This window comes from Anoxybacillus pushchinoensis (genome assembly GCF_900111795.1).
GTDB lineage: Bacteria > Bacillota > Bacilli > Bacillales > Anoxybacillaceae > Anoxybacillus > Anoxybacillus pushchinoensis.
On the sequence record NZ_FOJQ01000019.1, the window covers coordinates 1 to 45,737 of the forward strand.

General features: G+C 41.9%; 44 protein-coding genes, 1 pseudogene and 1 other annotated feature. Of the genes and pseudogenes, 39 read left to right on the plus strand and 6 right to left on the minus strand.

Features of this window, described 5'->3' with window-relative positions; genetic code table 11:
• From BM213_RS07010 to argH, 3 genes and pseudogenes are all read left to right on the plus strand, one after another.
• A pseudogene (locus BM213_RS07010) lies at nucleotides 1-194 on the plus strand (IS4 family transposase); the annotation flags it as partial.
• Between the two features lie 252 nt (nucleotides 195-446).
• Entirely contained in the window at nucleotides 447-1,655 is a 1,209-nt protein-coding gene (locus tag BM213_RS07015; protein WP_091702372.1) for an argininosuccinate synthase, read from the plus strand.
• Complete coding sequence (gene argH, locus BM213_RS07020; RefSeq protein WP_091702375.1) at nucleotides 1,652-3,028, plus strand: argininosuccinate lyase; 1,377 nt, start codon at nucleotides 1,652-1,654, stop codon at nucleotides 3,026-3,028. The genes BM213_RS07015 and argH overlap by 4 nt, the downstream gene beginning before the upstream one ends.
• Nucleotides 3,029-3,040: 12 nt before the next feature.
• Here argH and BM213_RS07025 read toward each other — a convergent pair whose 3' ends face one another.
• Nucleotides 3,041-3,493 carry a universal stress protein gene (locus BM213_RS07025; protein ID WP_091702377.1) on the minus strand — a complete coding sequence of 151 codons (453 nt, stop codon included), beginning with the start codon at nucleotides 3,491-3,493 and terminating at the stop codon, nucleotides 3,041-3,043.
• Nucleotides 3,494-3,601: 108 nt separating this feature from the next.
• On the opposite strand from BM213_RS07025, the gene BM213_RS15150 reads away from it, so the two are divergent.
• On the plus strand, nucleotides 3,602-3,730 hold the full coding sequence (locus BM213_RS15150; protein WP_279625318.1) for a hypothetical protein: 129 nt from the start codon (nucleotides 3,602-3,604) through the stop codon (nucleotides 3,728-3,730).
• A gap of 100 nt (nucleotides 3,731-3,830) precedes the next feature.
• A complete protein-coding gene (locus BM213_RS07030) occupies nucleotides 3,831-4,592 on the plus strand; it encodes an SDR family oxidoreductase (protein WP_091702380.1) in 762 nt (253 codons plus the stop codon).
• Nucleotides 4,593-4,609: 17 nt separating this feature from the next.
• Here BM213_RS07030 and BM213_RS07035 read toward each other — a convergent pair whose 3' ends face one another.
• Nucleotides 4,610-5,701, minus strand: coding sequence for a M24 family metallopeptidase (locus BM213_RS07035; protein WP_091702383.1), 1,092 nt, complete (start codon nucleotides 5,699-5,701; stop codon nucleotides 4,610-4,612).
• A 108-nt stretch (nucleotides 5,702-5,809) separates the two neighbouring features.
• Here BM213_RS07035 and BM213_RS07040 point away from each other — a divergent pair, with 108 nt between their 5' ends.
• A complete protein-coding gene (locus tag BM213_RS07040) occupies nucleotides 5,810-6,487 on the plus strand; it encodes a metal-dependent hydrolase (protein WP_091702386.1) in 678 nt (225 codons plus the stop codon).
• A 74-nt stretch (nucleotides 6,488-6,561) separates the two neighbouring features.
• Nucleotides 6,562-7,872 carry a CBS domain-containing protein gene (locus tag BM213_RS07045; protein ID WP_091702389.1) on the plus strand — a complete coding sequence of 437 codons (1,311 nt, stop codon included), beginning with the start codon at nucleotides 6,562-6,564 and terminating at the stop codon, nucleotides 7,870-7,872.
• A 15-nt stretch (nucleotides 7,873-7,887) separates the two neighbouring features.
• Here BM213_RS07045 and BM213_RS07050 read toward each other — a convergent pair whose 3' ends face one another.
• Nucleotides 7,888-8,187, minus strand: a complete 300-nt coding sequence (locus BM213_RS07050) for a YtpI family protein (RefSeq protein ID WP_091702391.1) — start codon at nucleotides 8,185-8,187, stop codon at nucleotides 7,888-7,890.
• Between the two features lie 99 nt (nucleotides 8,188-8,286).
• On the opposite strand from BM213_RS07050, the gene BM213_RS07055 reads away from it, so the two are divergent.
• Entirely contained in the window at nucleotides 8,287-9,234 is a 948-nt protein-coding gene (locus BM213_RS07055) for a DHH family phosphoesterase (protein WP_091702394.1), read from the plus strand.
• 7 nt (nucleotides 9,235-9,241) lie between these two features.
• Here BM213_RS07055 and ytrI read toward each other — a convergent pair whose 3' ends face one another.
• Both ytrI and ytrH read right to left on the minus strand, forming a co-directional pair.
• Nucleotides 9,242-9,742 (minus strand): sporulation membrane protein YtrI, encoded by a 501-nt coding sequence (gene ytrI / locus BM213_RS07060; RefSeq protein ID WP_091702397.1) that lies wholly within the window; start codon nucleotides 9,740-9,742, stop codon nucleotides 9,242-9,244.
• Nucleotides 9,739-10,077, minus strand: a complete 339-nt coding sequence (ytrH, locus tag BM213_RS07065) for a sporulation membrane protein YtrH (protein WP_091702399.1) — start codon at nucleotides 10,075-10,077, stop codon at nucleotides 9,739-9,741. Before ytrH ends, ytrI begins: the two co-directional genes overlap by 4 nt.
• A 214-nt stretch (nucleotides 10,078-10,291) precedes the next feature.
• On the opposite strand from ytrH, the gene BM213_RS07070 reads away from it, so the two are divergent.
• The 9 genes from BM213_RS07070 (at nucleotide 10,292) to BM213_RS07110 (ending at nucleotide 22,062) form a co-directional block, all read left to right on the plus strand.
• Nucleotides 10,292-11,509, plus strand: coding sequence for an RNA-guided endonuclease InsQ/TnpB family protein (locus BM213_RS07070; protein WP_091702401.1), 1,218 nt, complete (start codon nucleotides 10,292-10,294; stop codon nucleotides 11,507-11,509).
• Between the two features lie 105 nt (nucleotides 11,510-11,614).
• A complete protein-coding gene (dnaE, locus tag BM213_RS07075; RefSeq protein ID WP_091702404.1) occupies nucleotides 11,615-14,836 on the plus strand; it encodes a DNA polymerase III subunit alpha in 3,222 nt (1,073 codons plus the stop codon).
• A 90-nt stretch (nucleotides 14,837-14,926) separates the two neighbouring features.
• Complete coding sequence (ystJ, locus tag BM213_RS07080) at nucleotides 14,927-16,180, plus strand: NADP-dependent malic enzyme (RefSeq protein ID WP_091702406.1); 1,254 nt, start codon at nucleotides 14,927-14,929, stop codon at nucleotides 16,178-16,180.
• Nucleotides 16,167-16,769: a FadR/GntR family transcriptional regulator gene (locus tag BM213_RS07085; RefSeq protein WP_208601881.1), complete on the plus strand. Its 603-nt coding sequence runs from the start codon at nucleotides 16,167-16,169 to the stop codon at nucleotides 16,767-16,769. Before ystJ ends, BM213_RS07085 begins: the two co-directional genes overlap by 14 nt.
• 69 nt (nucleotides 16,770-16,838) lie before the next feature.
• On the plus strand, nucleotides 16,839-17,711 hold the full coding sequence (accD, locus tag BM213_RS07090; RefSeq protein WP_091702411.1) for an acetyl-CoA carboxylase, carboxyltransferase subunit beta: 873 nt from the start codon (nucleotides 16,839-16,841) through the stop codon (nucleotides 17,709-17,711).
• Nucleotides 17,696-18,673, plus strand: a complete 978-nt coding sequence (gene accA / locus BM213_RS07095; protein ID WP_091702414.1) for an acetyl-CoA carboxylase carboxyl transferase subunit alpha — start codon at nucleotides 17,696-17,698, stop codon at nucleotides 18,671-18,673. The genes accD and accA overlap by 16 nt, the downstream gene beginning before the upstream one ends.
• A gap of 181 nt (nucleotides 18,674-18,854) precedes the next feature.
• Nucleotides 18,855-19,814, plus strand: a complete 960-nt coding sequence (pfkA, locus tag BM213_RS07100; protein ID WP_091702417.1) for a 6-phosphofructokinase — start codon at nucleotides 18,855-18,857, stop codon at nucleotides 19,812-19,814.
• 48 nt (nucleotides 19,815-19,862) lie between these two features.
• Complete coding sequence (gene pyk / locus BM213_RS07105; RefSeq protein ID WP_091702420.1) at nucleotides 19,863-21,623, plus strand: pyruvate kinase; 1,761 nt, start codon at nucleotides 19,863-19,865, stop codon at nucleotides 21,621-21,623.
• Nucleotides 21,624-21,669: 46 nt separating this feature from the next.
• Nucleotides 21,670-22,062 (plus strand): FxsA family protein, encoded by a 393-nt coding sequence (locus BM213_RS07110; protein ID WP_091702422.1) that lies wholly within the window; start codon nucleotides 21,670-21,672, stop codon nucleotides 22,060-22,062.
• Nucleotides 22,063-22,082: 20 nt separating this feature from the next.
• Here BM213_RS07110 and ytvI read toward each other — a convergent pair whose 3' ends face one another.
• Nucleotides 22,083-23,201, minus strand: a complete 1,119-nt coding sequence (gene ytvI / locus BM213_RS07115; protein WP_091702425.1) for a sporulation integral membrane protein YtvI — start codon at nucleotides 23,199-23,201, stop codon at nucleotides 22,083-22,085.
• Nucleotides 23,202-23,288: 87 nt separating this feature from the next.
• On the opposite strand from ytvI, the gene BM213_RS07120 reads away from it, so the two are divergent.
• The 22 genes from BM213_RS07120 (at nucleotide 23,289) to rplT (ending at nucleotide 45,596) form a co-directional block, all read left to right on the plus strand.
• Complete coding sequence (locus BM213_RS07120) at nucleotides 23,289-23,744, plus strand: DUF441 domain-containing protein (protein ID WP_091702427.1); 456 nt, start codon at nucleotides 23,289-23,291, stop codon at nucleotides 23,742-23,744.
• 260 nt (nucleotides 23,745-24,004) lie between these two features.
• Nucleotides 24,005-25,123 (plus strand): citrate synthase, encoded by a 1,119-nt coding sequence (gene citZ / locus BM213_RS07125; RefSeq protein WP_091702430.1) that lies wholly within the window; start codon nucleotides 24,005-24,007, stop codon nucleotides 25,121-25,123.
• A 70-nt stretch (nucleotides 25,124-25,193) separates the two neighbouring features.
• Entirely contained in the window at nucleotides 25,194-26,468 is a 1,275-nt protein-coding gene (icd, locus tag BM213_RS07130; protein ID WP_091702432.1) for an NADP-dependent isocitrate dehydrogenase, read from the plus strand.
• Nucleotides 26,469-26,530: 62 nt separating this feature from the next.
• A complete protein-coding gene (gene mdh / locus BM213_RS07135; RefSeq protein ID WP_091702435.1) occupies nucleotides 26,531-27,469 on the plus strand; it encodes a malate dehydrogenase in 939 nt (312 codons plus the stop codon).
• Nucleotides 27,470-27,527: 58 nt separating this feature from the next.
• Nucleotides 27,528-27,992: a MaoC/PaaZ C-terminal domain-containing protein gene (locus tag BM213_RS07140; RefSeq protein WP_091702437.1), complete on the plus strand. Its 465-nt coding sequence runs from the start codon at nucleotides 27,528-27,530 to the stop codon at nucleotides 27,990-27,992.
• Nucleotides 27,993-28,081: 89 nt separating this feature from the next.
• Nucleotides 28,082-28,798 carry a response regulator transcription factor gene (locus BM213_RS07145; protein ID WP_091702440.1) on the plus strand — a complete coding sequence of 239 codons (717 nt, stop codon included), beginning with the start codon at nucleotides 28,082-28,084 and terminating at the stop codon, nucleotides 28,796-28,798.
• A complete protein-coding gene (gene pnpS, locus BM213_RS07150) occupies nucleotides 28,791-30,554 on the plus strand; it encodes a two-component system histidine kinase PnpS (protein ID WP_091702443.1) in 1,764 nt (587 codons plus the stop codon). The genes BM213_RS07145 and pnpS overlap by 8 nt, the downstream gene beginning before the upstream one ends.
• A 194-nt stretch (nucleotides 30,555-30,748) precedes the next feature.
• Nucleotides 30,749-33,376 (plus strand): DNA polymerase I, encoded by a 2,628-nt coding sequence (gene polA, locus BM213_RS07155; protein ID WP_091702446.1) that lies wholly within the window; start codon nucleotides 30,749-30,751, stop codon nucleotides 33,374-33,376.
• A gap of 17 nt (nucleotides 33,377-33,393) precedes the next feature.
• Nucleotides 33,394-34,215 (plus strand): DNA-formamidopyrimidine glycosylase, encoded by an 822-nt coding sequence (mutM, locus tag BM213_RS07160; protein WP_091702448.1) that lies wholly within the window; start codon nucleotides 33,394-33,396, stop codon nucleotides 34,213-34,215.
• A 67-nt stretch (nucleotides 34,216-34,282) separates the two neighbouring features.
• Nucleotides 34,283-34,906 (plus strand): sporulation membrane protein YtaF, encoded by a 624-nt coding sequence (gene ytaF, locus BM213_RS07165; RefSeq protein WP_091702451.1) that lies wholly within the window; start codon nucleotides 34,283-34,285, stop codon nucleotides 34,904-34,906.
• Between the two features lie 12 nt (nucleotides 34,907-34,918).
• On the plus strand, nucleotides 34,919-35,521 hold the full coding sequence (gene coaE, locus BM213_RS07170; protein ID WP_091702453.1) for a dephospho-CoA kinase: 603 nt from the start codon (nucleotides 34,919-34,921) through the stop codon (nucleotides 35,519-35,521).
• A gap of 107 nt (nucleotides 35,522-35,628) precedes the next feature.
• Nucleotides 35,629-36,657 (plus strand): glyceraldehyde-3-phosphate dehydrogenase, encoded by a 1,029-nt coding sequence (locus tag BM213_RS07175; protein ID WP_091702457.1) that lies wholly within the window; start codon nucleotides 35,629-35,631, stop codon nucleotides 36,655-36,657.
• A gap of 241 nt (nucleotides 36,658-36,898) precedes the next feature.
• Nucleotides 36,899-37,273, plus strand: a complete 375-nt coding sequence (gene speD, locus BM213_RS07180; protein WP_091702459.1) for an adenosylmethionine decarboxylase — start codon at nucleotides 36,899-36,901, stop codon at nucleotides 37,271-37,273.
• A gap of 74 nt (nucleotides 37,274-37,347) precedes the next feature.
• Nucleotides 37,348-37,740 carry a cytosolic protein gene (locus BM213_RS07185; protein WP_091702461.1) on the plus strand — a complete coding sequence of 131 codons (393 nt, stop codon included), beginning with the start codon at nucleotides 37,348-37,350 and terminating at the stop codon, nucleotides 37,738-37,740.
• Between the two features lie 460 nt (nucleotides 37,741-38,200).
• Nucleotides 38,201-38,671 carry a transcriptional regulator NrdR gene (nrdR, locus tag BM213_RS07195; protein WP_091702471.1) on the plus strand — a complete coding sequence of 157 codons (471 nt, stop codon included), beginning with the start codon at nucleotides 38,201-38,203 and terminating at the stop codon, nucleotides 38,669-38,671.
• Between the two features lie 33 nt (nucleotides 38,672-38,704).
• Nucleotides 38,705-40,102 (plus strand): replication initiation and membrane attachment family protein, encoded by a 1,398-nt coding sequence (locus BM213_RS07200; RefSeq protein WP_091702463.1) that lies wholly within the window; start codon nucleotides 38,705-38,707, stop codon nucleotides 40,100-40,102.
• 10 nt (nucleotides 40,103-40,112) lie between these two features.
• Entirely contained in the window at nucleotides 40,113-41,045 is a 933-nt protein-coding gene (gene dnaI / locus BM213_RS07205) for a primosomal protein DnaI (protein WP_091702465.1), read from the plus strand.
• Between the two features lie 62 nt (nucleotides 41,046-41,107).
• Nucleotides 41,108-41,962: a putative sporulation protein YtxC gene (ytxC, locus tag BM213_RS07210; protein ID WP_091702466.1), complete on the plus strand. Its 855-nt coding sequence runs from the start codon at nucleotides 41,108-41,110 to the stop codon at nucleotides 41,960-41,962.
• A gap of 296 nt (nucleotides 41,963-42,258) precedes the next feature.
• Entirely contained in the window at nucleotides 42,259-44,190 is a 1,932-nt protein-coding gene (gene thrS / locus BM213_RS07215; protein WP_091702469.1) for a threonine--tRNA ligase, read from the plus strand.
• 114 nt (nucleotides 44,191-44,304) lie between these two features.
• Nucleotides 44,305-44,430, plus strand: a sequence feature (ribosomal protein L20 leader region).
• Nucleotides 44,431-44,455: 25 nt separating this feature from the next.
• On the plus strand, nucleotides 44,456-44,998 hold the full coding sequence (gene infC / locus BM213_RS07220; RefSeq protein ID WP_004889092.1) for a translation initiation factor IF-3: 543 nt from the start codon (nucleotides 44,456-44,458) through the stop codon (nucleotides 44,996-44,998).
• Between the two features lie 19 nt (nucleotides 44,999-45,017).
• On the plus strand, nucleotides 45,018-45,218 hold the full coding sequence (gene rpmI / locus BM213_RS07225; RefSeq protein ID WP_003397838.1) for a 50S ribosomal protein L35: 201 nt from the start codon (nucleotides 45,018-45,020) through the stop codon (nucleotides 45,216-45,218).
• A gap of 18 nt (nucleotides 45,219-45,236) precedes the next feature.
• Nucleotides 45,237-45,596: a 50S ribosomal protein L20 gene (gene rplT / locus BM213_RS07230; protein WP_003397837.1), complete on the plus strand. Its 360-nt coding sequence runs from the start codon at nucleotides 45,237-45,239 to the stop codon at nucleotides 45,594-45,596.
• Nucleotides 45,597-45,737 lie beyond the last annotated feature (141 nt).

The window sequence follows — 45,737 nt, forward strand, 5'->3', positions numbered from 1 at the left end:
TTTTTGGTCACAGTGAACAAGCTGTACATAATCAAGTGTACGTAGCCATGATAGTGTACTGTCTGAATGTTTTAGCTCAGTTGAACACGAATAGCGAACGCAGTTACTTACAAATTAGTCGCTATTTGAAGGCTTCTTTGTGGAAATCCGCTCACATTTGGTTACGAAAAATCGAAGGAAACAGCGTCCCATAAAGGTTTGCCAGTCGTTGTTGCACAAGTCATAGGTTATAGTAAAAAAATGGATGTCTACTACCCTCGCTTAGGTGTTTTCGTTTTTTCTCTAAAGTCCAGAAAAAATAAAACTGAAAATTCAGACATCATTTATGCGACGGTAGTGAATCAAAATAGTTATTGAAAAAAAGAAAAATAGCTGTTACATTATTAATATGCAAAATGAATAAATATTAAGTTGTTAGTATTTTTATTCTTTAAGGAGGAACGATCATGGCAAATCCAAAAGTAGTGCTCGCTTATTCTGGGGGATTAGATACATCGGTAGCGATTAAATGGCTACAAGAACAAGGATATGATGTTGTTGCTTGTTGCTTAGATGTGGGTGAAGGAAAAGACTTAGAATTTGTAAAAGAAAAAGCGCTAAAAGTTGGTGCTGTCAAGTCATATATGATTGACGCAAAAGAAGAATTTGCGAATGAATATGCGCTTATTGCTTTGCAGGCTCATGCCCTTTACGAAGGAAAATATCCGCTCGTCTCTGCGTTGTCCCGTCCGTTAATTTCAAAGAAGCTCGTTGAAATTGCTGAACTAGAAGGTGCTGTTGCTGTTGCGCACGGCTGTACCGGAAAAGGAAATGACCAAGTGCGCTTTGAAGTATCGATTCAAGCATTAAATCCGAATTTAAAAGTCATTGCACCTGTTCGTGAATGGAAATGGTCGCGCGAAGAAGAAATTGAATATGCGAAAAAACATAACATTCCGATTCCGATTGACTTAGATAGCCCGTTCTCGATCGATCAAAACTTATGGGGAAGAAGTAACGAGTGCGGCATTTTAGAAGATCCATGGGCAGCGCCGCCAGAAGAGGCGTATGAATTGACAGCTTCACTTGAACATACACCGAATGAACCGGATATTATCGAAATTGGTTTCGAGCAAGGAGTACCAAAAACGATTAATGGAAAGGCGTACCCGCTTGCAGCGCTTATTCTTGAGCTTAATGCGTTAGCTGGAAAACATGGCGTCGGCCGCATCGACCATGTGGAAAATCGACTTGTGGGCATTAAATCGCGCGAAGTATATGAATGTCCAGGAGCGATAACGCTCATAAAAGCACATAAAGAGCTAGAAGACTTAACGCTTGTGAAAGAAGTCGCCCATTTTAAACCAGTCATTGAACAAAAAATAGCGGAAGTCATTTACAACGGCCTTTGGTTTTCACCATTAAAAGATGCGCTCGTCGCTTTCTTAAAAGAGACACAAAAAAATGTAACAGGTGTTGTACGTGTGAAATTATTTAAAGGTCATGCGATTGTAGAAGGACGGAAATCGCCGTTTTCGTTATACGATGAAAAACTAGCAACATATACGTCAGAAGACCAATTTGACCATCAAGCAGCAGTCGGATTTATTTCTTTATTTGGCTTGCCTACGAAAGTATATAGCATCGTCAATAGCCAAAAGAAGGTGAACGTGTGAAAAAGTTATGGGGTGGACGATTTACAAAAACAGCTGCACAATGGGTCGATGACTTCGGAGCATCGATCCATTTTGATCAACAGCTCGTTGAAGAAGATATAGAAGGAAGCATCGCCCATGTGACGATGCTCGGCGAGTGCGGTATTTTACCGAAAGAAGATGTCGAGACGATTAAAAAAGGATTAACCAAGTTATTAGAGAAAGCGAAAAACGGAGAACTTTCCTTTTCTGTTGCCTATGAAGATATCCATTTAAACATTGAAAAAATGTTAATTGATGAAATTGGTCCAGTTGGAGGAAAGCTTCATACTGGAAGAAGTCGAAACGACCAAGTCGCGACAGATATGCATTTATATTTGCGAAAACGAGTGATGGAGATTATTGAACTTATTCGTCAATTGCAACGTGTGCTTGTCGAAAAAGCAGAACAACATATCGAAACGCTTATTCCGGGTTACACACACTTGCAACGGGCGCAGCCGATTTCGTTTGCCCATCATCTCATGGCGTACGTATGGATGTTTGAACGCGACCGTGAACGGTTTACAGAGTCGTTAAAGCGCATTAACAAATCGCCACTCGGTGCTGGAGCGCTCGCAGGGACGACGTTTCCGATTGATCGCCACTTGACCGCCAAGCTTCTTAGTTTTGACAGCATCTATGAAAATAGCTTAGATGCGGTGAGCGACCGGGACTTTATTATTGAATTTTTAAGTCATAGTTCTATGTTGATGATGCATTTATCCCGTTTTTGTGAAGAACTTATTCTTTGGTCGAGTGAAGAGTTCAAGTTTATTGAAATAGATGATACGTTTGCGACAGGAAGCAGCATTATGCCGCAAAAGAAAAATCCAGATATGGCTGAACTTATTCGTGGAAAAACGGGGCGGGTGTATGGTCACCTTATCGCGTTGTTGACCGTCATGAAAGGGTTGCCGCTCGCTTACAATAAAGACATGCAAGAAGATAAGGAAGGAATGTTTGATACTGTTCAGACGGTGATCGGTAGCTTAAAAATTTTTGCGGGTATGATTGAAACGATGACCGTTCGTGTAGACGTGATGGAAAAAGCGACGAAACAAGATTTTTCAAATGCGACGGAACTAGCAGACTATTTAGCAAAAAAGGGCGTGCCGTTTCGCGAGGCGCACGAAATCGTTGGGAAGCTTGTGCTTACATGTTTAGAGCGAGGAATATTTTTAATGGATTTGCCGCTTGATGTATATCGCCAAGCTTCGCCTTTATTTGAAGAAGATATTTATGAAGCGCTTGATCCGCACAATGCAGTGAATCGCCGCACGAGCGCGGGGGGCACAGGATTTACAGAAGTGAAAAAAGCAATTGAAAAAGTAAAACAAATGTTAGAGGCATAAAAGCAAACGCTTTTATGCCTCTGTTTGTTCAGGTGTGCGTACGACAAGCACGTCGCATTTAGCGTATCGTGTAATATGTTCAGAAACGCTTCCGATGAAAAATCGTTCAACTGCGCTCATTCCTGTTGCGCCGCAAACGATTAAATCAACTTCATACTTTGGAGCAACTTCTTTGGAAATTTTCACTTTTGGGGAACCGTATTCGATGTCTGTGACGACTTCTTTCACTCCTGCATCGATCGCCTGTTTTTCGTATGATTGCAATAATTCTTTCGCAAACTTTTCCGCTCGCTCGGCAACTGTACGATCGTATGCTTCGATCGTTGCGAACGAACGAACGTCGATAATGTGTGAAAGAACAAGTGAAGCATCGTTTCGTTTGGCGATTTCAATCGCTTTTTTAAACGCCCATTCCGCTTCTTTTGAGCCATCGACGGCGACTAAAATCTTTTTGTACTTGTACATAGCCATTCCCCCAATAAAAAAATTTTCCTTCCAATTCAAGTATATCATTTTTTGTAAAACAAACACTACGTATTGTCGAAAAATTTATGACAAAAGGAGTGAATATTGATGCGAGAAAAAGAGCAAAAAGAACAGCTTTATTACGATGAAGAAGAGATCGCGCAAGTGACTGAACAAATTACAGACGCATACATTAGCGGCGTCATTGAACAGGACGATAAACAAAAGAGACGATAATGCCTCTTTTGTTTATCGCTATGATCGAGCATAAAATGTGTTTTCCTCCGTCAGTTTGTAGTACGATAAACGTAGCAAAGCATGGATGGAGGGATAATTAGTGAGGCATGCGATTGTAACGGCAGGAACGAAAGGGCTCGGAAAAAAAGTGACGGAACGTTTTTTGGAAAAAGGATGCGCTGTTACCGTCCATTATCGAAGCGACATTCAGGCTGTTGAATCGTTAAAAGAAGCATATCGCCATTGTGAAGACCGACTTCATTTCGTACAAGGCGATGTGACGAAAAAAGAAGATTTAGTTCGTCTTGTAAATGAAGCGTTCGCGAAGTTTGGCCGCATCGATTATTTAATTCATAATGCGGGTCCTTACATATTTGAGCGGAAAAAGTTGGCGGATTATACGGATAACGAATGGTATGAGATGATTGAAGGGAATTTAAGTGCGATGTTTCATTTGTTTAAACAAGTTGTTCCGATTATGCGCGCTCAACATTTTGGTCGCATCGTAACATACGGTTTTCAAGGGGCGGACCATGCGCCAGGGTGGATGTATCGCTCAGCGTTTAGTGCAGCCAAAGTTGGACTTGTATCATTAACAAAAACGATCGCTTTTGAGGAAGCAGAGCATGGCATTACAGCGAATATGGTTTGTCCAGGAAATATTATTGGAGAAATGAAAGAAGCAACGATTGCGTATGCTCGTCAACAGAAAGATGAGATGACCCCTATTGGTCGCTCGGGTACAGGGGAAGATATTGCACGTGTTGTTGAGTTTTTATGTGATGATTTTTCAGATATGATTACAGGAGCTGTGATTGAAGTAACGGGGGGGCTTGATGTTATTCATCGGTATCGGAAATAGGCCGCCAACATGACAGCCTATACAATTTGTAGTTCTTTCGGATATGTTGTTAACGTGAGCGGTCCTTTTTCAGTCATATACATGTCATCTTCAATGCGTACGCCACCGACAGATGGGACGTAAATGCCAGGTTCAATAGTAAATACCATCCCAGCTTGAAGAGGGGTCGTGTTTGATTCGTTCATCGAAGGGTATTCATGAACATCGATGCCGAGTCCATGTCCGATGCGATGAGGAAAATACTCGCCATACCCTTCTCGTTCAATTCGCGAACGGGCAGCTTTGTCGATGCTTCCGATTGGAGCACCGATTTGGCAAGCGTCAATGGCAGCTCGTTGTGCTTGCAACACCGTATTGTATATACGTCTTTGTTCTTCTGTTGGCTGTCCAAGTACGACGGTGCGCGTAATGTCGGAACAATAGCCATCAAGTACGACACCGAGATCAAATAAGACAAAATCGCCCGTTTGGATGCGATTCGTTCCTGGAACACCGTGAGGATGCGCGCTATTTGTTCCGGCAAGCACCATCGTGTCAAAAGCCATCGTTCGCACCCCTTTTCTTTTCAACTCATATTCAATTGTTGCGATGATTTCTAGTTCTGTTTTTCCTTCTTTTAGGGCACGGACGCCAACATCGACACCAAAATCAGCTAGCTCAGCTGCTTGACGGAGCTTTTGCAGCTCCTTTTCATCTTTTGTCATTCGTAATTCATGTAGCGTATCGGTCAAATCGAAAAACGATGCATGTAAAAAACATGTTTGAAGTCGTTCGAGGCGATTGACTGTTAAATGATTTTTTTCGATACCGATACGCTCATTTTGTACATTTCGTTTACTTAACTCGTTGCTTAACATATGCCACGGATCGTGAACGTCGTCATAACTAACAATTCTATACGCCCACCCTGACTGTTTTGCTTGATTTGCATCCATTTCTGGACAAATAAGAAACGGTTCTTCATCTGGAAAAATGACAATGGCTAGCAGTCGTTCATGTGGGTTGCTGTAAAAGCCACTAAAATAAAAAACGTTTGCCGTTGATGTAATGAATGCCCATGAGCTATTCGTTTCTTTCAACTTTTGTTGAAGCTTACTTATTCGTTCCATCCTGTTCACATCCTTTCTTTTTCAGCTTATCATGAACAAAAAAAGAAGGAAATAGTGAACAAATGAAGAAACAAAATTATGTCAAAAACAAAGAAAGGAGCACGAAATATGAAAGTCACTTATCACGGACATTCTGTTGTTAAAATTGAGACGAGCGGAAAAACAATTTTCATTGATCCGTTTATTACAGGCAATCCGACGACAGATTTAAAAGCGGAGGATGTTTACGTTGACGTTATTTTATTGACACACGGACATAATGATCACGTGGGCGATACGGTTGCATTAGCGAAAAAACACGATGCTCTTGTCATTGCTCCTTATGAATTAGCCACGTATTTAGGATGGAAAGGTGTTCGCGTTCACCCAATGCACATCGGTGGATCGTTTTCTTTTGATTTTGGGAAAATAAAACTGACGCAAGCGTTTCATGGCTCAAGCTATGTAGAAGAAAACGAAACGATCGTTTATACAGGAATGCCAAGCGGTATTTTGTTTAGCGCGGAAGGAAAGACGATTTACCATGCGGGGGATACAGCGTTATTTTCTGATATGAAGCTCATCGGGGAAATGAATGATATTGATGTTGCCTTTTTACCAATTGGCGATAATTTTACGATGGGACCAGAGGATGCGGCAGTTGCGGCGAGATGGTTAAAAGCGAAAACAGTTGTGCCGATTCATTACAATACATTCCCGGTCATTCAACAAGATCCGCAACGATTTGTGAAGATGATTGATGGTGTGGGGCGCGTATTGCATGTTGGCGAAAGTATCGAGCTGTAAAAACGCTCATTGAATGCGGTCAAGCACACCCTTATAATAAAAAGTAACAAACTGTCGAAAAAGGGTGGGGCAACTTGACGATTACGAAGCACGAACAAATTTTACAGTATATCGAAACATTACCAGTTGGGGAAAAAATATCTGTTCGCCAAATTGCGAAAGAAATGGGAGTAAGCGAAGGAACAGCATATCGTGCTATAAAAGACGCCGAAACAAAAGGATACGTCAGTACGATTGAGCGCGTCGGAACGATTCGAATTGAACAAAAAAAGAAAGAAAATATCGAAAAGCTAACGTATGCGGAAGTTGTCAATATCGTTGACGGGCAAGTGCTTGGGGGAAAAGAAGGATTACATAAAACGTTAAATAAATTTGTGATCGGTGCGATGAAGCTTGAAGCAATGATGCGATATACAGGCGCGGGGAATTTATTGATCGTCGGCAATCGGACGAAAGCGCACGAACTAGCGATTGAAGCGGGCGCAGGCGTTTTGATTACAGGTGGTTTTGATACGGAAGAGCATGTGAAAAAATTAGCGGATGAGCGGAAATTGCCAATTATTTCAACAAGTTATGATACGTTTACAGTTGCGACGATGATTAACCGAGCCATTTATGATCAGCTCATTAAAAAGGAAATTGTTCTCGTCGAAGATATTTTGACGCCATTTGAAAAAACAGCATATTTGTATGTAACAGATCAAGTAGAACGGTGGTACGAGCTAAATCGAGAGACGAAACATAGTCGCTTTCCTGTAATTGATCAACAATTAAAAGTGCAAGGTATTGTGACAGCAAAAGATATTATGGGTTACGAGCGTGATGTGCCGATTGAAAAAGTAATGACGAAACATCCGATTACAGTAAGCGGAAAAACGTCTGTCGCTTCCGCTTCGCATATGATGGTGTGGGAAGGAATTGAAGTATTGCCCGTTGTTGATGAATACAATCGGTTACAAGGAATCATTAGCCGACAAGATGTATTAAAAGCATTGCAACTCGCACAACGCCAGCCACAAGTCGGTGAGACGATCGATGATATTGTCACTACCCAGTTTTTAACCGAAACGGTTGACGGTGTTTTTCGCTGCAACATTACTCCGCAAATGACAAACCATTTAGGGACGTTATCGTACGGGGTGTTTACAACTATTGTGACCGAGGCGGCAACGAGGGCTCTTCGCCTACATAAGCGTGGAGACCTTGTTGTCGAAAACATTACAATTTATTTTATTAAACCTGTACAAATTGATACGGTCATCGATATTAAGCCAAAATTATTAGAAATCGGTCGTAAGTTTGGAAAGGTGGACGTCGAAGTATTTAATGAAGGAACGCTTGTCGGAAAGGCGTTAATGATGTGTCAATTACTTGAACGACAATAGGCTGCATGTAGCAGCCTATTGTGTCTCTTCCGCCTCTTTTACCGCAAGCGGAAAATAGTAGCGATGAGCGCGATAGCCTGACCATATGCTTCCCGCACCAACGAGGAGAAAAACAATGCCGACAATGAGCGAGACAGTTGAGCGATGAATGAGAAATTGGTTAATTGCAAAGAAAAATACAAACGAGCCGAGCGCTATGCTTGATTTAGCACTAATCCATTTCCGCTCCATCGGCTTTTTACTGCGAACATATTTGATTTTGTAATACAAATAAAACGACAATGAAAAGACGATAAGTATAACAAATATTGGCATATCTAACCCTCCGACATAAAAAGTTGTTGCGTGATTATTTTACATCTTTTCGAATCATAATAAAATATGTTTTAATGGAGAAAAAAAGGGAGAAGCGCTATGGAACAAAAAGTTTTGGAAATTATTGATCATATTGAACAGTTTGACACCATTATTATCCACCGTCACGTTCGACCAGATCCTGATGCGTACGGCTCGCAAGGAGGATTAGCAGAACTAATTCAAGCGTCATTTCCAGAAAAACGAGTATATACGGTTGGAAAAGATGAACCATCGCTCGAATTTTTGCGTAAAATGGATGTCATCCCAGATGAAATGTATCATGATGCTCTTGTGATCGTTTGCGATACGGCGAATGAAGAGCGCGTATGCGATCAACGCTATAAGCTCGGAAAGAAAATTATTAAAATCGATCATCATCCAAATGAAGATCCGTACGGTGACATATTATGGGTAGATACGAGTGCCAGCTCGGTTAGTGAGATGATTTATGAGCTATATTTAATGGGAAAAGAGCGCGGCCTTGTTTTAACGAAAGAGGCAGCTCGCTTAATTTATGCTGGCATTGTTGGCGATACAGGTCGTTTCCTTTTCCCTAGCACGAATCCGAAAACATTTAAGTATGCGAGCGAGCTAATCGAGTACGGCTTTTCTTTTGTTGATTTGTACGAACAACTATACCGAACAAAATTATCGATTGCTCATTTAAGTGGGTATGTGTTGCAACATTTCGAGCTGTCTGAACACGGCGTTGCCCACATTGTATTAACAAAGGAACTATTGAGCCAGTACGATGCGACGCCAACAGAAGCTTCACAACTCGTTAGCGTGCTTGGAAATATTGAAGGAATAAAGGCGTGGGTATTTTTCGTGGAGGAAGATGATCAAATTCGTGTTCGTCTTCGCTCAAGAGGTCCGATCGTCAATGAAGTAGCTAAAAAATATCGCGGTGGAGGTCATCCGCTAGCAGCAGGAGCGTCCATCTATTCGTGGGAAGAAGTAAAACACGTATTGGCTGACTTAAATGAAGTATGTAAGCAACAGTAGGACATATCTACTGTTGCTTTAATTTTATTTCAATCGATACGTTAGTGAAAAATAAAATCGTTTCGATATCGAGACGGTACGTTCGACTGTCAATGACGTATGTTTTATTTTCAATTGCTTTTTTTAATAGCTCTTTGCTTTTATATACTGTTTCAATATCTTTCGCTGTAATATGTTGAATGTCTTTTTTTATATTTTCTTCAATGCGAAATGTTGTGTACGTATCGATGCCGTAAGATTGGGCGTTAATTACTTTCACATCAATCGATTGAATCATCAGTCGCTTTTTATTTTCTTCATTCAGCTGAACATAATCTTGTTGCCAAATGTTTAAATCATGCTTTAGCTGCGCAATGATTTCTTGCTGAGTTTTTAATTGGCGTACTTGTTTCTCTTGCAAAATGCCAAAAATTTGTGCGAAAACGATCCAACTAACGATTGCACCAATCATGGCTCCAGCGAAAAATCGTTGCCAGCCCGGATCGCGTGTGTATGGTGGAACTCTCATACGCTATGCTCCTGTGTAAACCAGCGAATGAACGTCATACCTGTTTGGGCTCCTCCAGTCGCTGATAAAATAAGTAAAAACTGTTTAATGACATCGCGTGTTTCCCCTTGAAAAAAGCCGCGTTCCACGCTATAAAACGTGTCGAACGTCCCACCAATCGCCGCAATTAGCGCCCAAATTTTTAAACTGCTTGCGAATCGGTACATCATTGTTAGCGGTGGTTCACCAGATAAAAAAGCCCCAAATCCGCCAATGAATGCTCCTCCTACTAACACACCTAAAGCGATGAAATAGCTTTGAATAAAAGCAGGCAAAAACGCTGTTTTCATCTCCATCTCGCTCACTCCTTCTGTATACTATGTATATGGGACAAACAAGCAAGGTATGTTTTGCTTTTCAACATATATGGTTCTGTTTTTTCATTCAATCGTAAAAATTTTGATAAAATATATTTGAGATCACACTTCTTTTGTGATTATCTTTACATCTTATTGCATGGCTCTCTGATGAACATATATAGTAAAAGAGAAAGCGAGGTGAACAACGATCATGATGGCGAATCGAGTGGAAAGGCACATCATTTATCCAAACCATCCGTATTATACGATGATCGACGAATATTGTTTTCGTTCAAAAAATTTGTACAACTTCGCCAACTATCAAGTCAGGCAAACGTTTTTCCAACACGGCACGTATCTTTCTTACAACAAGCTAGACAAGTTGCTGAAAACAGAAGGGATGGATGCAGACTATCGAGCGATGCCAATGGCTCAATCCGCCCAACAAACGTTAAGAATGCTCCATCAAAATTGGCAATCATTTTTTAAGTCGATGAAAGATTGGGCAAAAAACAAAGACAAATATACAGGCAGACCGAAACCGCCCAAATATCTCAAAAAAGACGGACGGTATGTGCTTGTGCTAACGAATCAATCATGCAAAGTCGTCGATGAACATATCACGTTTCCTGCCTGCTTTCAAGGGTTTCGGTTAAAGACAAACATGAAAGGGAAGCTTCAACAAGTCCGATTCATTCCGAAACACCGCCATATCATCGTCGAAGTCGTTTACAAAATCCCTATTCCACCGCAAAAACAAGATCACAACAGATGCATCAGTATTGATTTAGGATTAGATAACTTCGCAACCATTGTGAACAACGTGGGCAAACAACCGATCGTCATCAATGGTAAAGGTCTAAAATCCGTCAATCAATACTACAACAAACAAATGAGCCACTACCGCAAAGTAGCGAAACAGATGAATGGACTCGATTGGACAAAACGAATGAGCAAAATGACAGAAAAACGAAACCGCATCGTAGAAAACTTTATGCACCAAGCGAGTGCCTTTGTCATCAAACATGCGTTGTCTTTAGACTGCGATACGATTGTGGTGGGGATGAATAAAGATTGGAAGCGTGAAGTCCATCTCGGAAAGCGCACGAATCAAGCGTTCGTTCACATTCCGTATCAAACGTTTCTTCATCAGTTGCAGTACAAAACAAAACAGCATGGGATTCGTGTCATCGTGACAGAAGAAAGCTATACATCCAAATGCAGTTTTTTAGACATGGAAGAAATCAAAAAGCAAAAACAATACAAAGGAACGCGCATCAAGCGTGGGCTGTTTCAATCTGAAAACGGAACACTCATCCACGCAGATGTCAATGGGGCATACAACATCATGAGAAAAGTATTCCCAAAGGCGTTCGCCAATGGGATAGCGGGTGTGGGGTTACACCCGATCCGAGTACATGTCGCTTAAACGGCGTGGACGGATAAACAATTTTGTTAAAATCTTTATCATTATTCTATGATTTTAATAAAATTGATAACCTAATAGAAAAAAATAGAAAAGGTGGGAGACACATTGTCGTTTATCCATCTACAAGTGCGAAGTGGTTATAGCTTATTAAGTAGCACGGTGAAAATTGAGGAGCTCGTTATGCGGGCGCGTGAGCTTCAATTTTCAGCAGTTGCGTTAACGGATGAAAACGTCTTGTATGGGGTAATTCCGTTTTATAAGGCGTGTCAAGCGCACGGAATCAAACCGATTATCGGTATGATTGCGACAGTATTTGATGAGCACGGGCATACAGATCAACTGGTGCTGTTGGCGAAAAATAACGACGGGTATCGTCAACTTGTCCATATTGCTACAGCCATTCAATTAAATGACGGAAAGGGTATCTCTTTATGTAACTTATCCCGCTACACGAGCGAATTAATCGGTATGACAAGCGGGGTACATGGGCGAGTGGAGCAGCATTTGCTGAACGGAGAAATTGCTCAAGCAGAAACGCTCGTGCACACGTACGCCAAGCTATTTCAACGCGGCGATTTTTATATAAATGTGCAGCGACATGGCTTACAAGAACAAGAAGATTTATTGCCGCTACTTTTTGAACATAGTAAACGATGGGACATGCCGCTCGTGGCGACAAACGATGTACGCTACATGTATAAAGAAGATGCTCTTGCTTATGAATGTTTGCTTGCGATGAAGCACGGGAAGAAAATGACCGATTCGAGCCGACCTCGTTTGGCAGCAAATGAATATTATTTGAAAAGTGCAGATGATATGACTGCCTTATTTTCTATATGTCATGAGGCGGTGGAAGAAACGGTGCGCATTGCAGAGCGATGCGATGTAACGTTTGAGCATGAGCAATGGTTTATGCCGCGCTATCCTGTCCCCTCAGGGACAACAGCTGATGAGCATTTGCAATCATGGTGTTGGGAGCAATTGACGAAACGTTTTCCAAATCGTCCGCAACCGTACGTTGATCGATTACAATACGAACTACAAATCATTCAACAGATGAACTTTAGCGACTATTTTTTAATTGTTGCCGACTTTGTTCGCTTTGCCCGCGAGCAAGGCATATTCGTCGGGCCAGGGCGCGGGTCAGCGGCAGGTTCTCTCGTTGCCTACATACTCGGCATTACACAAATCGATCCGTTGCAATATGGACTTTTGTTCGAACGCTTTTTAAATCCAGCTCGTTTATCACTTCCCGATATAGATATCGATTTTCCTGATGATCGTCGCGAAGAAGTGATTCGCTACATTGAACAAAAATATGGAAAAGATTACGTTGCACAAATTATTACGTTTGGGACGTTCGGAACGCGCTCAGCGATTCGCGAAGTTGGTCGTGTGTTTGATGTAGATGAACACGACGTACAACAAACGTTACATACCGGGCGACTCGACCATACACGGCCATGGCATCGCGTGGTGCAACGTATTGAAGGATTGCCAAAGCATACGTCGATTCATGCTGCCGGCATTGTCATTAGCCCATGCCCATTAACGGACATCGTTCCTCTTCAAAGTGGGCAAACGACAACATATGTGACGCAATATGCGATGGATGCGCTTGAACAAATAGGACTATTAAAATTTGATTTGCTTGCATTGAAAAATTTAACGACGATCGAGCAGATGATAAATAGTATTGAAAAACGGACAGGACGTCGTTTACGTTTTGACGACGTGCCGCTTGATGACGAACAAACGTATGCTCTTTTCAGCCAAGGAGATACATTTGGCGTATTTCAGCTTGAGTCAGAAGGAATGAAGCGGGTATTGCGCGAATTAAAACCGACAACGTTCGAAGATATTGTTGCAGTAAACGCTCTATTTCGTCCAGGCCCGATGGAGCAAATCCCAACATACATTTCTCGCAAACATCGTCGTGAATCGATCGTTTACATGCATGATGATTTGAAGTCGATTTTGCAGTCAACATATGGCGTCATCATTTATCAAGAACAAATTATGAAAATTGCTGAGAAAATGGCAAACTTTTCGTTAACCCAAGCTGATTTATTACGTCGAGCAATAAGTAAAAAAGACGTCGCGCAAATGGAAAAAGAGAAAAGGCGCTTCATTGAAGGATGTATGCAAAATGGATACGCTGATCATGTCGCAAACGAATTGTACGAGCTCATCGTTCGATTTGCTGGGTATGGATTTAATCGAAGTCATGCGGTCACGTATAGTTACATTTCGTATATGATGGCGTATATTAAAGCGCATTATCCGCTCGATTTTTATGCCGCATTATTAACAAACGTAAGCGGTCAAAAAGAAAAAATGATGCAATGTGTGTACGAACTTCGGAAAAAACGAATACGATTACTTCCTCCTTCGATCGGACGAAGTGAAGAGCACTTTACTGTTGATGAAAACGGTATTCGTTTTGGGTTTTTAGCGATTAAACAAGTTAACTCTGCCTTTATCAAACAAGTTATTCTGGAGCGCCGAAAGCGACCGTTTTCCGATTTTTTTGATTTTGTTTCCCGACTACGACTCGAACCTTCACAAAGAAAAATGGTTGAAGCGTTCATTTTTTCTGGTTGCTTTGATGAATTTCGTATCGAGCGTGCTACTCTTTATGCAAGTATAGATGTGGCGTTTGAGCATGCACAGTTTTTCACATCGCTTCCTCATATACGACCAAAGTACGTCCATGCTGAGCCGTTATCGCTTATCGATCAGCTCAAGCATGAAAAACAATGGCTCGGCGTATACGTATCTCCACATCCTGTTGAGTCATTTTCGCATTTTTATTCGATATGGGGAGCAAAACGAATGTATGAGTGGGAAAAGGAAGAATCAAATTACGGTAAAGTGATCGCATACGTTGAGGAGGTGATGAAAAAGCGGACAAAAAAGGGAGAAGAGATGGCGTTTCTTACAATTTGTGACGATAGCGATGAATGGCATGCTATTGTATTTCCAGCAAGCTACCGACGTTTTCATTCCATATTGCAACAAGGAACGGTGTTGTATATGGAAGGGAAAATAGAGAAACGGATGAATGGTTGGCATCTAATTGTGCAACAACTGAGGAAGCCAGAGTGTGTATACGTGAAAATTGACGAACAACATGCATCACCGATCGTGTTGCAACAGTTAAAAAACGTGTTAACAACTTATCGTGGGCATGTACCTGTTGTTTTGTATTATGAGGCGGAGAGGAAAAAAGTACAGCTTTCCCATGAATATGCCGTTTCTCCACAAGATGAATGCATGAAGCAGTTGACGGCATTGCTTGGGGACGGAAACGTTGTCGTAAAATAAAAAGCTTTACTATTTTTCATTTTTATTATATTTTTATAGAAGTTAAGTGGTCAGACCAGTTGTTGACGACTTTTTAGGGAGGAAGATGTTGTGCCGTTGTTTGAAGAAGCGCTTCGTATGCATGAACGTTATCAAGGGAAGCTAGAAGTAAAAGCGAAAGTGCCATTAAGGAACGCCTATGATTTAAGTTTGGCGTATTCTCCTGGTGTGGCCGAACCGTGCAAAGCTATTTCTCACGATCCAATCAAAATATACGATTATACATTAAAAGCGAACACGGTAGCTGTTGTATCGAATGGAAGTGCGGTATTAGGACTTGGAAACATTGGGGCGGAAGCAGCATTGCCGGTTATGGAAGGAAAAGCTGTGCTTTTTAAAAGTTTTGCCGGAGTTGATGCCTTTCCGATTTGTTTAAATACATCAGATGTGGAACAAATCATTCAAACAGTTAAACTGCTTGAACCGACGTTTGGTGGCATCAACTTAGAAGATATTGCTGCTCCGCATTGTTTTATTATTGAAGAGCGATTAAAGGAAGAAATGAACATTCCTGTCTTTCACGACGACCAGCACGGAACAGCGATTGTGACTGTTGCGGGTCTAGTCAACGCGTTAAAGTTAGTAAACAAAAAGATGGAAGATATTCAAGTCGTGATTAACGGAGCAGGTGCGGCAGGCATTGCGATCATGAAGTTGCTCCGCTGTTACGGAGTCGAACATATGATTATGTGCGATTCAAAAGGGGCCATTTATGAGGGGCGTCCGTACGGAATGAATGACATCAAACATGAAATTGCGCAATGGACAAACGTGGAGAAAAAATCAGGGACGTTACAAGAAGTGATCGTTGGTGCGGATGTATTTATTGGTGTATCTGTTGCAGGAGCATTGACAGCTGGCATGGTTGAAACGATGAATCGGGATGCGATCATTTTTGCGATGGCAAACCCGATGCCAGAAATTATGCCTGAAGAGGCGCTACAAGCAGGGGCGACGGTTGTCGGAACAGGACGCTCTGACTATCCGAATCAAGTAAATAATGTTTTGGCGTTTCCTGGTATGTTTAGAGGGGCGCTTGATGTGCGCGCAAAACAAATTAATGAACAAATGAAAATAGCCGCCGTTGAAGCGATTGCCAACTTAATTACAGAAGACGAATTGCGCGCCGATTATGTCATTCCAGCTCCGTTTGATCCTCGTGTTGCTCCAGCGGTCGCCGCTGCTGTGGCGAAAGCAGCAATCGAAACAGGGGTCGCACGCACGATGCTCGATCCAAAAGAGGTAGAACAACGAACGCGACAATTAGTAGCTATTGCAGGTGAGCACAACGATGACGACTTCTAAAGTGTACATTGAAACGTTTTGGCAAATTCATCGCATGATTGAGGAAGCAGGTCTCCAACCTGGAGATCGACTTCCTTCTGAACGAGAATTAGCTGAAAGATTACAAGTTGGACGTTCTTCTGTTCGCGAAGCACTAAGGGCGTTAGAACTGCTCGGACTTATTGAAACGCGTCGCGGAGAAGGGACGTTTATGAAGCCGTTCGGTGAACATCAGCTCATTCAACTCCTCGGTTCGTTTATTTTACAAGGAAATCGGGAAAAACGGGATTTAGTTGAAACAAAATTGCTAATCGAGCGAACGTGCCTGCAGCTTGCTTGCGAACGAATGACAGAGGAGAAGTTCGAGCACATTGCGCAAGTGGAGCACACGTACCATTTGTTTTTTCGACGAATTGTGGAAGCAACGGATAATTATTTATTGCTACGCATTTGGCTCGTATTACACGACTTTTTTGAGCACGTATATACAATAGATGTCCCTTCCGAATTTTATGACGAAATGTCGCAGGCGCTACAAAAAAAATGTTGCGTAGAAGCAGTGGCTGTTTATGAGCGATATGTCATGCAAAATATGTCGAAAGACAAATGACACAATATGACAAACAAAGTTGTCTTTATTCGGTAAAGTAGAAATGGACGAAGTAGGGGAGGGAAACATGTGCTAAAAGATTTGTTCTCTAAAAAGAAGAAATATGCGACCATTCCGTCTGAACAAGCAAAGCAAGATGTGCCAGAAGGTATTATGACGAAATGTCCGAAATGCAAAAAGATTATGTATACGAAAGAGCTAGTGAAAAACTTACGCGTTTGTATATCGTGCGGCTATCATCATCCGATGTCTGCTCCTGAACGTATTGCGTGCTTATTAGATGAAGGAACGTTTTGTGAATATGACCGTCACCTTCTTTCTAAAAACCCGCTCGACTTCCCGCAATATATGGAAAAGATTGAGGAAGATCGTGAGAAAACGAAGCTAAATGAGGCGGTTGTGACAGGGGAAGGAACGATCAACGGCTTTCCTGTCGTTGTTGCCGTGATGGATTCACGATTTCGTATGGGAAGCATGGGATCGGTCGTTGGAGAAAAAATTGCCCGCGCCATTGAACGAGCAATGGAGAAATCCGTTCCTTTCATTATTTTCACCGCTTCAGGTGGGGCACGTATGCAAGAAGGTGTGTTAAGTTTAATGCAAATGGCAAAAACAAGTGCAGCATTAAAACTGTTTAGCGAACAAGGTGGGTTAATTATTTCCGTCATGACCCATCCGACGACCGGGGGGGTGTCAGCGAGTTTCGCTTCGCTCGGAGATTATAATTTCGCTGAGCCAGGAGCTCTTATCGGTTTTGCAGGGCGGCGAGTCATTGAACAAACGGTTCGCGAAGAACTGCCAGATGATTTTCAAACGGCTGAATTTTTATTAAAACACGGACAATTAGACGCTGTCATTCCGCGTCATGAATTAAAAGACACATTAACGAATATATTAGACATTCACCAAGCGCGAGGTGAGGACGAATGGCGTACGAGTTAGAATTCGAAAAGCCGCTTGTAGAGTTAAGGAAAAAAATTAGTGAGTTAAAAGAGTTTACGAAACATCGCGATGTCGATTTTTCAGATGAAATTAATAAACTAGAAGCGCGTCTTGAAAAGCTTGAACATGATATTTATGCCAACTTAAGCCCGTGGGATCGTGTGCAAATTGCGCGCCATCCGAATCGACCGACAACGCTTGATTATATTGAACGATTGTTTACAAACTTTTTCGAATGTCACGGTGACCGTTGTTTTGGGGATGATGAAGCGATCGTAGGAGGAATTGCAAAATATCATGGATTACCTGTGACTGTCATCGGTCATCAACGTGGGAAAGATACAAAAGAAAATATTCGTCGTAATTTTGGTATGCCACATCCCGAAGGATATCGAAAAGCGCTTCGTTTAATGAAGCAAGCGGAAAAATTTGGGCGTCCGATTATTTGTTTTATTGATACGAAGGGGGCGTATCCAGGAAAGGCTGCTGAAGAACGGGGGCAAAGCGAAGCAATCGCACGGAACTTATTTGAAATGGCAGGCTTAACTGTTCCTGTCGTATGCATCGTGATCGGTGAAGGAGGAAGTGGTGGTGCGCTTGCTCTTGGTGTCGGCAACTATGTTCATATGCTTGAAAATTCGACGTATTCCGTCATCTCGCCGGAAGGAGCGGCCGCAATTTTATGGAAAGATGCATCGCTTGCAAAAAAAGCTGCCGAAACGATGAAAATTACAGCAAAAGATTTAAAAGAGCTCGGCGTCATTGATGAGATCGTTCCAGAAGTGCGTGGGGGGGCACACCGAAATGTCGATGAGCAAGCGAAATACATTGACGATGTGCTGCAACGTTCATTGCGTCAATTGCTTCCATTAAGCGCTGAACAACTGATTGCGCAACGATACGAAAAATATAAACAGATTGGCGATTTTATCGAATCTCAACAACATGTATCGGTTATGTAAAATGGTCATCATCGGATGGCCTTTTTACATGAAATAAATGATTTTGGGAAAACTTGTTGTAGTGAGAAAAATCAACGTTTTGTGAAACATTTCATTATGTATTGTGTTCCATATACCTTCATGTTATCTTAAAGTAAGAGGTCATACTTCTTATTTTATTTTTTTAAAGAGGTGAAGAGCGATGAAAAGAATTGGTGTGCTTACGAGCGGTGGCGATTCGCCAGGAATGAATGCCGCTATTCGTGCGGTTGTTCGGAAAGCGATTTACCACGGCTTAGAAGTGTACGGCGTTTATCACGGATATGCTGGATTGATTGCCGGGAATATAAAGAAGCTTGAGATTGGCGATGTTGGCGACATTATTCATCGCGGCGGAACGATGTTATATACTGCCCGCTGTCCAGAATTCAAAACGTTAGAAGGGCAGTTAAAAGGAATTGAGCAGTTGAAAAAACACGGTATTGAGGGGCTTGTTGTCATTGGTGGCGACGGTTCATACCAAGGGGCGAAAAAATTAACAGAGCACGGCTATCCTTGTGTTGGTGTGCCGGGAACGATTGATAACGACATTCCTGGAACAGATTTTACGATCGGATTTGACACAGCATTGAATACAGTGATTGACGCGATTGATAAAATTCGTGATACAGCGACATCTCATGAACGTACATACGTTATTGAAGTCATGGGGCGTCACGCTGGTGATATTGCTCTTTGGGCAGGACTTGCTGGTGGTGCGGAAAGCATTTTAATTCCAGAAGCTGATTATGATATGGATGAAATTGTCGCTCGTCTGAAGCGCGGACATGAGCGCGGTAAAAAACATAGTATTATCATCGTTGCAGAAGGGGTTGGCAGCGGTGTTGATTTCGGTAAACGCATTGAAGAAGCAACAGGATTTGAAACGCGTGTAACTGTGCTAGGGCACGTACAGCGCGGTGGATCACCGACAGCGTTTGACCGTGTACTTGCTAGCCGTTTAGGTGCGCGCGCAGTGGAATTGTTACTCGAAGGAAAAGGTGGACGTTGCGTTGGTATTCAAAACAATCATCTCGTCGACCACGACATCATTGAAGCGTTAGCACAAAAACATACAGTTGACCAAAAAATGTATCAACTATCAAAAGAACTTTCAATTTAGTGGTTATTTATGGTATCGTTTCCATATGCAAAGTGTAGGAGGGTATTTATGCGCAAAACGAAAATTGTTTGTACGATCGGTCCAGCGAGTGAAAGTGTAGAAAAGCTTGTGCAGCTCATTGAGGCAGGGATGAATGTTGCCCGCCTCAACTTTTCGCACGGAAGTCATGAAGAACATGCAGCGCGCATTCGCAACATTCGCGAAGCATCGAGAATGACTGGAAAAACGGTTGCGATTTTATTGGATACGAAAGGACCAGAAATTCGTACACATGACATGGAAAATGGTGCGATTGAATTGAAAGCGGGCGCTGAAGTCACTATTTCGATGACGGAAGTGCTCGGTACGCCAGAAAAATTTTCGATTACGTATGAAGGGCTAATTGACGATGTGCATGTCGGCTCAACGATTTTGTTAGACGATGGTTTAATTGGTTTAGAAGTATTGGCTGTTGATAAAGAAGCGAAAGAAATAAAAACAAAAGTATTAAACGGTGGCGTATTAAAAAATAAAAAAGGTGTAAACGTTCCGGGCGTCAAAGTAAAATTGCCAGGTATTACAGAAAAAGATGCTGCTGACATTCGTTTCGGTATCGAGCAAGGTATTGATTTTATTGCTGCATCATTTGTTCGTCGCGCTTCAGATGTGCTCGAAATTCGGGAATTGCTTGAGGCGCATGACGCGTTACACATTCAAATCATCCCGAAAATTGAGAATCAAGAAGGCGTAGACAATATTGATGAAATTTTAGAAGTAGCAGACGGTTTAATGGTTGCTCGTGGCGACTTAGGCGTCGAAATTCCAGCGGAAGAAGTGCCTCTCGTCCAAAAAGAGCTAATTAAAAAATGCAATGCGCTTGGAAAACCTGTTATTACAGCGACACAAATGCTTGATTCCATGCAACGAAATCCACGTCCAACCCGCGCTGAGGCGAGCGATGTAGCGAACGCCATTTTTGACGGAACAGATGCGGTTATGCTTTCTGGCGAAACGGCAGCAGGAGCTTATCCAGTTGAGGCGGTACAAACGATGCATCGCATCGCTTTACGTACAGAACAAGCGTTGCAATATCGCGACTTATTATCAAAACGCAGCAAACAAAGCGGCACAACGATTACAGATGCGATCGGACAATCGGTTGCCCATACAGCGTTAAATTTAGATGTCGCAGCGATTGTGACGCCGACAGTGAGCGGTCATACGGCGCGTATGATTTCGAAATATCGCCCAAAAGCGCCAATTATTGCGGTGACATCTGATGAAGCAGTGTCTCGGAAATTAGCGCTCGTTTGGGGTGTTTATCCAGGCGTTGCCCAACATGCAACGTCGACAGACGAAATGCTCGATATTGCTGTTGAGGCCGCTCTTGGCACAGGCATCGTCAAACATGGTGATCTCGTTGTCATTACTGCGGGAGTACCAGTTGGGGAAACGGGCTCAACGAACTTAATGAAAGTTCATATGATCGGTGATATGATTGCAAAAGGCCAAGGCATCGGTCGTAAATCAGCATTTGGCAAAGCGGTTGTAGCAAAAACTGCCCAAGAAGCGCTTAAAAAAATGGTTGAAGGTGGCATTTTAGTGGCACCTGCAACAGATGCGGACATGATGAAGGCACTAGAAAAAGCTGTCGCGATCATTACGGAAGAAGGTGGTCTAACAAGCCACGCTGCAGTTGTCGGTTTGAGCCTAGGTATTCCAGTCATTGTTGGAGTAAACAATGCTACATCCATTTTAAAAGATGGACAAGATATTACAGTAGATGCGAGCTTTGGTGCAATTTATCGCGGCCATGCAAGCGTGCTATAATAAAGAAGGGAACAACCCCTTCTTTTCTTGTTTTGGAGGGATCTCAATGCGCCGTATCTTTTCACTTCTTTTTATCGTTATTCCAGCATTAGAAATTGTCGTTCTCGTTTTATCGGGACAGGCGATCGGAGTTTGGCCGACATTTGCGCTTATTGTCGCCACGGGCATCATCGGTGCATTTTTGGCGAAGCGACAAGGCATATATACGCTTCAACGTGTAAAAGATGAGCTGATGAGGGGACATATACCTAGTGATGCACTATTAGATGGCGTTTGTATTTTAGTCGGGGGGATGTTATTATTAACGCCAGGCTTTATTACGGATACAGTAGGGTTTATGCTCCTTCTCCCGTTGGCACGAAAAAAAATAAAACCATGGCTCGTGCGCCTGTTTAAATGGATGTTTTACACAAAAACATGGATGTACATTCGGAAATGAGAAAAGCATAAGCTCGTCGCTTATGCTTCTTTTTTTCCAACTATGAAGTTCCAGATGTCTTGAAATACGCCGACATGATGCAGCGTGCGTCCGATGACAAGCAACACCGGTCCGACGATTAAACCGAGAAAACCGATTAACTTGAAGCCGACGAATAAAGCGATTAATGTCGCTAACGGATCAAGTCCGATATTCGAAGAAAGAAGTTTCGGCTCCATCACCTGCCGTTGTACGAGAACGACAATATACAGCACGCTAAGTCCGATCGCAAAATGAGTTTCACCACTTATTGCGGCATAAATGATCCATGGAACGAATACTAATCCCGTTCCTAAGTAAGGTAAAACATCTACAATGCCAATAATAAGGGCGATAGTAATCGCATATTCTACGCGCAAAATAAGCAATCCGACTAATACGATGAGCGTCGTAATGGAAATGAGCGTAGCTTGTGCTTTAATAAAGCCGAATAGAGCCTTTTTTAATTCTGCAAAAACTTTTGTTCCGCTCGTCTGCACTTTGCTTGGCAATAATTTTTGAAACAACGCTTTTAGCCGATACCAGTCTTTGCTTATAAAAAACGTAGCTAGCAATGAAAAAATAAAAATTGTTGCAAAATTAGGCAACCATCCAATGATGGAAGGAATGTTTTGTAATATATTTTGAATAAACTGCCCCACTGTCGTCGCAATTTTCGTCCCAACCGATTGGATATTTGTCATAATTGTATCTTGTTGGGTTGTGTCTAAATTTTTAAAAAGAGTAGCGAGTTGATTATATAATGGAATGAGCTGGCTGGCGACAAACTGTTCCATATAAACGACGAGCTTTTGAAAATGGTTAGGCACAACTGTTGCTAAATATTGTGTTCCTGTTACAATTTCCGCAACGAGAAGAGTAACGAGACCGGCAACGAGTGCGAGTAAAAAAAGTAAAACAACGATGACCGCCAAAGCTCTTGGCATCCTCACTTTTTTCTCTAATAGATCGACAATAGGATTAATAAGAAAAGCGATCGCTAACGCAATTAAAAACGGATACGTTAACGTGGACAAATAATATAAGCTTGCTAATCCAGCGACGATCACCACGATCACAAATAAAAAACGCAGGGAACTGTACAAATATTGATTCGACACTCCCTCACCTCCCGACTTTTTGGCATTTATGACTATTATAATATACAATGCAAAAGAAGAAAAAGTTTTAAGAAAGGGGGATGCTACGTGCAGCCGTTTATTTTTTTATTTATTTTGCTCGTGATTGGGATGATTGCGAAAAATCACTCTCTTATTGTTGCTGTACTTTTTTTACTTGTTGTAAAGAGCATCGGATTAAGTTCAAAAGTGTTTCCTTACTTCCAACAAAAAGGGATCAATCTCGGTGTGACAATCATTACAATTGCCGTATTAGTTCCGATCGCATCCGGAAAAATAGGTTTGAAAGAACTGACGGAATCCGTTCGCTCGATTTATGCATGGATTGCGTTGTTATCAGGAATTGCCGTTGCTTTGTTAGCAAAAGGAGGCGTGACGCTGCTTGCGAAAGATCCGCACATGACGACTGCGCTTGTCATCGGTACGATTTTAGCTGTATCTTTATTCAAAGGCGTCGCTGTTGGCCCATTAATTGGTGCTGGTATCGCATATACGATCATGAAAATGGTCGATGTGTTTTCATGATTTATTACTTTTTCATAATAATATTTTTGAATTATGATTTCTTTTAGTTCACAAAAGTCTGATAATTGTTTATAATAGTAGTGGAGCATGTACGAAACGATCGTATATATTCCCCTGCCCGCTTCGTTAAGTGGATAGGTGAATATATAACAAAATGTAAGCCGTTTCTTTGCATTTTTATTCATGTGTTTTGAGCAAGCGCTCACCGACGTGCATCAACATGGGAAAAGGGGAATAAAAGTGAAAAGGAGAGATGTAACATGACAGTAACTCGCGGTCTCGAAGGGGTTGTTGCAACCACTTCCACCATTAGTTCAATCATCGATGATACGCTCACATATGTTGGGTATAATATCGATGATTTAGCAGAACACGCTACGTTTGAAGAGGTTGTTTATTTACTTTGGCATCGCAAATTACCGAACAAAGAAGAATTGGAAACGCTAACAAAGCAGTTAGCAGAAAATGCTGATATTCCGCAACAAGTTATTGATCATTTTAAAATGTATCCGCTTGATCAAGTGCATCCGATGGCTGCGCTTCGTACAGCAATTTCATTCCTTGGTTTGTACGATGAAGAGGCGGAAGCGATGAATCCGGAAGCGAACTATCGAAAAGCTATTCGCTTGCAGGCGAAAGTATCGACGATCGTTGCTGCGTTTTCGCGCGTTCGCAAAGGATTGGAGCCTGTTCAGCCGCGCAAAGATTTAAGTTTCGCAGCAAACTTTTTATACATGCTGACAGGAAAAGAGCCAGATCCAATTGCTGTTGAAGCGTTTAATAAGGCGCTCGTCCTTCATGCTGACCATGAATTGAATGCGTCAACGTTTACAGCGCGCGTCTGTGTTGCTACTTTGTCTGATGTATATTCAGGCATTACAGCGGCGATTGGAGCGTTGAAAGGGCCGCTTCACGGTGGAGCGAACGAAGCGGTAATGAAAATGTTGACGGAAATCGGCACGCTTGAAAACGTAGAAACGTACATTCATAACAAATTAAACAACAAAGAAAAAATTATGGGCTTCGGCCATCGCGTGTATCGTCACGGAGATCCGCGTGCGAAACACTTAAAGAAAATGTCTGAAAAATTGACGAAGTTGACAGGCGAACCACATTGGTACGACATGTCGGTGAAAATCGAGGAGATCGTCACATCGACAAAAGGATTGCCGCCAAATGTTGACTTCTACTCAGCTTCTGTTTACCATAGTTTAGGAATTGATCATGATTTATTCACACCAATTTTCGCTGTTAGCCGCATGTCCGGCTGGCTCGCACACATTTTAGAGCAGTACGAAAACAACCGTCTCATTCGTCCGCGTGCAGAATATACAGGACCGACGAGACAAGTGTACGTACCGCTTGAAAAACGCGCATAATGATGGTTTTACAAGGTGGGAAACTCGCCTTTCTCACCTTTTTATACTACATGATTTGGAGGTCGTTATTGTGATGCAAGGAGAAAAAATTACGGTTACAAACGGGGTATTAAACGTTCCAAACTATCCAATTATTCCATTCATTGAAGGGGACGGGACAGGTCCGGACATTTGGGCGGCCGCTTCTCGCGTATTAGAAGCAGCTGTTGAAAAAGCTTATAAAGGTGAGCGAAAAATCGTTTGGAAAGAAGTGCTTGCTGGTGAAAAGGCGTTTAAATTGACAGGTGAATGGTTGCCGCAAGAAACGCTCGATACGATTCGTGAATACATAATTGCGATTAAAGGGCCGTTGACAACTCCGGTAGGAGGCGGAATTCGTTCATTGAACGTTGCGCTTCGTCAAGAGCTCGATTTGTTTGTATGTCTTCGTCCGGTTCGCTATTTTAATGGAGTTCCTTCGCCAGTCAAGCGTCCTGAAGATACGGACATGGTTATTTTCCGTGAAAATACGGAAGATATTTACGCTGGAATTGAATACGCGAAAGGGACACCGGAAGTGAAGAAGGTTATCGATTTCTTACAAAACGAAATGGGCGTGCGCAAAATTCGCTTCCCTGAAACATCAGGCATCGGCATTAAGCCGATTTCAGAAGAAGGAACGAAGCGATTAGTGCGTGCGGCAATTAAGTACGCAATTGAACATGGTCGCAAGTCTGTTACGCTCGTTCATAAAGGTAACATTATGAAATATACAGAAGGTGCGTTTAAAAACTGGGGTTACGAACTGGCTGAACAGGAGTTCGGTGACCAAGTGTTTACATGGGCAGAGTATGACCGCATCGTTGAAACGCACGGAAAAGAAGCAGCAAATCAAGCGCAAGCGGAAGCGGAAGCAGCAGGAAAAATTATTATTAAAGATGCGATTGCGGACATTTTCTTACAGCAAATTTTAACTCGTCCTCGTGAGTTTGACGTCGTTGCGACGATGAACTTAAACGGAGACTACATTTCTGATGCACTCGCAGCGCAAGTAGGTGGCATTGGCATCGCACCAGGTGCAAACATCAACTATGAAACAGGACACGCTATATTTGAAGCAACGCATGGAACTGCACCGAAATATGCCGGCTTAGATAAGGTGAACCCATCGTCTGTTATTTTATCTGGTGTCATGATGTTTGAACATCTCGGTTGGAACGAGGCAGCAAAACTGATCATTAATTCAATGGAAAAAACGATCGCATCTAAAGTCGTCACATATGACTTCGCGCGTTTAATGGAAGGTGCGACAGAAGTAAAATGTTCGCAATTTGCAGATGCTCTCATTCAAAACATGGGAGAATAAAAAGCAACTGAAACGGATGACGCCGCTTGAAATAAATTATGATAAAAAGGGGATGGAAGAACGTGGGTATGAAACGTAAAAAAATCTCGATTATCGGTGCTGGATTTACGGGAGCGACGACCGCGTTTATTTTAGCGCAAAAAGAGCTCGGTGATATCGTCCTTGTCGATATTCCGCAATTGGAAAATCCAACAAAAGGAAAGGCGCTTGATATGCTTGAGTCAAGCCCAGTTCTCGGTTTTGACGCGAATATTATTGGAACGTCGAATTATGCGGATACGGCCGATTCGGATATCGTTGTAATCACGGCTGGCATCGCACGCAAGCCGGGCATGAGCCGCGACGATTTAGTAACGACAAACCAAAGCATTATGAAGGCTGTGACGAAAGAGGTCGTCAAGTATTCACCGAACTGCTTTATTATCGTATTAACCAATCCGGTCGATGCGATGACATATACAGTATTTAAAGAATCCGGCTTCCCGAAAAATCGTGTCATCGGTCAATCTGGTGTGTTAGATACCGCACGTTTCCGTACATTTGTTGCACAAGAATTGAATTTGTCTGTCAAAGACATTACAGGATTTGTTTTAGGCGGTCATGGCGATGATATGGTGCCGCTTGTCCGTTACTCATATGCAGGTGGCATTCCGCTTGAAACGCTAATTCCGAAAGAACGTTTAGACGCCATCGTCGAACGGACGCGTAAAGGCGGCGGTGAAATTGTTAACTTGCTTGGCAATGGTAGCGCGTATTATGCGCCAGCCGCGTCCCTCGCGGAAATGGTTGAGGCGATCGTAAAAGACCAGCGCCGAGTTCTTCCAGCCATCGCTTATTTAGAAGGTGAATATGGATATGAAGGTATTTATTTAGGTGTGCCAACGATTTTAGGTGGCAACGGAATCGAAAAAGTTATTGAGCTCGAGTTAACAGAGGAAGAAAAAGCGGCATTAGCAAAATCTGTTGAGTCGGTGAAAAATGTAATGAACGTATTACAATAACAAAAATTCGGGGATTCCCCCGAATTTTTGTATATGGTCAAACAAAGGGGGAAGAAGGATGTTAGGGAAAAAGCGTAAAATTGGAAGGTTGATTTCGGACATATCCGTTGGTGAGAAACTTATGTTAACGGAGGCGATCGAAGATAAAGACTTGTTGTTATACTTAGGGCTTACGAACGATGCGAATCCGCTTTATATTCAACACGACTACGCATCACAAACGCCATTGAAGCGTCCAATCGTACCGGCGATCATGTTAACAGGATTGATTACATCAGCGATTTCAAAATATTTACCGGGACCAGGAAGCCATATTGTTTCCAAAACAATTGAATTTAAACGGCCGGTGTATCATTACGAACATGTTGAATTTTTATTTGAAGTGACATCTGTTGATGAAGAAAACAATGAAATTCATGTTTCAGTTCAAGTTGTTAGAGATGGAGAAGAAGTATTGGTTGGAACATTGCGTGTCGTTCCACCATATCCGTTTATTGAAGAGAAAGCATTAGATAATTTTTAAAAAGGGGCGCTGCCTCTTTTTTATTTTTATCTTTTAAAATAACTCGTTATAATAAAAATGTAACAAATTTACGTTGCTGGAGGATGGCTATGTCAAAACGTGTGTTAGTTGTCGACGATGAGCAGTCGATCGTCACATTGTTAGAGTACAATTTAAAACAAGCGGGATTTACCGTATTGACAGCTTATGACGGGGAAGAGGGACTCAATAAAGCATTAGCGGAGCGTCCGGATTTTATCATTCTCGATTTAATGTTACCGAAATTAGACGGCATTGAAGTATGTAAACAACTACGTCAACAAAAAGTATTGACCCCGATTTTAATGTTGACGGCAAAAGATGATGAATTCGATAAAGTGCTCGGACTTGAATTAGGTGCTGACGATTATATGATAAAACCGTTTAGCCCACGTGAAGTCGTTGCGCGTGTAAAAGCGATTTTGCGGCGAACAGCGATCCATGGCCAAGAGGAAAAGCAAGAACATAGTGACGATTCGCTCGTTGTCGGACAACTAAAAATATTCCCTGATCGCTATGAAGCGTATTTTGCAGAACATAGATTAGAACTTACTCCAAAGGAATTTGAATTGTTGGCATATTTAGCGAAACATAAAGGGCGCGTGTTGACGCGTGATCAGTTATTAAGTGCAGTGTGGAACTATGATTTTGCTGGAGATACGCGCATTGTTGATGTGCATATTAGCCATTTGCGTGAGAAAATCGAACAGGATACGCGCAAGCCACTATACATTAAAACGATACGCGGACTAGGGTACAAACTAGAGGAGCCGAAAGCGGATGAATAAGTTTCGCTCCCGGTTATTGCTCGGGCTTATTTCGGTCATTTTATCCGTTTTATTTGGGCTCGGGTTGCTGCTAGGACAACTTTTCCAAAAGTTTTACTTAGATGCTGTACATGATCGAATGGAGAAAGAGGCTAAGCTTTTAGCGTTATATATGGAAAACGAATCCCTTCACTCCTCGACGTTTGAACAACGATTGCGCGCCATTAGCGATGTGTTGTCTGCTCGCATAACGATTGTCGATCATGATGGAATGGTGCTGCTCGATACAGACAACTACGTATCGATCGACGAAAAACGTCATAAAAAAATGATTCAAACGGTGTTAAAGCAAGAGAAACGATCAGTTGTTTTTGAAGAAGAACAAGATTTATATTATTACGCTGTTCCGTTTTGGCAAAAAAATAAGCAAATTGGATATATTGTCATCAGCTTGCCTATGTATGCGATCGAGCGTGTCAATGAACAAATTTGGCTATTGCTTACGTTCAGTTTGAGCATCGCTTTTTTCATTATTCTTTTATTGGGAATTAAAATTACAAATCAATATACAAGACCGATTGAAGCTGCAACAAAAGTGGCGATGGAGCTTGCGCGCGGCAATTATAAAGCGCGGACGTACGAAAGTCGGGAAGATGAGACGGGGATGCTTAGTCAGTCGTTAAACATTTTGGCGCGCAATTTGCAGGAGATGGTACGGATGCAAGAGATGCAACAAGACCGCTTGCGTGCCCTCATCGAAAATATGGGGAGCGGCTTAATTTTAATCGATCAGCGAGGCTACATTTCTCTCATGAATCGCGCGTATAAAGAAATGTTTCATGTTGATCCGTCTGACTACGTCCATCGCTTATATTATGAGGCGTTTCCGCATAAAGAAATCATTGAGCTTGTAGAAGAAATATTTATGATGGAAATCAATGTCCGCAAACAATTGCTTCTTCCTGTTGATATTGAGCGAAAACATTTTGAAGTATACGGAACGCCCATTATTGGAACGAATGATGAATGGAAAGGAATTATTGTTGTATTCCATGATATTACCGAGTTGAAAAAACTTGAGCAAATGCGGAAAGATTTCGTAGCAAACGTTTCGCACGAGTTAAAAACTCCGATTACGTCTATCAAAGGTTTTGCTGAAACGTTGTTAGATGGAGCGATGCATGATGCTCAAACGCTCGAATATTTTTTAACAATCATTTTGAAAGAAAGCGAGCGGTTGCAACATTTAATTCAAGACTTGCTAGATTTGTCGAAAATCGAACAACAAGGGTTCACGTTAAATGTATCTGTCGTTGATTTACATGAAGTATTAAAAGAAGTTATTGTTATGCTAGAGGGGAAAGCGACCGATAAACAAATCGCGTTGGAATGGTCCTCGAATGCCCAACATTGTTACATGTACGGCGATTTGCACCGATTAAAACAAATTTTTATTAATTTAATTAACAACGCGATTGCTTATACCCCAACTGGTGGACGTGTTACAGTTCATGTTGAGAAAGAGGACAAGCAGCTACATGTTCATGTGAGCGATACAGGGATAGGCATTGAACAGGAAGAAATTCCGCGCATTTTTGAGCGATTTTATCGTGTAGATAAAGCAAGAAGTCGCAATTCAGGAGGAACAGGTCTTGGTTTAGCTATCGTTAAACATTTAGTAGAAGCGCATCATGGAACAATTTCTGTAAAAAGTGAAGTTGGGGTAGGGACGACGTTTACCGTTCATTTTCGCGTCGATGCATGTGTGGACGAATGATTTTTAACGATATATTTACAAACGGTTTACTATACATTAAAAAAATGTTGATAACATAAGATGTGAAAACCCCTTCATCCAAGAAGCTGATTGTCTTGGAATAGGCGAGGACAATGAATGTTCTCGTCTTTTTTCTTTTTTGGCAATGATCGTGGTAAAATAAGCGTAAGTGAATAAAGAGGAGGGTTTTCGGTTTGACAAACAAACTAGTGCTTATTGACGGCAACAGCATCGCTTATCGTGCTTTTTTTGCGTTGCCGCTCTTACATAACGATAAAGGCATTCATACAAATGCGATTTACGGTTTTACAATGATGTTAATGAAACTCATTGAAGAAGAAAAGCCAACGCATATGCTCGTTGCGTTTGACGCAGGGAAAACGACATTTCGTCATGAAGTATATACGGAATATAAAGGTGGAAGACAAAAAACGCCTCCAGAGTTATCGGAACAGTTTCCGTTTTTACGTGAACTGCTCGCTGCATATAACATTCGCACGTATGAACTTGAAAATTACGAAGCGGACGATATTATCGGAACGTTAGCGACGCGGGCGGAAAAAGAAGGTTTTGACGTCATCATTATTTCAGGGGATCGCGATTTAACGCAATTAGTATCTGAGCGTATTCATGTGCATGTGACGAAAAAAGGAATAACGGATATGGAGCGATATACGCCAAAATATGTACTCGATAAATATGGATTAACACCGGCACAAATTGTGGACTTAAAAGGATTAATGGGAGATGCCTCAGATAATATTCCGGGAGTTCCTGGGGTTGGAGAAAAGACGGCGTTAAAATTATTAAAGGAGTACGGAACAGTTGAACATGTACTTGCATCGCTTGAACATATTTCAGGAAAAAAGCTAAAGGAGAATTTGCAAACATATCGTGAACAGGCGTTGTTAAGCAAACAGTTAGCAACGATTCATCGCGACGTTCCGTTAACGTTGTCGCTCGATGAACTAGCATGGCAATCATATGATGTTGAGCGCGTTGCTTCGTTATTTCAGGAGCTCGGCTTTACATCGCTTATGGATAAAATTAGTCAACATGCGCATGAGAAAACGAACTTATCGGACGTCTCTTTTGTGACAGTTGAAGCGATTGAAGAGCACATGTTGACGAAGGAAAGCGCCCTTGTCGTCGAGGTGGTGGATGCGAACTATCATCGTGCACCTATTCTCGGTTTTGCACTCGCCAATAAGAACGGGTACTTTTTTATCCCGACAGACGTGGCGTTCGCTTCATCAGCATTTCAAACATGGCTTGAAGATGAGCAATGCAAAAAAAGTGTATTTGATGCGAAACGCGCCATTGTGGCACTGAAATGGCATGGCATTGACCTAAAAGGCGTTGATTTCGATTTATTGTTAGCTGCCTATTTGCTTAATCCGACGGATGCGAATGGGGATGTGGCGGCCATTGCAAAAATAAAGCAATATACAGATGTACAAAGCGACGAAGAAGTATATGGAAAAGGAGCGAAACAAGCTGTTCCATCGGTAAATGTATTAGCTGAACATCTCGTACGAAAGGCGAAAGCGATCGCTTCGTTGAAAGAAACATATATTCAAGAACTAAAGCGGAATGAACAATTTGAATTGCTTGTACATTTAGAATTACCGCTGACGTTCATTTTAGCACAAATGGAATTTTACGGTGTGAAAGTGGATGTTGATCGTTTGGAACAGATGGGAAAAGAGTTTACTGCCCAACTCGAACAAATTGAGCAACGCATTTATGAACTTGCAGGAACAACGTTTAACATTAATTCTCCGAAACAACTAGGAACGATTTTATTTGAAAAACTTCAGTTGCCGATTGTGAAAAAAACGAAAACAGGTTATTCTACCTCCGCTGACGTTCTAGAAAAGTTAGCGCCATACCATGAAATTATTGAGCAAATTTTACACTATCGTCAGCTCGGAAAATTACAATCCACATATGTCGAAGGATTAATGAAAGTCGTCCGAAAAGATACAGGAAAAGTGCATACTATTTTTCAACAAGCGTTAACTCAAACAGGGCGTTTAAGTTCAACGGAACCGAATTTACAAAACATCCCGATTCGCATTGAAGAAGGAAGAAAAATTCGCCAAGCGTTCGTTCCGTCTTTTGATGATTGGGTCATTTTTGCTGCTGATTACTCACAAATTGAGTTGCGTGTTCTAGCCCACATAGCTAATGATGACAATTTAATTGCAGCGTTTCATCAAGATTTGGACATTCATACGAAAACGGCGATGGACATTTTTCATGTGGCAGAAGATGAAGTGACTGCCCATATGCGCCGTCAAGCGAAAGCGGTTAATTTCGGCATCGTTTATGGAATTAGCGACTATGGATTGTCACAAAATTTAGGTATTACACGTAAAGAAGCGGCTGAATTTATCGAACGCTATTTCCACAGTTATCCGGGTGTGAAAAAGTATATGGAAGAAATCGTGCAAGATGCGAAGCAAAAAGGATATGTGACGACGTTGCTTCACCGACGTCGCTATTTGCCGGATATTACGAGCAGCAATTTCAATGTTCGCAGTTTTGCCGAGCGGACAGCTATGAACACGCCAATTCAAGGTAGCGCTGCAGATATTATAAAGAAAGCAATGATTGATTTAGCCGAGCGGCTGCGGGAAGAACGAATGCAAGCGCGCCTATTGTTGCAAGTGCATGACGAACTCATTTTGGAAGCGCCAAAAGAAGAAATTGAACGGTTGAAAAACATTGTTCCGGATGTGATGGAACACGCCGTATCATTACGTGTTCCGTTAAAAGTCGATTATCATTTTGGACCGACATGGTATGATGCGAAGTAACGAAAGGGTGAGCGAGCATGCCAGAATTACCTGAAGTGGAAACGGTACGACGTACGCTTTTGCCGCTCGTTGTAGGCAAGACGATTGAACAGGTGAAAGTGCATTGGAAAAAGATCGTTCAATATCCCGATGTAGAGACGTTTTGTGAGCGTCTGCAAGAACAGACGATTCACGACATTCACCGCCGCGGCAAGTTCCTAATATTTCAGTTGGATGACGTCGTGCTTGTTTCACATTTGCGTATGGAAGGACGTTACATATATGAAGATGAACATGCGCCATTTGATCGACATACGCACATTTTTTTCACGTTTACCGATCGCACGGAACTTCGTTATCGCGATGTGCGCAAATTTGGCACGATGCATTTATTCGATAAAGGGGACGAATGTCATGTCCCCCCTTTGTCCAACATCGGACGTGAGCCGTTAGACGAACAATTTACAGCATCATGGCTTACTGATCAGCTAAAGCGGACAAAACGAACGGTGAAGGCGACATTGCTTGATCAAACGGTAGTCGCAGGATTAGGAAACATTTACGTGGACGAGGTGTTATTTCGTTCATCTATTCACCCTGAACGTGTAGCTGCGACGTTAACTGTACAAGAATTTGAAGCATTGCATAAAGCGATAATTGAGACGATGCGAGAAGCGATTGAAAAAGGGGGAAGTACAGTTCGGACGTATGTGAATACACAAGGAAAGTCGGGAACATTTCAAAATGAATTATATGTGTACGGCCGCGCCAATATGCCGTGCCGCCGATGTGGCAACTTAATTATAAAAACGGTCGTCGCCAATCGCGGTACACATTATTGTGGAACGTGTCAAAAATAGAAGAAGAACATTGCATAGGCTCCTTCCATATACTATGGTAGCTGTTTAAAGGAAGGAGCGAGCGCATATGATTACATGGTCGTTATTTTTGCTTGCTTTAGCTGTGAGCATCGACGGTTTGACTGTCGGCATTACGTATGGCATGCGGGGTGTACATATTCCGCTTCGTTCATTGCTCATTATTTCGCTTTGTTCATGTATGACTTTTTTAGTTGCGATGGGCATTGGGCGCATCATGTATGTGTTCTTTTCACCAACTGCTGCAAACGCCATTGGTGGAAGCATATTGATTTTATTAGGACTATGGATGATTATTCAATTTATGCTCAAACGAGATGAGAACGAAGAAAAGTTTATTATGAATATAGAAATTCGTTCGCTCGGCATCGTCATTCAAATTTTACGAAAACCGACGATGGCCGATTTTGACCGATCAGGTACGATTACAGGGATGGAAGCGGTATTTTTAGGTGTAGCGTTATCACTTGATGCGTTTGGCGCAGGGGTAAGTGCGGCGCTTTTAAACTATTCATTGACGTTTACTACGTTTCTCGTTTGTTTGCTTAGCTTCTGCTTTTTATTTAGTGGTTTGAAAATTGGAAAGTCGTTTGGAACATCTGTCTGGATGCAAAAATATTCGTTTTTACCTGGGATTATGCTCATTGTGCTCGGTATTTTTAAAATGAGATAAGAGGTGACAGTCGTGTTAACGATTGGATTAACTGGGGGCATCGCGAGCGGAAAAAGTACGGTCGCAGCGATGTTCCGCGACTTACATATTCCTGTCATCGATGCAGATGAAATTGCTCACCGTGTCACAGCCATCGACGGTGAAGCGTATCAACTAATTGTTGAGACGTTTGGAAGCGACATTTTAGACTCAAATGGTGCGATTGATCGACGTAAGCTTGGTGCGATCGTATTTCATGATGAACAAAAGCGAAAACAGTTAAATGCCATTGTTCATCCGCTCGTTCGGAAACATATGCTACAACAAAAAGAGCAATATGCAAAACAAGCGAAAAAAGCGGTCGTTCTTGATATCCCCCTTTTATTCGAAAGTAAATTAGAGCATCTCGTTGATCGCATTCTTGTCGTATATGTAGACGAACAAACGCAGCTGCGGCGTCTTTGTGAGCGCAACGGTTTTTCCGTTGAAGAAGCATGGGCGCGCATGAAAGCACAAATGCCACTTGAAGAAAAAAGAAAGAAAGCCGATGCAGTTATTGATAATAACGGAACGATAGAAGAAACGAAACGACAATTGCATGCATGTTTAATGCGTTGGGGTGTCCTAAAAAAATAGGATGCCCCTTTTTCATTTTTTTATAGCATAAACACCTTAAAAATGTTATACTATTTTTGCGGATTACAGATAAAAAGTATAACACATATATTGAAAGGGGCTATATAATGAAAGCGAGAGTAGCGATTAACGGATTCGGACGCATTGGGCGCATGGTATTCCGAAAAGCTATAATGGAACATGACATTGAGATTGTAGCGATTAATGCGAGCTATCCGCCTGAAACGTTAGCTCATTTAATAAAATACGATTCGAATCATGGCAAATTTGATGGAGAAGTCGTTTCGGTTGAAGATGGTTTCATTGTAAATGGGAAAAAAGTAAAGTTACTCAATTCACGCGATCCGCGGTTATTGCCATGGGGAGAACTTCAAATCGATATCGTCATTGAAGCGACAGGAAAATTTAATGCGAAAGAAAAAGCGATGATGCATGTGGAAGCAGGAGCGAAGCGTGTAATTTTAACAGCGCCAGGTAAAGATGAAGATGTGACAATTGTGATGGGAGTAAACGAACATATGCTTTCTAAAGAGCACATCATCATTTCAAACGCTTCATGTACAACAAACTGTTTAGCGCCCGTTGTGAAAGTGCTTGATGAAGCGTTTGGCATCGAAAATGGACTTATGACAACTGTTCATGCCTACACAAACGATCAAAAAAACATCGACAATCCACATAAAGATTTACGTCGAGCACGTTCATGCGCACAATCGATCATTCCGACAACAACAGGTGCGGCTAAAGCCTTAGCACTTGTATTGCCACATTTAAAAGGAAAAATGCACGGCATGGCGTTGCGCGTTCCGACGCCAAACGTTTCACTTGTTGACGTCGTTGTCGATGTGAAAAAAGATGTGACGGTCGATGAAGTGAATGAAGCATTTATGCAAGCAGCTCGCGGGGAGTTAAAAGGCATTTTAGACGTGACGATGGAACCGCTTGTATCCATTGATTTTAATACAAATCCACATTCTGCGATTGTTGATGGGTTATCGACAATGGTGATCGAAAATCGGAAAGTAAAAGTGTTAGCATGGTATGATAACGAATGGGGCTATTCATGTCGGGTTGTTGATTTAACAAAACTAGTTGCGAAACAATTGTTAAAAAATGAAGCGGTTGCGAATGTATAACGCTGGGGTTCCCGGCGTTATTTTTCTGCCCATTTGATAAAAAAATAAAAAACGATATTGAAAAAAATATATAAACGAAGTATACTATGTTTCGTGAACTTCTTGAACGCGTGGTAATGTGACTACTTAAAGGGTTAGGACCTCTTTGGACTAACTTTCCCCCGTGGTAGTTATACATTCCAGAAAGCAAAAGAAATTCATCGTTTATTTTTTTCAAAATTTATAAAAGGGGGATACGATCATGGATACAATGGGTCGTCACGTTATCTCAGAACTTTGGGGATGCGATTTTGATAAGTTAAATGACATGGAGTTTATTGAAAAAACATTTGTTGATGCAGCGTTAAAGTCTGGTGCTGAAATTCGTGAAGTTGCGTTTCATAAATTTGCACCACAAGGCGTTAGCGGTGTTGTAATCATTTCTGAATCACATTTAACTATCCATAGTTTTCCTGAGCATGGCTATGCTAGCATTGATGTGTACACATGTGGTGATTTAGATCCAACGATTGCGGCGGATTACATCGCTGAAGCATTAGGTGCGCAAACGCGTGAAACAATTGAATTGCCTCGTGGTATGGGTCCAATTGAAATTAAACAAGCAAAAGCTTTATAATAAAGAGGAAGAGAAAAGAGGTGTAGATGATGCACCTCTTTTTTTATCATTTGCGAAAAGTGAGGGGACGAAAGGTGAAAATAAAATATATATTTACAAATCATAATGAAACATCCGAACGTCATCCTGATGAACAGTTAAAAAGTCGCTACTATAAAACGACGCAAACGGCTGCGTTAAAAGCTGTCAAAGAAATGTTTGAGCAGATGGAAGGGTGTCGCGTTGTAGCGATATCAGAAGAACGAGGAGAAATGAGCGTATCGCTAACGAAAGGAAAAAAAGCGTTTATCGTCGTGACGGTTATTTCTGTTCGACCGTTTGAAACAGCAATTGACTTTTCAGTGACAACGGAAACAACATGGCTTCCTGTTGATTTCGGATTTAGTCGCCAGCTCATCATCCGCTTGTATGACGAATTAGCGAAACGATTAACATACATCGGGTCGGGAATATATGGAGAGAAGTAGTTGTACATCGTCCTTTTTTTGTCTACTATAAGGGTAAGATTACTGGCAGGGAGCTGATACATGTCAACTACCCCCACTTAGCTAACGCTTGAAGCGGGGGCTTGCAACTCCCCAGAAGTGCGAACGGACTTCGTCCTCCCTCCTTGACTTGGGGTTACATCAGGGGCAGGCTGACGACTACCCAACGACATAGGTCATGCCTATATCGCTACCGAGTGGCTCGGCATGTCTGTAGGCAGTACTTGACTTCCACGCACAACAGACGGATGTACGCTCGATGTTTTACGGTTGCAACGTTTCCTGCAACCAACTCCCTACATCGAGTAACGGGAATTGGAGTGCCTTAATTCAACGGTTTTCTCCATATTCTTATTTTATCATATACAAAAGAAAGGAGGAAGGGCGATTCCTCCCCGACTTTCGCTCTCGCTTAGAAGTCGGGGTCTCCTCGCCAAAGATGATGAAATGCCCATCGTGTCACCACAATGGGACGCGCGTGCTTGATTCGCGTCCGGTCGATGAAGGACGTTCTATTCGCCGCCGTCGCGAATGTGAACGTTGTCATTTTCGCTTTACAACGTTTGAGAAAGTGGAAGAATCGCCGCTTATTGTTGTCAAAAAAGAAGGAACACGAGAAGAATTTAGCCGTGAAAAAATATTGCGCGGTCTCATTAAAGCGTGCGAAAAGCGTCCGGTTGCCCTTGAACAATTAGAAGAAGTAACGCGGCAAATTGAACGAGAGTTGCGCAATAGCGGGATCAATGAAGTGAAAAGCGAAACGATCGGTGAAATGGTGATGGAACGCTTGTCCAAAATTGACGAAGTCGCTTATGTTCGTTTTGCTTCTGTATACCGCCAGTTTAAAGATTTAAACGTCTTTATCGAAGAATTAAAAGAACTAATAAAAAAAGAACAAGGAGAAAGGGCATAATATGCTCTTTTTCATATGAAGAAGGTCGATAATATGGAATATAGTTGGAAAGAATTAATTGCGGTCGACCGATATATTGTCCACGCCAATGGTGTTTTAAGTGAACTAGATCGGAAAGTATTGACACTGTTATATCAACCGTTAATTGGTGCGCAAGCGTATAGTTTATATATGACGTTATGGAGCGAACTTGAGCAAACACGCTTATGGAGTGAAGAGACGACACACCATAGTTTAATGGCAATTATGCAATGCAGTTTGCCAACGATATACGCTGAACGTTTAAAACTTGAGGGAATCGGGTTGTTAAATACGTATATGAAGCGAACGAATGCAGATGATGAACGCGTATTTATTTACGAGCTTCGCCTTCCCCTTACACCAGAACAATTTTTCACTGATGGTGTGTTAAATGTATTTTTATATGATCGTGTAGGAAAAACGAAATTTCAAAAGTTGAAAAAGTTTTTTTCCGATCGTTCCATTGATTACACTTCGTTTACACCTGTTACTCGCTCATTTCATGATGTATTTTCATCGATTCAACCTGAAAAAATGATTCATAAGTTAGGCGACGAAGCGAAACAAGAAGTGATGCTCCAAGACGGGCAACAGTATATGAGAAAAGAACGAGCAACGTATACGATGCAAGACGATATATTTGATTTTGACGCATTTTACGCTGGGTTGTCGCATCATCTTGTGCCGCGGCGCGCCATTACTGAAAAAGTGAAAGAGGCGATTAAAAAGCTCGCCTTTTTATATGGTATTGGTCCGCTTGATATGCAAAAAATTGTGATGGGTGTCATTGATCCAGCTGAACAAATTGACATCGAAGCGTTAAGAAAGGCGGCGCAAGAATGGTATCAATTTGAACGAGGGGAAGCGCTCCCGCGTTTATATGATCGGGTGCAGCCGTTAGCAGAACGAACGATGGCGCATGCCGAGCCGAAAAACGAAGAAGAATATTTAATGAAACAACTTGAAACCGTTTCACCGAGACAGTTACTTATGGACTTTTCTGGTGGAGCTGAACCTGCATTAGCGGATTTGCAGCTAATTGAAGAAATGATGTTTAAGCAAAAACTGCCACCAGGCGTCATGAATGTGCTTATTTATTACGTCATGTTACGTACAGATATGAAGCTTCCGAAAAAATATGTAGAAAAAATTGCTAGTTCGTGGGCGCGAAAAAAGGTGCGTACGGTACAGCAAGCGATGGAGCTAGCGAAAAAAGAAGCGCGCGAATATGAAACGTTTATGAAAGAAAAAGAGAAAAAAGGCTCTAAAAAGCCGATTCGTACGGAATTACTGCCAGATTGGCTGCAAACGGATTATTCGCAGTTTGAACGAAAGCAAGTCAAGTCGGAAGAAGAGTTAGAACAAAAACGGCGCGAGTTGGAAGAACGGTTGAAAAAGCCGAAAAGTTAGGGGATAAACGATGAAACCAATTCGGGAAACGATCAACCATTTGATGAATCGACACGATTTTAAAGAGCGGTATGAGGCGATGAAGCGGGATATTTTACGCGATCCGCACGTTCAAGCCTTTTTGCGCGGTCATCATGTGACGGATGAGACGATCAATCGCCATCTCGGCAAGTTGTATGAATTTGTACAACAAAGTAAGCATTGTGAGCGTTGTCGTAGTTTAGAACAATGCCCGAACTTGCTGCAAGGGTATACTCCTCACTTAATTTGGCAAGGAAAAAATATTGACGTACAGTATGAGCGGTGCGCACGCAAAGTGCAAGATGATGAGCGAAAAAAACAGCAATCGCTTATTCGCAGCTTATTTATATCGCGCGATATGCTTGAGGCCTCATTCGATCAGCTAGAGACGGATGATCTTGGACGTATTGAAGCGATCGAACTTGCGAATACATTTGCATCGACGTATGAAGTAGGTAAACGAATAAAAGGGTTATATTTATATGGGTCATTTGGAGTAGGAAAAACATACTTGTTAGCGGCGATGGCAAACGAGCTAGCCCAAAGACATATTGCTTCATTTCTTGTGTACGTGCCCGAATTTGTTCGAGCGTTAAAATCTTCGCTTCAAACGGATGCATTTCAAGATACGATCGAATATGCAAAACAAGTACCCGTGCTTATGCTCGATGATTTAGGAGCGGAGCTTATGTCAAGCTGGTGGCGCGATGAGGTGCTCGGGCCGATTTTACAATATCGCATGCTTGAACATTTACCGACATGTTTTACATCGAATTTCGATTTAAAACGTCTGACGCATCATCTTGCCCACTCACAACGAGGAGAAGAAGAACAAGTGAAAGCGGCACGAATCATTGAACGAATTGTTTATTTAGCTACTCCGATCGAAATGAAAGGAAAAAATCGCCGAATCGACATGTGATAAACAGACGGTGTCCCCCATATATATAAAACAAGCATGTTTCGGAAAAAGGGGGGGCACCGTTGATTCATATCGTATTTCAAGATGGACAAGATGCGCAACGACTATTTGCTGAATTAAGTAAAGCACCACAACCGTATGGGAAATTGCTTTACGATGACAAGACGATTACTATTTTCTTTCATGAACAAGATGTTGCGCACATGCGCGCATTGTTTATTCCGATTTTTACTTCATGTATCATTCGAGCGTTTGAAGCACGTTGGATTTTATCGATCATTTCACGCACATTTTTTTACGAAAATGAAGAAGAACAACAACAAATTTTACAGCTCGCCTATTCGTTTATTGAGGGGGAAAGGTACGATTATCGCCTTAGGAAAAAAGCGAATATATCGCGTGAACAATTAATTGCACAATCGTTGCACGAATGTTTATATGAAGGATTGTTTTCATTTGAGTCGCTTATGACTTTCCGTTTAAAACCGTATTACGATCGGCTGATGCATTATGTTGAATTAGCGATCGATGAATACAAACTAGAGCAAGAATACCAGGCGTTTGTTCATATGTTGCGTGAAATTGTTGCATTACGTCAACCGCAAATGAATGCTCTTCACGTATTATATGAGCACGGATCGTTTCAATTTTTCGATGAGCGATTCGTCTACTTGTCACCTCAGCAGCTGAAGCAGTGGATTGACCGTAGATTGATGGTGAGTCAGCCGATGTATATTGATACATCTGTATTAGCACCGCTCATCTCTATTGCGCCAGAAAAAATATGGATATATACCGATGCGACAGATGTTGGGATGATTCAAACGATTCAAAACGTATTTCAAGAGCGAATTGAGCTACGAACACCTCTTGATTTTCCAAAAAAATATGCTTATAATGACGTACATAATGAATAAATCCAAAAGTGATGATGAGGACACGGGTGTATTTTTACGGTTCACAGAGAGGGAAGGCATAGGCTGAAACCTTCCTAACACGGAAAATGCACTTACCACCTCTAAACTTCAGCAGTGAACAATGGGACGATTGCCCGTTCAGTAATTGCTGACGGTTTGCGCCGTTATCGAAATGAAGCCGTTTATACGCTCGTTTTGTATTTGTATAGACGGAAAGAAGGGTGGAACCACGAAGCCAACTCGTCCCTCGTTTTTGGGACGAGTTTTTTTATTTTTTAAAGAAGGAGTGAGTTATTTTGGCAGATGTAGTAAAAATCACATTTCCAGATGGTGCGGTAAAGGAGTTTCCAAAAGGAGTAACAACGGAGGATATTGCAGCATCCATTAGCCCAGGCTTGAAGAAAAAGGCGATTGCCGGCAAGTTAAACGACCGTTTCATCGACTTACGTACACCAATTGAGGAAGACGGTGCGATTTCGATCATTACACAAGATATGCCAGAAGCGCTTGACATTTTGCGTCATAGTACAGCTCACTTAATGGCGCAAGCGATTAAACGTTTGTATAAAGATGTGAAGCTTGGTGTTGGTCCTGTGATCGAAAACGGCTTTTACTACGACATCGACGTTGATGTGCCAATTACAGCGGAAGACTTGCCGAAAATTGAAAGTGAAATGAAAAAAATTGTAAAAGAAAACATCGACATCGTTCGAAAAGAAGTGAGCCGTGAAGAAGCGATTCGCCGTTATGAAGAGATCGGCGACCATTTAAAAATCGAACTCATTCACGACATTCCGGAAGGAGAAGTCGTCTCCATTTACGAACAGGGTGAATTTTTCGATCTTTGCCGCGGGGTTCATGTACCGTCAACAGGAAAAATAAAAGAGTTTAAACTGTTAAGCGTCGCTGGTGCGTACTGGCGTGGTGACAGCAAAAATAAAATGTTACAACGCATTTACGGGACAGCATTTTTCAAAAAAGAAGATTTAGATGAATATTTACGCCTTTTACAAGAGGCGAAAGAGCGCGATCACCGTAAGCTTGGAAAAGAGCTTGACTTATTTATGACATCGCAAAAAGTCGGGCAAGGTTTGCCGCTTTGGTTACCAAAAGGGGCGACGATTCGCCGAACAATTGAACGTTATATCGTCGATAAAGAGCTATCCCTCGGTTATCAGCACGTATATACACCGGTGCTTGGTAGCGTAGAGTTATATAAAACGTCTGGACATTGGGATCACTATAAAGATGGCATGTTCCCGCCAATGGAAATGGATAACGAGCAACTTGTGCTCCGTCCGATGAATTGTCCGCATCATATGATGGTATATAAGCATAAAATTCATAGTTATCGCGAGTTGCCAATTCGTATTGCCGAGCTCGGCACGATGCATCGTTACGAAATGTCTGGTGCGCTTACAGGCTTGCAACGCGTGCGTGGCATGACGTTAAATGATGCGCATATTTTCGTTCGTCCAGACCAAATTAAAGAAGAATTTAAACGCGTCGTGAATTTAATTTTAGATGTATATAAAGACTTCGGTCTAACAGATTATTCGTTCCGTCTGTCTTATCGTGATCCACAAGATAAAGAGAAATATTATGATGACGATGCGATGTGGGAAAAAGCACAAAGCATGTTGAAAGAAGCGATGGATGAGCTCGGTCTCGCTTATTATGAAGCGGAAGGTGAAGCAGCGTTTTACGGTCCGAAGCTAGATGTGCAAGTGCGCACGGCGCTCGGTAAAGATGAAACGTTATCAACTGTTCAGCTCGACTTCTTACTACCGGAACGTTTTGATTTAACGTACATCGGTGAAGATGGAAAACCGCATCGCCCAGTCGTTATTCATCGTGGTGTTGTATCGACGATGGAGCGTTTCGTTGCCTTTTTAATCGAGGAGTATAAAGGAGCGTTCCCGGCTTGGTTAGCACCAGTGCAAGTACAAGTCATTCCGGTCGCTCCATCTGTTCATAGCGATTACGCATATGAAGTGAAGCATGCATTACAAGCAGCCGGCATCCGTGTTGAAGTCGATGAGCGTGAAGAAAAAATCGGCTATAAAATTCGTGAAGCACAAATGCAAAAAATTCCGTACATGCTCGTTGTCGGCGATAACGAAGTAAAGGAGAAGGCGGTAAACGTAAGAAAATACGGCCAACAAACAAGTGAAACGATGCCGCTTCATGCGTTTGTCGATCTCATCGAAAAAGAAGTACGAAAATAGTTGCATTTTCTCTCGATGTTTGCTATAGTGTTATTTGTTGTAATCAATTAACATCGGTTGACAATAACATGACATTCATGGTATATATATTAAGGTAAAAGTAAATACTTGTTTGGAAACAAGCAGAAGCACCCGCTTCTCACCTGCTCGGCGCCATTTGGCTGTTAACAGGTTCAATGACACGGTCAACGTTTGTCATCGAGACGTGTGGGTGTATTGTGCCCACACGTTTTTTGTTGTGTGCGCTCTGCTTTAACAAACAAGTTTGAAAAAACCGTGGAGGTGGCTAGTTATTAGCAAAGATTTTATTATTAATGAGAACATTCGGGCACGTGAAGTTCGTTTAGTCGATCCAAATGGAGAGCAGCTTGGGATTAAAACGAAACAAGAAGCGTTAGAAATTGCAGCGCGCTTAAACTTGGATTTAGTGATGGTTGCGCCAAATGCGAAACCGCCAGTATGCCGCATTATGGATTATGGCAAGTTCCGCTTCGAGCAACAAAAGAAGGAAAAAGAAGCGCGTAAAAAGCAAAAAGTGATTAACGTAAAAGAAGTTCGTTTAAGCCCAACGATCGAAGAACATGACTTCAACACGAAATTGCGCAACGCGCGGAAGTTCCTTGAAAAAGGAGATAAAGTGAAAGCGACGATTCGCTTTAAAGGACGTGCGATTACGCATAAAGAAATTGGTCAGCGCGTGCTTGATCGATTTGCTGAAGCATGTGCGGATATTGGTACGGTTGAGACGGCTCCAAAAATGGATGGCCGCAGCATGTTTTTAGTGCTAGCACCGAAAAACGACAAATAACAAAAGGGAGGAACACCTTATGCCAAAAATGAAAACTCACAAAGGCTCAGCGAAGCGTTTCAAAAAGACAGGAACTGGTCAATTAAAACGTTCACACGCATTCACTAGCCACTTATTCGCTAACAAAACACAAAAACAAAAGCGTAAACTTCGTAAAGCAACGCTTGTATCAAAAGGCGATTTCAAACGCATTCGTCAATTGTTAGATAACGTAAAATAATTTTAGGAGGGAAATGTTATGCCACGTGTAAAAGGCGGTACAGTCACACGCAGACGTCGTAAAAAAATTCTTAAACTAGCAAAAGGATATTTCGGTTCGAAACATCGTTTATATAAAGTTGCAAACCAACAAGTGATGAAATCGTTAATGTACGCGTATCGCGATCGTCGTCAACGTAAACGCGACTTCCGTAAACTTTGGATTACGCGCATTAACGCAGCAGCGCGCATGAACGGTCTTTCTTACAGCCGTTTAATGCACGGATTAAAACTTGCAGGTATCGAAGTAAACCGCAAAATGCTTGCTGATTTAGCAGTAAACGATGCAGCGGCATTCACACAACTTGCGAACATCGCAAAAGAAAATTTAAACAAGTAATAAAGGAAATGACCATTCTCCCTTGAGGGGATGGTCATTTTTTGTAGGTAGCGTCAAAAAATCTATGAAAAGTCATCATGGTCTACCTGTTGAAGGAAAATAAAGAGGATAGTGGAATTGGATTCGCCCTTGACCAACACT

Excerpts from the sequence above, each read along its gene's own strand:
- BM213_RS07015 (WP_091702372.1), top strand. The coding sequence starts at position 447 with ATGGCAAATCCAAAAGTAGTGCTCGCTTATTCTGGGGGATTAGATACA.
- BM213_RS07025 (WP_091702377.1), bottom strand. The coding sequence starts at position 3,493 with ATGTACAAGTACAAAAAGATTTTAGTCGCCGTCGATGGCTCAAAAGAA.
- BM213_RS15150 (WP_279625318.1), top strand. The coding sequence starts at position 3,602 with ATGCGAGAAAAAGAGCAAAAAGAACAGCTTTATTACGATGAAGAAGAG.
- BM213_RS07035 (WP_091702383.1), bottom strand. The coding sequence starts at position 5,701 with ATGGAACGAATAAGTAAGCTTCAACAAAAGTTGAAAGAAACGAATAGC.
- BM213_RS07040 (WP_091702386.1), top strand. The coding sequence starts at position 5,810 with ATGAAAGTCACTTATCACGGACATTCTGTTGTTAAAATTGAGACGAGC.
- BM213_RS07050 (WP_091702391.1), bottom strand. The coding sequence starts at position 8,187 with ATGCCAATATTTGTTATACTTATCGTCTTTTCATTGTCGTTTTATTTG.
- BM213_RS07055 (WP_091702394.1), top strand. The coding sequence starts at position 8,287 with ATGGAACAAAAAGTTTTGGAAATTATTGATCATATTGAACAGTTTGAC.
- ytrI (WP_091702397.1), bottom strand. The coding sequence starts at position 9,742 with ATGAGAGTTCCACCATACACACGCGATCCGGGCTGGCAACGATTTTTC.
- ytrH (WP_091702399.1), bottom strand. The coding sequence starts at position 10,077 with ATGGAGATGAAAACAGCGTTTTTGCCTGCTTTTATTCAAAGCTATTTC.
- BM213_RS07070 (WP_091702401.1), top strand. The coding sequence starts at position 10,292 with ATGATGGCGAATCGAGTGGAAAGGCACATCATTTATCCAAACCATCCG.
- BM213_RS07085 (WP_208601881.1), top strand. The coding sequence starts at position 16,167 with ATGACGACTTCTAAAGTGTACATTGAAACGTTTTGGCAAATTCATCGC.
- accA (WP_091702414.1), top strand. The coding sequence starts at position 17,696 with ATGGCGTACGAGTTAGAATTCGAAAAGCCGCTTGTAGAGTTAAGGAAA.
- pfkA (WP_091702417.1), top strand. The coding sequence starts at position 18,855 with ATGAAAAGAATTGGTGTGCTTACGAGCGGTGGCGATTCGCCAGGAATG.
- pyk (WP_091702420.1), top strand. The coding sequence starts at position 19,863 with ATGCGCAAAACGAAAATTGTTTGTACGATCGGTCCAGCGAGTGAAAGT.
- BM213_RS07110 (WP_091702422.1), top strand. The coding sequence starts at position 21,670 with ATGCGCCGTATCTTTTCACTTCTTTTTATCGTTATTCCAGCATTAGAA.
- citZ (WP_091702430.1), top strand. The coding sequence starts at position 24,005 with ATGACAGTAACTCGCGGTCTCGAAGGGGTTGTTGCAACCACTTCCACC.
- BM213_RS07140 (WP_091702437.1), top strand. The coding sequence starts at position 27,528 with ATGTTAGGGAAAAAGCGTAAAATTGGAAGGTTGATTTCGGACATATCC.
- BM213_RS07145 (WP_091702440.1), top strand. The coding sequence starts at position 28,082 with ATGTCAAAACGTGTGTTAGTTGTCGACGATGAGCAGTCGATCGTCACA.
- pnpS (WP_091702443.1), top strand. The coding sequence starts at position 28,791 with ATGAATAAGTTTCGCTCCCGGTTATTGCTCGGGCTTATTTCGGTCATT.
- mutM (WP_091702448.1), top strand. The coding sequence starts at position 33,394 with ATGCCAGAATTACCTGAAGTGGAAACGGTACGACGTACGCTTTTGCCG.
- ytaF (WP_091702451.1), top strand. The coding sequence starts at position 34,283 with ATGATTACATGGTCGTTATTTTTGCTTGCTTTAGCTGTGAGCATCGAC.
- BM213_RS07175 (WP_091702457.1), top strand. The coding sequence starts at position 35,629 with ATGAAAGCGAGAGTAGCGATTAACGGATTCGGACGCATTGGGCGCATG.
- speD (WP_091702459.1), top strand. The coding sequence starts at position 36,899 with ATGGATACAATGGGTCGTCACGTTATCTCAGAACTTTGGGGATGCGAT.
- nrdR (WP_091702471.1), top strand. The coding sequence starts at position 38,201 with ATGAAATGCCCATCGTGTCACCACAATGGGACGCGCGTGCTTGATTCG.
- BM213_RS07200 (WP_091702463.1), top strand. The coding sequence starts at position 38,705 with ATGGAATATAGTTGGAAAGAATTAATTGCGGTCGACCGATATATTGTC.
- dnaI (WP_091702465.1), top strand. The coding sequence starts at position 40,113 with ATGAAACCAATTCGGGAAACGATCAACCATTTGATGAATCGACACGAT.
- rpmI (WP_003397838.1), top strand. The coding sequence starts at position 45,018 with ATGCCAAAAATGAAAACTCACAAAGGCTCAGCGAAGCGTTTCAAAAAG.
- rplT (WP_003397837.1), top strand. The coding sequence starts at position 45,237 with ATGCCACGTGTAAAAGGCGGTACAGTCACACGCAGACGTCGTAAAAAA.